Raw genomic sequence first — 57,671 nt, 5'->3', positions numbered from 1 at the left:
GAGCAGTTACAGCATTAACACTGGGAGCGGCCACACTTTTTGGTAGCGCAGATGGTCCACTTTGGGCTGCAGAACAGGCAAAACCAGGACTCGTCTCTCCCATCGAGCTGCCCCGCTTCATGCACCTGAGTGCCCAAATCCTCAATGATCGACTCTTTTGCAGTAATGAGTACGAAAAGAGCACCACACCCATCGACACCGGGTTTTCTGTCTGTTTCATGACCGATAAACAGTTGGTCTGGGCCTTTGGTAAACGGAACCGGCCCCCCCTTGAATTTGCCGCTTCCCCCTTAGGCGACACCAGAAAAAAACCCGCTGAGCAGCATCTGGTTATCCAGCCTCTGCACGTGCATCTGGGCAAGTACACGCCTCTGTTCAAACAGTTCTACACCCCTATGGGAAAAACACGCTACATGAGCGTGGACGGACGGTCCCAAACCGAACAGGCATGGTTACAGCGCCAACAGGAAGCCAAGGAACAAAACCCTGCAAACAGTCTTGAGCGCTTGTTAAGCTCTGATGAAGAGCCCGAATCCCCCCCCATTCGCTATCGATACAGCATGGATCGCAGCTCCGCTGTCATTGCCGGGGTTGGCTGGATTTATGACATCGCCGACACCACTGGCATGGCGGAAACATTTGCCGAAATGGGCTATGACACCATAGAACGAATGGGCGCGGTGAACCTCACCCTGGGGTACAGTTACAACTCGTTTACCTTAACCGGGGGATATATTCACGCCTTCGAATCCCGCTATGAATTGGAAGAGGCAAGCCGGGAGGGCCAAAAGAATGACCCCACCGCCTGGCGAAGCCAACTCGCTTACAACACACGTTTTCTCAACCATCCCGCCAAGTTTGCCGTGGGATATCAGAAATCCTCGGAAACGCTTTGTCATTATCTTCCCGAAGAACGGTATACCACCAAAGCCTCGTTTCTGCTCCGTGATCGCACCACCCTCTCCCTGGAATATTATAAAGACAGGGAGTATGCCAGCAGTGATGGTGGCAATGCGTACGGCATAACCACCAAGTTAGGGTTTCAGTTCTAAGCCCCCTGTCATGGATTCAGGTCTTATTGAATTCGCACAACCCAGGCTCCATCGGCTGTCCCATCGGCAATGAGTGTGGCCAACTGCTGCTGAAGGGCTACTGAAGCGGCTTCAATAACTTCTCCCCCCTCGTTAAACGCCAGCACCTCCAGAGGCCGATTTCCCTCGTCATCAGTTTGAATGGCAATATCGGCGTAGACCTCAATGTCAGGATAGTTCTCCTGCATGAATTTCATGATGATCTGCCCCTTGAGTTCAGCAAGGTTATCTGCACTCTGGGCCAGATCGTAGCCTTCTTCCTTAAACAGTCTTCCGCTCATGATGAGATCGGTGACGACAATCTTGTTAATTTCCATCTCCTTCTCCTTTCCTGAACTTGCAACTTGCAAATTTGAGCCCCGCCTGCATCTGCGCAACTCATTGAAAATCTAATTCGTCTGGCGCAGTCTATACCACAGAGAGGATAGAGGGCCAAGCAGAAGGCCTGACTGATTTGGAGGTTTTTTTAAACCCAACCTCGAGTGAAGGAGCGTTTCACCGATAATTGCGGCGGAGGTTTCAACAAAAATTAACCTAATTTTAAGCAACTGAAACAGACATCGTCTTGAAGCAAACCGTCCCAACCCAGTACTATAGCCTCAGTCCGAGGCATTCATTGGCGCGGCGGGTGAGGCTGAACAACAAGTGGGTGTCTTGAATAATTCCCCCCCCTCAAGACGTTGTTGCCCTCCAACAAAGGCAAAGGAACCACAGCCTACCGGCTTCGGTTCCTTTGTCTTCGTTCCTTCTCAATGGCTACGGGGGAAACCGAACACAAGAGATTTTGAAAATTTTTTGTTCGGTTTGGTGAAGTACAGTATGCGGTTCAGTGCGCCCGCTGCACCGAATTCAGATATTATTTCTTCAGCATCTCTTTGAGATAGTCAATCCATTGCTCAAAGCCGTCACCGGTTGTCGAGGAAAGCTCAATAATCGGCACATCGGGCTTGAGGGTATGGGTCTCTATTTCGGCCTCTTCGACAGAAAAATCGAAATGCGGCAGCAGATCCATTTTGGTGATCAAAACAAGATCGGCTCCGCGAAAGGTGGAGGGATACTTAGCCGGCTTATCCGATCCTTCCGGAACGGAAAGCAGGATCACCCGCCGATGCTCGCCCAAATCAAAGGTCGAAGGACAGACCAGGTTCCCCACGTTCTCGATAAAGATAAGATCAAACCCTTCGCCTTTGGCAAAATGCTCCAGCACATGCAGGCCACCATGGACCATGGGGGCATCCAGATGACAGGCACCGCCGGTGGTCAGCTGTACCGCAGGAATACCTTTGGCCCGAATACGGTCTGCATCGCGCTCGGTTTCAATATCGCCCTCGATAACGCCGATCTTGACCGTGTCTTTTAAGGCTTCGATGGTTCGCTCAAGCAGGGTGGTCTTTCCGGAGCCGGGGCTGGAGATCATGTTGATCGCCAGCGCTCCCATTTTCTCGATATGGTGGCGATTGGAATGGGCCTGTTTCTGGTTGGCCTCCAGCAGGCTTTTATTGACCTCAACTACTTTGGTGTCGTGCTGGTGGTGTTCGTGCAATTGACAGCCGCAGGTATCACACATGTGTCTACTCCATTTCTACTTGATTCAAAATAAGTTCGGTTCCCCCTTTGGGAGAAAGCCTGTTTTGGCAGCACCAGGGACACTTTTTGGGATAGCCGCCACCAAGATTCATTTCAGTTGCCTCACCGGGTTGCACAAAGGGAATAACAGACACCTTGTTGCAATCCAGGCAGGTATAGACCGGGTCTGGGGTTTCCACCACCAGCACAGCATCTTTGGTCAGGGGTTGCGCATCTTTTAATATATTGAAACCAAACTCAAAACTGTCACGAACGATCCCGGAAAATGGACCTATGGTCACTGAAATGCGGGTCACATGTTCCGCCTGGTGTTCACGGGCAAGGGTTACGAGTTGGTCAAGCAGACTTTGCGCAAGCGATAATTCATGCATGACAGGGGACTCCTTGGATTAGCAGATGCGAGGCAAAGGTTGACCGGTCAGTGGCTCCAGCAGACGAGAGCCACCGATACGTGTGGTCAGGCTGACCCTGCCCTCCCCGGACTCTCCCACCCAGCCGATAAGGGCGGCATCGCGCCCCTCGGGCGTGCGCCGCATTAGCTGCAACACGTCCTCGGCACCGTCGCGATCACAGATGACGATCATTTTGCCTTCGTTGGCCAGATAGAGTGGATCAAGGCCAATCATCTCGCAGGCGGTATTCACTGAGCCACGGATGGGTAAGCGTTCTTCTTCAAGGGTGATATCCACCCCGGATGAACGGGCAATTTCACAGAGGGTGGTGGCCAGCCCCCCCCGGGTGGGATCACGCAGAACATGGACCACGCCGGTGTTGCATTCCAGCAGGGTGGCGACAAGGCGATGCAGGGCCTGTGTATCGCTTTTGATATCACCGTCAATGGCAATGCCTGCCTGGGCACTCATGATGGTGATACCATGATCAGCCAGGGTACCGGAGATAATCACCGCATCACCGGACTCTGCCTTTGTCCCTGAGATATTGTGCCGGTGGGAGGCAATGCCGATGCCCGAGGTATTGACAAAAATCTTGTCAACCTTGCCCTTGGGGACCACTTTGGTGTCCCCGGTAACAACGGCTACTCCGGAGGCTTCGGAACAGGCGGAGATTGAGGCGACTACCCGCTCCAGATCTGCATAGGCAAAGCCTTCTTCAATAATTAAAGCCAGACTCAAAGCAATGGGTCGGGCACCACGCATTGCCAGGTCATTAATGGTACCGTGCACTGCCAGTTTTCCAATATCACCGCCCGGAAAAAAAAGCGGATCAACCACATAACTATCCGTGGAAAAGGCAATTCGTCCGCAATACTCGCCGAGTATCGCACAATCTTCCAGGTCATGCAGTTGCGGAGAACGCAGATACCTGAGGAAGAGGCCACTGATCAGATTCTGGCTGGCAAGTCCGCCACTGCCGTGGTCAAGACTTATAATCGAGTCTGCTTTCATGGGATCCTTACAAAAATAACAAGAATTAACCGCTTATTGTAATGCTTATTTCTGGCCGCTGTAACGATAATACGCCGCACAGGTGCCTTCGTTGGAAACCATACAGGGGCCGACAGGTTTCAGCGGAGTGCATGCCTTTCCGTAAAGTGGGCAATCCGGAGGCAGCAGGATGCCCTTGAGGATATCGCCACAGCGGCACCCCTTGGGCTCCGCAGCGGGCTGCACGCTGAGCCCTAAACGCTCCACTGCGTCAAAACGCTGGTACTGGGGCCGCAACACCAAACCGCTGCCCGGAATCGTCCCCAGGCCTCGCCAAGGGCTGTCGGCAGCTTCAAAGACCTGGTCAATGAGCTTTTGCGCATTGCGGTTCCCCTCGGCGGTGACCGCACGGGTGTAGCAGTTCTCCACACGGGGATGGCCATCAGCCAGCTGGCGGATCAAACTGAGTAACCCGGCAAGAATATCAGCGGGCTCAAATCCGGCCACGGCACAGGCCAGGTTATGGCGCTCGGCAAAGGGTTTGTAAGCGTCACTGCCGATAATGGCACTCACATGGCCTGGACAGAGCAGTCCGTCAATTTTGAGTTCCTCATCACAAAGCAGCGTGTCCAGGGCCTGAGGCATGGTTTTACCGGCAGCGATGATTACGAAATTTTCAATGCCCAAACGCTCGGCCTGCAGGATCGTTGCCGCGATGGTGGGCACTGTTGTCTCAAAGCCTATGGCAGGAAAGAGCACAGTTCGCTCAGGCTCTTTTTGGGCAAGGGCCAAGGCATCCATGGGCGAATAGACGATCTCCACCTGCGCCCCCTGCGCCCGCGCGGTAGCAAGTGAGCCCTCGCTGCCGGGCACCCTGATCAGATCGCCAAAGGTGGCAATCGTCACCTCGGGATTTTGAGCGGCGGCAAGAAAGGCATCGATATGATCGGCCGGGGTGACACAGACCGGGCACCCCGGTCCTGAAAGCAGGGTAATTCCTTCGGGGAGCAGCGAACGGATGCCATGACGAAAAATAGACATGGTGTGCGTGCCGCACACTTCCATAATGCGAACGGGGGTGGTCAGGGTACGGTTGATCTCTTCGATCAGGGGCGCGGTAATATCCCTGGACCTGAACTCATCAGCACATTTCATTCCGGTGCTCCGGGAAGGCGCCCCTCTTTTTCCAGAGCCTCGGCCATCTGCCGCATCAGCTTGAGATTGATTTCGGCCTCTTCCTCAGATAAGGAGCGAATAGCGAACCCGGCATGAATAATGACATAGTCCCCCACTTCGGGAACCCGGTCAACCATTTCCAGGCGGATTTCTTTGCGCACGCCGTCGCTTTCAACCATGGCCACTTGGGGGTCAAGCAACTCATCACTGCCGCCGCGCAGCTCAACGACCTGCATGGGAATGGCTAAACACATGAAACACCTCCTATATAGGCCTGCCCCAGGGCAAGGCCACCATCATTCATCGGCACCAGCTCGCCTGCATAGACCATAAATTCCTGGTCTCGCAGGCCCCTGCTGAGCCGCTCAAACAACATCATATTCTGCATGCAGCCACCGGCCAGGACCACCTGATTGAGACCGGTCGTCTGACGCAACTGCTCAAGGGCCTGTATAAGTCCTGCCGCCAGCCAGTAGTGAAAGGCGCGGGCCATCACCGCCAGCGGAACGTTCTCTCGAATATCGGCAAGCACTCCGGCCACAAGTCCATCAGGGGCGAGAACAAGCTGTCCATCCCCTCTCTCTATCTGCTGAGGGTAACGGTCCACGTTCTCATTGGTATCGGCCCCAAACGCCTGCTGCTCCAAAAGCATGGCCGCCTGCCCCTCGTATTGACTTTCCAGACAGAGCCCCAACAACGCCGAAACCCCATCAAACAAGCGGCCACAGCTCGAGGTGGCAGGACAGTTGAACTGTTTGACAAGCATCTGGGCGAGCAGGTTTTTCTTGCCTGAATCGATGGCAGCCAAGGCCGGTGGTTGCTGTGTCTCCCAAAGCCCCTCTTCACCCAGGCAGGTATAGAGCAGCGACATGGCCATCCGCCAGGGCTCCAAGGCCGCACGATCACCTCCGGGCAGGGGGATGGTGGCCAGGTGACCAAGACGCGTAAAGCTCTCTCGGTCTGCCTGGTAGATCTCACCGCCAAAGATGGTTCCGTCCGGTCCGTAGCCGGTGCCATCAAGCACCAGGCCAAGAACCGGGCCACTGAGCTGCTGTTCGGCAAGTACCGCCGCCAGGTGCGCATGATGGTGCTGCACGTTGATCCAGCCCTCACTGCGGCCTCGGCCATAGCGGCTGGAGAGATAATCCGGATGCAGATCGACTGCGACGTTATTGGGCTCCAGCTCAAGCACATCCTGCAGGTGGTCCACACTCTCCGTGAAAAAATCAAAGGTCTGTGTGTTCACCAGCTCACCAATATGCTGCGAGAGGTAGGCCTCCTGGTTGCGAACAATACAGAAGGCGTTTTTCATCTCCCCGCCACAGGCAAGGATATCATCTGTCGGTGCATTAAGCAAAATAGGGACAGGAGAATACCCGCGTCCACGCCGCAGCAGACGCACTTTCCCGTCCATAACTCGCGCCACCGAATCATCGACCCGGGTGACGATCTCGCGGTTATGGAGCAGAAAACAATCCGCCAGTCCTGCCAACTGGTGCATTGCCTCGTCATTGTCAGTACAGATCGGCTCCCCGCCCCTATTGCCGCTGGTCATGACCAGAACCTGTGGTACATCGGGTTCACTGAGCAAGAGCGCGTGCAGCGGTGTGTAGGGGAGCATTAGTCCGATTTTTTCAAGTCCCGGAGCCACCGCCTCGGCGATCGGTGCTGTTTTCAGCCGTTCAACCAGCACAATAGGATGCTCGGGTGAAAGGAGCAGCGCGGCCTCCTGCTCACTGATACGACAAAATGTTCGCGCCGTCTTCAGATCCCGCACCATGATGGCCAACGGCTTTGCCGGGCGGTGTTTGCGACTGCGCAGCAGCCCTACAGCCTCTTCGTTTGCCCCGTCGACAGCAAGATGAAAACCACCAAGCCCCTTTATCGCCACCACATGCCCTTTTTGCAGGGCCTGGGCACAGTTTGCCAGGCAGTCACCCGGAAGGGGCTGGCCTTTATCATCGTGCCAGCTCAGTTGGGGGCCGCACTGGGGACAGGCGTTGGGTTGCGCGTGAAAGCGTCGGTCCAGGGGGTCGTTATACTCCCGGCTGCACTGCTCGCACATGGTGAAGGCCTGCATGGAAGTATTGGGTCGGTCATAGGGAACGCGCTTGACAATGGAAAATCTGGGACCGCAGTTGGTACAGTTCGTAAAGGGATAGCGGTAGTGACGGTCCTGCGGGTCCATAATTTCTTGCAGACAGTCCGGGCAGATGGACATATCCGGAGCAATCTGGGTCGAGGGACGACTGGACGAGCGGCTGGGAAGGATGGCAAATCCATCGGTTGGCAAGTCTGTGTCTATGGTTTCAGTTTTCAGCTCGGTAATACGGGCGGCGACCGGCGCTTCGGCCTGCAAGCGATGGAGAAATTCCTGCATCCTCCGCTCCTTTCCACCAAGGATAATCTCAACCCCGTCACTGTCGTTGATAACCGTCCCGACCAGGCCTAATGCATGGGCAAGCCGATAAACAAAAGGTCGAAACCCCACTCCTTGCACAATGCCACGCACAGTCACCCGCAGAGCTGTGGTCTCAGATGGTGCGGCAGGCAGGCCATACTTCATGCAATAATTTTCCAGAAATTTGAGGTTTCAACAAGGTTCCAGCAGGCTTTCCACCTGCGCCTGTGGCACTCTAGCAGCATGAAGTTTTTTCCACCAGACTTTTTCAAGCACTCACAACAGGCACAATCCGCACAACAGAATCCAACCATGCAATCTTGTTACAACAATCTGCCTGGGAAGAGAAACGGGGCTTACAAAAAAAATTGCGCCCCCCTGCAAAGAGAAAATCTCGCTCCACAGTTTTCCGCTTACCTTCCTTCACCTGTAAAGGCTGATACTTCACGCCCCCTTAGACATCCGCTATCGCCTGGCGCACTATCTCCCGGTAACGTTTCGAGTTGACCACCTTTTGCTTTTCCAGGTCCTCAATTTCTTCTCGGCTGAGATGGATCAGGCCGCAGACTGGGCAGGAAAGATCCATGTCATCGTGGGCTGCACGCTGCTTCAGCTCATCGGCGGTCATGTGCCCGACAAAACCGCAGGCACAGTTTGGGGCTTCAACCCGCACTACTTTACGCTGATAGGTATCATTGTTGGCATTCATGGGCAAAAATCAATGGGTTCAATTCATAAATAATATTCAACAGAGCGATCAAAATAACAGCTAGTTAGACAGCAGCATCACGCTCATTAAACCGGACACCTCTAGTGGTGCAAACGACGGATCGTCTTTCCACGATGGTCAATCACATGTAACGTCAGGGGGAGCCCGCCATCCAGGCGGTGCGTGGCACAGGAAATTCACGGGTCATAAGCCCTGACCGCCATCTCGACTTTGTTGAGAATGCCCTCGTCAACCTGACCGTTACTGATCAGCGAGGCCGCAGCCTGCTGCACACTCAGGTTCATGGGGGCAATATTATGGGTGGTGCCGACAATAAGATTGGCATGGGTGATACAGCCCTGCTCATCGGTGGCATACTCGTGGATCAGAGTGCCACGTGGTGCCTCAACATGGCCTATTCCGCGACCGGCCCCAGGCTCTGCCACGTTGCGCACCTGGGGATTGATGATATCCTGCTCTTCCAGGAGCTCAATACTGCGCTCACAGGCATAGACCAGCTCGACCAGCCGTGCCCAGTGGTACAAAAGTGTTGTCTGAACAGGTCGACCAAAGCGACTGCGAAATTCTTCCAGCTCCTGCTGGGCCCGTGGGGTTGCCATGGCGTCGCAGACATTGAGTCGCGCCAGCGTATTGACCCGGTAGATGCCTTTTGGCTGCTCAGGGTTCAACGAAAACCCCTCTCCCCAGGACTTGGCATAGACCATCTTCGCCGAGGACCAGGGCTCCACGTGTTCAGCCAGGTATTGCTGGTAGTCGCAGGCTTGAAAATCCTCATACGCGCCTCCTGGTTCCATCAGACGAAGCTGCCCCTCATAAAGCCGCAGCCGCCCCTGACCATCCACAGTTCCCATGAATCCCGTGGTAATGGAGCCCAGTCCGTCAAACTCTCCAGTGAGCCGTTCAAAGGCCTGCTTTTTGGCAAAGTCCATGGCATAGCAGGCAAAATCGAGTAACTCGCGGGCATCGGCAAGCAGGGACTGACGTACATCTTCTTGCATGGCACAGGAAAAGCCGCTAACAACCGCGGCAACGGGATGAATAGCCTTGCCTGCAAACCGGGCGAGCATCTGCTGGGCCAACTGGCGCATGCGCACAACCCGACCTGCGAGTTCCGGTTCCTGGCGTACCAGCCCCATAATATTGCGCACCGACAGATCCGCCTGGGGATCAAGCACAAAATCAGGCGCTGCCAAAAAAAAGAAATGCAGAATTTTATCGTGGATATGCGCCAGGATCTGGCAAAGTTCCCGCAGCAGGTGACCGCTTACGCTCGGCTGCACCCCAAAGCAGCCATCGACAGCCTTTACAGCAGCCAGATGATGCATCCAGGGACAGATACCGCAGATACGGGTAACGATACGCGGGATCTCCTCTGCCGGCCGTCCAATGACGAACTGTTCAAATCCTCGCAGCGCAGAAATAGCCACCTGCGCATCACTGACCTGCCCGGCTTCATCCAAGTGCAGATCTATGCGGGCGTGCCCCTCGATACGAGTGACAGGATGTATGGTAATCTGGTGGCCCATGTGTTTTACCTTAGCGGTTTCCTCTTGTTCAAATATACCAGCCCCCTCACCTTCGCTTACGCAGGGGTTTGAGCATGCCGTGTGCCCCGCTGAAACGCAGCAGCGATTTGCGATCAATCATAGAGCGGTGATCAATGCCGTTACTGGCAAGTGCGCCCAGCATATCCAAAAGCGGATTGCTCCCCGCCCGCACCGGCCCATAACAGCCACGGCAGGGAACCCGAGCCCGCAGACAGAGCGGCGCATCCTTACCACCACAGCCGCCGGAGGTCACTGGCCCCATGCACAGGATTCCCTGTTCCAGCAGGCAGACCATCTCCGTAAGCGGTTTTTGGGGATCGCCCGTGGCATTGTCCAAGAATCTCCCCACGCCCCCCTGCCCTTTGGCTCCTCGCCGGGTGGGACAGGTCTCGCAGACACTCTTGGTCAACGCTTTGCCTGGATTACCGTCAAGCAATCCCGTCAGCATCCCGACAATGGCTGCAGAAGTGGGCGGGCAGCCCGGCAGCAGCCAGTCGACCTGGACATGCTCATCCACAGCGTACACCCGATCCAGGGGAGTTGAAATTTTGGTGGGAAACAATGAGGCCTCATCGCTGCCGTAGGCGTACACGGTCTGCAGGGTCTCCTGGGTGGTCCACTGATTACGCATGGCTGGAATGCCGCCATGGGTGGCACAGGTCCCCAGGGCGATCAGAGTGGTACAGCTCGCCCGCATAGCCTGAACCAGCTCCAGCTCCTCTTCTGAGGCAACCCCACCAGAGACAAGACCGATGTCCGCCTGGGGCAGTTGCAGTGTGCCGGTCTCGTCCCGCTGATATTTATTATCCAGCAGCAACGGGCAATGAACGATCTCAACCTGGCTGACAAGTGTTAAAAAATCATCCCCCGCATCCAGCAGGGAGACCTCACAACCACAGCAGGCATGTAGCCATTCAAAACTGAGCCGGGGCAGACTCAAAACCTGGAATCCTGGGAATCGGAGATATCGGCAAGCTCACCACGCAGAATAGCCAGGCGGCCACAAAAGGCGCGAAAGGCCTCTGCCAGACGCTCGGGTTCTGCCGAGGAGACCCAGGTGATCTGAAAACGCTCGCTCTCATAGCCCATGTCTTCCAGGGTATCGGCAATGACCTCGGCCCTGGCCAGGGCCATCTCATTACCGTTGATGTAATGGCATTCTCCCAGGTGACAGCCGATAATCATCACTCCCTCAGCTCCCTTATCCAGGGCGTGCAGCACCATCTCCGGATGTACCATGCCCGAGCACATCACCCGAATAATGCGTACCGAACCAGGATACTGCAACCTGGAAATACCGGCGAGATCGGCTGCGGCGTAGGAGCACCAGTTACAGCAAAAAGCGATTATCTTCGGGGTAGTGTTCACAGTTGTTCCTCCAGCGGCGCTTCCTCTTCCAGTGCTGCATCGATCTGCGCCTCAAGCTGCGCATAGGTAAATCCGGCCACATCCACACCCCGCTTGGGACAGGTTCCCTGACAGATGCCACACCCCTTACAGAGAACCGGGTCGATGTTGACCGTTTTCAAGGGAGTGCCCTCTTCATCTTCATACTCCACCAGGGTGATGGCCTGATAGGGACAGACCTCTATGCAAAGGGCGCAACCATCGCAGTTCACCGGGTCAACCAGGGCGGTATTGGGCTCCAGGCTGATCTCTTTCCGGGCCAGCAGACGACCGGCTTTGGCCGCGGCGGCCAGGGCCTGGGAGATGGATTCTTCAAGGGGTTTGGGATAGTGGGCAAGCCCGGCAACAAAAACACCATCCACGTTAAACTCCACCGGGCGCAGCTTGACATGCGCCTCCTGGAAAAAACCGTCACTGTTGAGCGGTATCTTAAAGAGATTCCCGAGGTTCATCGCATCCGGGCTGGCCAGGGTGGCCGCCGCCAGAATTACCACATCGGCCTTGATCTCAAGTGGGCGGTGGAGCACATGATCCCAAACCTCGACCAGCACCCCTTTCCCATCCTTTTTCACCTTGGGGGGGCCATGCATCTCATAATTGATAAAAACGATCCCCAGCTCGCGGGCCTGATTATAGATGCGCTCACGCTGGCCATAGGTACGTATCTCTCGGTAGAGAATGTATATTTGCCGCGAGGGAGCCTCTTTCTTCAGCTTGATCGCGCTCTGAATGGAATGAGTGCAACAGGATTTGGAACAGTAGGGTCGTTCCTCGTTACGCGAGCCCACGCACTGGATAAACACAAATGACTTGCCGTTGGCCACCCGGGTCTCATTATGCATGTGCAGCTTGTCAAACTCGATGGAGGCCACCACCTTGGGGATCTTGCCGTACTCAAACTCTTCGGGGATATAACGTTTTGCTCCGGTGGTGATGATCACCGCGCCGTGATTAATCACCCGCTTCCGACTGGAGCCGGTGCGAATGGTGCTGGAAAAATTCCCCACATGACCATCCACTGAGAGCACCGTACTGGTGTAGGCCACCTCAATCAAGGGATGCTGCTGCACATTTTCCTTAAGCTCACTGATGTACCTGGGCACATGCTCGCCATTCCAGGTCTGAAAGAGATGGAGGGCATTGCCGCCCAACTGGGTAGTTTTCTCTATCAAGTGTACCTGAAATCCCTGTTCCGCCAGGTTAAGCGCTGCGGTCATTCCAGCCACACCGCCACCGATAATCAGCACCGAGGGGGCAATGGGGAGACGAATGGCTTTCCGGGCGACCTGGGTCTGCACCTTGACCACGGCCATGCGCACCAGATCCTTGGCCTTTTGCGTCGCCACCTCGGGTTCTTGATTATGGACCCAGGAGTTCTGATTGCGAATATTGGCCATCTCAATGAGGTACTCATTAATCCCGGCGGATTTCAGCGTCTTACGAAAAAGCGGTTCATGGGTCCTTGGCGTGCAGGCGGCGACAACGATGCGGTTGAGCCGTTTATCCCGAATTTCCTGCACAATACGGTCCTGGGTATCCTGGGCACAGGTAAAAAGGTTACGGGCCACATGGACGACCTGCGGCAGAGTGGCGGCATACTCGGCCAGCTCTTCTACATCCACCACACCGGCGATATTGGTGCCGCAGTGGCAGACAAAAACACCGATACGTGGTTCCTCACCACCTACATCCTGCTCCACCGGCGGCAAGAGAGAACGCGTCTGGGTGTGGCGCACCGAGGTGAGCAGCGCCGAAACCGAGGCAGCCGCAGCCGAACCACCGGTCACCGACTGGGGGATATCACGCGGACCGTTAAAGGCCCCACAGGTGTAAACGCCTTTTTTCGAGGTATGTACCGGCATGAAGGCGGAGATAGAGGCAAAACGATCCGGGGTCATGTGAATGCCGATACGTTCGGCCAGGCGCACCATGGATTCCGGAGTCTCCAGGCCAACGGAAAGCACGACCAAATCAACGACCTCCTCAACCTGCTGGCCCTGGCCACTGATGTAATGCAGCCGCAAATCTCCCTTGGTCCCCTTGGGCTCAACCCCGTGAATGCGGGAACGTATAAACCGAACGCCATATTCGTTTTTGGCCCGCTCAAGATAGCGATCGAACTCCTTGCCCGGAGTCCGCATATCCATGTAGAAGATGGTCACCTCAAGATCGGGATTACTCTCCTTGATCGTCATCGCCTCTTTAATGGCGTACATACAGCAGACCGTGGAACAGTACTCGTTATTGCACCGGTTTTTATCCCGACTGCCAATACACTGCAGAAAGGCCACCTTTTTCACAGGCTTTTTATCCGAAGGCCGGGAGAGCTGACCATCGGTGGGGCCATCCGGAGAGAGATAGCGCTCAAACTGGAGCGAGGTGATCACATTGGGATAGACGCCATAGCCCCAGATCTTGGACTTGGCCGGATCAAAGGTCTGAAAACCAAGGGCCATGACCACCGAGCCCACCTGAATGATGTGTTCTCGTTCACGGTCATTGAAATCAATGGCACCCGGAGGACAGATTTCAGCGCAGGCCCCGCATTTGGTCGGATTTTTGAGATGGAGGCAGGATGTGGGATCGATCTGATATTTCAGAGGGACCGCCTGCGGGTACTTGATATAGATTGCCTTTCGCTTGGCAATGTTGGAATTGAAAGAGTCATCCACGCTTTTAGGGCAGACACTGGTACACTGGCCGCAGGCAATGCATTTATCCATGTCCACATAGCGAGGATGCTCGATAACACGAACGGTAAAATTGCCTGCGGTACCGGTAACATCCTGCACGGTCGACAGCGTCATGATGCGGATATTGGGGTGCCGACCGCACTCAACCAGCTTGGGCGCGATAATACACATCGAGCAGTCATTGGTGGGAAAGACCTTGTTGAACTGGGGCATGGAACCACCAATGGCCCCTGACTTTTCCACCAGGTAAACAAAAAATCCAGAATCCGCCAGGTCGAGCGCGGCCTGCATTCCGGAGATACCGCCCCCCACCACCAACACGGATCCGTTCATGGATTGATCAGCCATGCTGCACCTCTCCTACGATACGCTTGGGCATCACCAATGACTTTGCCACCAGTTCCCACAAAAAGCAGACATCGACATTCAAATTAAATTCGCGCTTCAAGGAGACCTGAAGCTGATCGCGACAGTTCTGGCAGGCGGTCACCACAACCTTGGCCCCCGAGGTACTGATCTGGCGCGCTTTCATCCGCCCGTGAAAAACCCGTTCGGCACCAAAGGGGCTTGCCCAGGCACCGCCACCGGCACCGCAGCAGTAGTTTTCTTCCCGATCCGGCACCAGATCCACATAGCTGGGGCAACAGGCCCGTGTCAGAGTGCGGGCTTCGTCAAAATAGCCATGCCCAAAGGTTTTCAGGGATTTGCGCCCATAATTGCAGGAATCGTGAAAGGTGACCAGCTTGGTGTTTTTGGAGGGATCAAGGGTAATCCGCCGCTGGTTCACATACTCCAGGAGCAGGTCAAAAACGGTGTAGATTTTAAACTGCTGTAACGATTCAGGAAACCAGCGTTCAAGCGCGTAACGGGTGGCATAGTAGGCATGCCCGCACTCGGGCAGCAGCAGGGCCTTGCAGTTGAGTCGCTCAATATTATCGATGATGCGTTTGACAATGGTGCGCATGGCGCTGTAGTCACCGGAATGCAGGGCCCAGTTGACCCCTTCCCAATACTCGGAAGAGATGGTCCAGGATTCACCGGCAGCATAGAATATCTTCCACCACCAGGTCAGACTCTCTGGTTCAGCAAAGGGCTGCTTGGAGTTCACCGTCACCAACAGACGGGCACCACGTACATCGATGGGTGTCGCAAAGCCCGGGCAGCAGTCTTCTGCGAGTTCCTGTCCAAGCTCTTTGATCAGGGCGAGAAAATCATCTTTTGGGATGCCCAGGTTGTTGCCCTTTTCAAGGCAGGTTATCACCCCTTTCTGAATGGCCACCGGAACCTTGTCGCGATCGCGCTGACCACGAATACGGCGAATGAGTTGCACGATCTCCACATTCATCGGGCAAACCACCTCGCACTTGCCGCACATGGTACATTTCCAGGGCCAGTCACTCTCGATCAACTCTTCTTCCATGCCGAAAAAGGCCATGCGGATGATCTTACGGGGATCAAGATCATCAACACCCGAGATGGGGCAGGCACCGGCACAGGAGCCACAGGTCAGGCAGATATCGGCTAAATTGGGGGCGGAGTAAAAAGGATTTTTTTTGGATTCCAGGCGGACTGCCTTGGGCACGTTCTCGTTAACGGGCTGTGCGATTTCACCGGCAGCGCCCGGGTCTGGGGAGATCCGAGGTTCACGCCCATACTTATCACAAAGCCGTTTGTAATCTTCATACTGAATAAGGTAGCGCCGACCTGGCCCTTCCTGGGCTGGCAACACGCCGGAATTGATCCAGTTGCGAATGGTATTGCGATGCACACCAAACTCGCTTGCCAAATCATTGACCTTGGCCTCATAAATCATGAAACATTCTCCAGGGAGGCAACCACTGTGCCGGAGGAAAAAGGGGTGACATATTCGTTAATTTGTTTAAGTATCATTGCAGAGGCCAGCGCTGTGGCATGCTCCATGGCAGGCGTGAGTCCGGGAGCTATCTCCTCGGGGACAGTGTTTGCCTGGGCCAACACCAGCTCCACCCGAATGCCTGTTTCCTGCTCAAGCTCCACCAGCAGGTTCACCGTGGGAAACTGATGCAGCGAAAAGTCATGCACCTTGGACAGTGGCAACTCGGCCGGTCGACAGGTGACCAGCGATCCAGGAGCTTGCTTTTGTTGATAGGTGGCATCCACAATAAAAAGCAGGCTGGGACGCAACTCGGGTGCCATGAGATAATCCAGCAACCATTCTCGTACAGAGGTGCCCACATCCACCAACAGGACGCTCCTGGGAAGTTGTTCCTGCTCCAGGCGAGCAATCACTGCCGGTCCAAATCCATCATCACCAAGCAGGATGTTACCACACCCCAGGATCACGATATCGGCCAAACAGCCCTCTTCTTTCTTTTTGTGCGAGATATGCATAATGTGACAACATGCCACTGTTTGCTCTATTTTGGCAAGGAGAAAATGCAGCAAGCCCCTTGAACAAGCCCCTCAAAATGATCAAGCGGAACAAAGGGAACAAGAAGAATAAACCAGCTGGCAGATGAGCCTTTGCGCCGTGCTCACGGATTCAGGAGCAGAGCCTCCGCTACCTGAAAAAAATTATCCCGAGCAGCGTGGGAGAGAGACCCGTTGTAGACACAATGAAATTCCAGGGAAGGGATGTCACCTCTCAGTTTTTTAAACAACACCTCCCGCGGAGCCCTGCGAACAAGACTTTCCGGCACTATCGAGATGCCTATCCCCGCCGCAACCAACGCCAGAGAAGCTGCTTTGGTTGTGGCCTCCTGAACTATTTGGGGGGTCAGTCCATACCGGTTAAAAAGACGCATCCATGTATCGTAGAGTTGCGGCTGCGCCTTTCGAGGAAAAAAAATCATCTCTTCGCCAGCAAGCTCTGCCACTGTTACGCTTTTGGACTCTGCCAGCCGGTGGCCTGCAGGAAGGATAAGGGCGTAGGACTCTCTGTGAAATTCTTTGGAGCACAGCCCCCGGATATCATGCCCGAAAAGTCTGACAACGGCCGCATCCAGCTCACCTCTTTGCAGGGCTTCCAGTTGCCTGTCGGTCGACATCTCCGTCAATCCCAATCGTACTCCGGGGTACCTGAGTTTAAACTGCTTTATTGCTTCGACCAATGGAGTATCCAGGGCAGGAGCAATATAACCAAGCTCGAAGCTGCCTCCGGTTCCGGCCACTGTGGCCTTCAGGTTATCTTTCACCCTTTCCATCTCCCGGAGAATACGCCGAGCATCGTGAAGAAGGACCTTCCCCGCCGGTGTCAGGGCAACGGAGCGTTTATCACGCAGAAAGAGAACCACCCCCAACTCGTCTTCAAACTTCATAATCTGCTGACTCAGTGGTGGCTGCGAGATATGAAGTCGCTTGGCAGCCCTGCCAAAATGGAGTTCCTCGGCCACTGCCACAAAGTACTTTAAATGTCTTGTTTCCATATCTGATATTTAAAACATCTCAAACAAGTATAAAAGATATATTTCACATATCACCCATCCCTTCTTACTTTCACCATAAAAGGCCACCTCAGGAAGAATGAGGGTGGTTAAACAACCCTACACACAGAGAAAAGCTATGATTGATACTATGGTAGAAAAAAAAAGGCTTGGGAACAGTGATATTCTCGTTTCGGCCATCGGCCTGGGATGTATGGGGCTCAGTGAGTTTTATGGAAAACCGGTAACAGAATCCGCAGGATGCCGCCTCATCCACCGTGCCCTGGAACTGGGCGTGAACTTCTTTGACACAGCCGATATGTATGGAAGCGGGCACAATGAACAACTTCTCGCCTCCGCTCTCAAGGATCGGAGAGGTGAAGCCGTCATCGCGACCAAGTTCGGTATTGTCCGCAAAAAAGGTGAGTACTCCAGAGAAATCTGTGGCACACCCGCGTATGTGCGAGCTGCATGCGATGCGAGCCTCCTCCGACTGAAGACAGATTACATCGATCTCTATTATATCCACCGTGTGGATGCGTCCATCCCCATTGAGGAGACCATCGGCGAGATGGCACGCCTTGTCCAGGAAGGCAAGGTGAAAGGAATTGGCATAAGCGAGCCTTCACTGGCGACAGTGAAAAGAGCACATGCAGAACATCCCCTATCCGCCATCCAGTCGGAGTATTCCATGCTCACACGGGATCCGGAGGCGGGCATGCTCTCCCTGGCTGCAGAGCTGGGAATATCTTTCGTTCCCTACAGCCCCATCTGCAGGGGACTGCTCAGTGCATCGACGCACAAGAAAGGGGTCGCTGAAGATTTCAGAAATTCCTTGCCGCGCTTCCAGGGGGAAGCGTACGAAAACAACAGGGTGATAGCCCAGAGGCTCTCCGACATAGCCACACAAAAGGGGTGCAGCCTCGCCCAGCTTTCCCTGGCCTGGGTCATGGCTCAGGGGGAGGCTATCATCCCCATCCCCGGAACCACAAAAATAGAAAACCTTGAGGCAAATACCGGGGCTGCACAGATCGCAATCACCGAGGATGAACTCATAGAGATCGCCTCCATCCTGAGCCAGTATAGGGTTCAGGGGGAGCGCTATACGCCTGAGGGAATGAAAGGAGTTGATGTGTAAACAAACAACGAAGCCGACAAACCGATGAATGCCCACGGATTGAGGAAAATAGTTATCCGAGCTCCACTCTACTTGCGCCCCGCCTCTCGGGGAATGAAGGCGCAGTAGCCTGAGCGGGGGCCTATACGGGGATGATTGCGGCAGGTATCGGGACGTTTGGGGTAAATGGTGCAGCGGCGAGTGACTGCATCGAGATAGATGCAGTCACCATTGGCCATTCTGGCCAGGGTGAAGGTACCGCTTTTATGATGAAAATGTTCAACCAGGCGTTGTTTCATCAACTTTCTGGCGAAAAATTTCAAATCGCTTTCCAGTTCGAAGGACTCCATCAGTCCCATGCGGACAAGATCGGGAGCTTGCACTTCCACCGCGAGACTGCAGCAGGTGGCGTTGCAGGTTTTGCAGAGTTTTGCACTGTACTTTTTCCAGGTGGAGGTGTCTTCGAGGGTTGCGTGGGTTAATACTGAACGTGCCATGGTACGGGCCTTTGCAAAAAAAAGTCCCTCTGTACCATAAAACAAAGAAGAATGCTTACTCTTCAAAAACAAAAGCGCTGTTCCCTCGCCTTTGCTGGCTGAACTCCCCGACGCACCTGGCGATGAGAACCGGACAACAGGTTGAGGAGGCCAACCGCTCAATTAAACTCCCTCCCCATGCCTCAAGGAGAGACGCGTTATTTTCTGCCCCGACCACAATAATATCAACCTCATTGGCAGTACTGTAGTCGACCAGCGCTTTTTCAGGCGGATCCCAACTGATTTTCGTGGTCGCCGGCACATCAAATTCAAGAGCACGCTGCTCAAATGCCCTAAGCACACCCCTCGCATTGACTTCGGCATCACGTATCACTCCATAGCGTAACGCTTTCTCCGTTGGCAAATAGACGGCATAGAGCCCTGTCACCTTTCCTCCATAGCTCCTGGCAATATCCAGGGCTCGCCCCTGAACCCTCAGGTTAGCCGCAGCCTCGTTGAGACCGACGACTATATTGGAAAGACGTATGGTTGACTGTTCTGGCAGAAGCATGACATCACAAGGGCTCTCGGCGATAACCTCAGCGGTTGTTCGCCCCAGCAGCATGCGTTCAATCTGGTGTCTCCTTGCACATCCAAGGACGATAACCGCCGCGTTTTTTTCACGAGCCACAGCGAGTATTTCGCTGGAAGCCTTTCCCTTACGGTGGATCGTCTCCAGCTCAAGCCCCAATGACTCGGCATACTCTTTTGATTCCGCAAGTATTTTGCGTGATGGCTCACTTAACAGATCATCCGTGTTCTCCAGGCACATACGATTCATATTTCCCTCGTACTGGGGGGTCACAGAAACCGCTACAACCGAGGCACGGATGGAAACCGCCAGGACCAGGGCTTCCCGGAACACGAGTCGACTGGATTCAGAGGTATCAATAGCTGCTACGATCGTTTTCATTGCTTGATTCTATCCTCTCAGGAATTATCGCTGTGCATGATGGGATGGTCGCCTGCGAGGACCTTGGCTTGGAGAACAAAATACGCCTGTCCCGCTCTCTGCCTTGCGTGCTTTAACCCCCGCAACGACAGCTCCGATAAAGGCATTCTGCACAAGAAAAAACACACTGGTGGCCACTACGGGCAGCAGGGCATAGCCCCCACCTTTGGAGCAATCCCGCATAATGGCATCCAGGTACGCATAGAAGACCCCATAGAGCGCCACTACACAGAGCCCGAGAAACACCGCACTGTACAGCGCCTTTCGTTGAGTGGCGCGACCACGAAAGCATTGGGGAAGCGGCGATTTTTTGGGAAAATACTGGAGCTTTTGCAGAGGTGAGTGGCTCTTCTCCTGAACACAGTAAATAGGCACGGGAGAGGTGGATGCAGCCTCCTCCCGGTTTACTCCTTTATCGACGACAACCATGTCAATTCGCTTAACAATGTGGCAGAGTCGATGGATCACCTTGCCCACCTTTCCATACTCTTTGACCGAACTCAGCGCAATACTTTGACCTAACGCCCGCTGCTGAAACTCTCTATCACTCTCTTTGGCAGCCTTTTCTAAAAAACGATCCCGCCGTCCTCCATCCCAAAGAAACGGGAGGGTGTTGACATAGGCTACGAGCAGACTGTAGCCAAGTCGCTCTGCAATATTAAGGGAATACTTCATGGCCGCATCGGACACACGCCCATTTTTGGTGACGATAAGAATAAGCGGGGTTCCTTCCCGTGCATCTTGCTTTCCCCCCTGGTGGGTTTTCATGCTCTGCTCGCTTTTCTGTGTCATGGAATTTCTCGATAAATGTTGGACCACCACCTGTGATAGTAATACGTGGGCATAAGCCAGACAGCATCACAAACTCAGGGAGAGTAAAGCAAACAATATGCCACTGAATAAAACCTGAAATAAGCTTGGAATAACAAACTATTATACGCGTAAACACTCCCGGGTGACAGCGAGGTTTGTTGCATCTTGCAACAAATAGATGTTGAAGAACACAGAGCCTTCCCCGCAAAAAATGTTTTCCACCAGAGGCCAACAAACACAAACCAATTTTTCCCCGGAGAATAAGTCAGTTACCGTCCCCACCCTCCCCTCGACACAAGAAGGACTTCATCAAAATCCCTTCCCCTGCATGTTGCATACTGCAACAGCCAAGACTCCCTGTAAAAAAAATAATATAACTACTTAATATAAAAGAAATTTAACAATACCACCCCACCCGCTTGTTGCATTATGCAACATTCCTCCCCAAAAAGCAACAAAGAGTAACCTTCCGTTATCATTGCATTTTCTCAACCAATCTTTTTGGCACCACGATTGCAATTTTAGAGGTGTTTGTCGCATCTGGGCTCGAACGACCAGAGAGGCACGGTGCAAGGCAGATCGCGCCCATCTGTTTTTAGTCAGCCCATCGGGAACTCCGACTTGACCGTATGAAAGGATATGGCTGGGTTCACAAGGATCCCCAATATTTCAACTCAATGGAGAAAACAATGATCCAGAACGAAACGCACCAGGCTCAATTGCACGTCAACTCGACCAAAGAAAGTAGCGCTGTAGGCCGAAGCAAAGCCACCTCGACTTCCACAGCCACGCAAACCGCCTATACCCCCAAAAAGCCTGTGGGCAAAATGGTCTTCTTCGGAGCGCTGTCTTTGGGCGCCTATCTTTTATTATTCTCCAAAGAGACGCTTGTTACCCAGACCTATACCCTTGGTGGTTGGCACGCGGCCTTTCCCGTTCTCACTGCTTTCCTTTTTTCTTTTGTCCACGGAGCATTTGCCAGCAATTTCTTAACCGTACTCGGGTTGGAAGCAAAAAGTAGTCACTGATGCCGTTAACGCTACTGGTCGCTGAGCAACGTATCATCCCGGGGCTTCACAAATTTCGTTAAAAGAATTTTGCCCGCTCAGCCTCCTTAGCCTCCCGTTCGGGAACGCATCAGCATTGTACGCTCATGCAGAGCAAGCAGTGCGATCAATGCCCCCATGCTGATGAAATCAGGGAATTATTTGGAAACACACAGAACACCAGAGGAGAAAAAATCGATGAAAAGATTAGTCTTGATAATCCTTACAGTCCTGCTCTTGACACCAGGAATACACCAGGCCTATGCAGGTGGCCCTCCCCCTAAAAATGTGGTCAAAGGTGTTTTCACCACCATTGATACCAAAACCATGGATGCGAGCATCAAGGTTGATGGGCATGATGGAGTACGGGTATTGCATTTAGGCGAAGGCATGACCGTTGATGACATCCCCATGGACAAGAAGGTTCTGGTCAGCCTGGATACCCACGCGGGCCCCAATGTGATTAAGGACGTTTCGGTTATGTTCATGGATATGACCGTAACTAAAATTATCGCTTTCCTGATAATTGGCCTCATCGGTGGCCTGCTCTCCGGGTTTATCGGCTCCGGTGGTGCCTTTGTCCTGACCCCGGCCATGATGTCTCTTGGTGCTCCTGGTGCGGTTGCGGTTGCCTCGAACATGTGTCACAAATTTCCCAAGGCCATGGTTGGCGCCTATAAACGGTGGAAGTATGGTCAGGCAGACATCAAACTTGGTCTGGTTATGGCGGTTACTGCCATTATTGGTGTGCAGGTTGGTATTAAAATTCAGAAATTCATCCTCGACCACTGGGGAAATGCAGGCTCCAATCTCTACGTGAGTGTTGTCTTTGTTTTTGTCCTCGTTGTAGTCGGCGCCTATGTCCTGATGGATGCCATCAAACTCTCCAAAGGTTCAGCAGAAGAAAAAACCCCTGTTTTGGCCATGAAACTCCAGAGGATCAATCTCTGGCCGATGATGGAGTTCAAGGTTGCCAAACTGCGTATCTCCGCCTGGATCACCATCCCCGTTGGTCTTCTGACCGGTATGCTTGCGGCCACCATCGCCGTTGGCGGGTTTATCGGCGTCCCCGGTATGATTTACGTCATCGGTGCATCAGCCCTCGTCTCCAGCGCAACCGAGTTGGTTGTTGCCTTTATTATGGGTGCCTGGGGCTCCGTTCAGTGGGGTATCTCCGGTTTGATTGATATTCGCATGACTTTATTGATCCTCGCTGGTTCTCTTATCGGTGTACAGCTTGGTGCTCTGGGTACCACGTATGTCAAAGATTATACGATCAAACTGGTAATGTCCGCAGTCATGCTGATTGTCGCTGTTTCCCGTGGAGCAAAAATCCCTGGCTACCTCTCTGATCTTAACCTCATCGCAGCCCTCAATGATAAACTGGGTGTTGCCCTCAACTCTGTAAGTTTCTGGGCACTCATGGTGGCACTGGCGGTGGCAGGCATCATTATCACGGTGGCCATGATCAAAGGAATGGTGCAGGCTCGAGCCGAAGAAAACGCTGCGGGTGTTGTGCAACAACACTGATCAGCTCCGAGTCAATATTCAGGATTCCCTTCAATATAAAAATGGAGATATGGCCCCAAACGGGGCTATATCTCCCTCTCAGGAGGCGGTTATGGAATCAGGATTGTTCTTCACAGCAGCCGTCATTGGTGTAGGTGTTCTGCATCTTGTCTGGCAGGCAGCCACATGTATCTATCGAAAAACTGCGCAGCAGGCTACTTCCAAGCCCGTAAAAAGTCATAAAAGCACACGACCTGACTGGTATATGTTTTTTTTCAGGTCAGATATAACCGGGAAAGAAACCAGGCAACTCTCCCCCACTACACCAAAATCGGATCATACAAGTCGCAGGCAAACCAAGACAAAAAAGAGAAGATCTGCTCAACGGATGCAGCTCTCGTAGCGAACACAGGGGCGTACCCTTCCCCTGCAATTCTTTTTTGAGTAGTGTGTTGCTCAACTTGTAGATGCTGATAATCTACCCCCACTCAAAATTTTATCTTTGGAATCTGCCCCCTCTGTTTCCAAAGATAAAATTTTGAACATGCTTGAAATCTGTATTTAATTTCCTTACGCACATAGAGTTTCTCACTCTCAACTGCCGGTCATAAAAGGAGCTGTGAGCATGTTTTTCCGCAAACGGGACTCTGAACCCGAACCAGTACCTCAAAAATCCCCGGATGATTCCCAGCTTGAACTGATCCGGAAGAACCTGGAGGAGAGCAAATTACCCCAACATGCAATTGATGCTGCTCAACGGGAACTGAAAAAACTCGAACAGTCAGAACCAGGACTTGCTGAATATTCGCTTGGCTTAAACTACATCGACCTGATCACAGCCCTCCCCTGGAATGAATCCTCGGTCTGTGATCTGGAACTGCAGAGGGCTCGAAAAATTCTTGATGCCCGCCACTCTGGTCTCGCCCACGTCAAGCAGAGAATTCTGGAGTTTCTCGCTGCAAAAACTCTGCGTGATGCTGTCCAGCAGACCATCTTGATCGTTGACGATGAGGACATTGCCCGCGTCAACATGGAGCACATCCTTACAAAAGATGGCTATGCCTGTAAATGCGCTAAAAACGGCATAGAAGCCCTGCAGATTTTAGAAAGTGAAGAGATAGATCTTATCGTCAGCGATCTCAAGATGGATAAGATGGACGGCCTGGAACTCCTGCATGAGGTAAACCGCACCTACCAGGAGATTCCGGTTATCATGGTCACAGGCTTTGCCACGGTGGATTCTGCAGTCAAGGCATTAAAAAACGGAGCGGCCCATTACCTGGGTAAACCGGTTAATTTAAGTGAACTCCGTAAGATTGTTGCCGAGGAGTTGGGGCAAAAGCAGGTCAGCTCCATTGGCAAGGGCCCCATTCTCTGTTTTACCGGCCCTCCCGGTACGGGAAAAACCTCAGTGGGCCGTGCCATTGCCGAGGCACTGCAGATGAAATTTATCCGCGTCTCCTTTGCCGGCCTTAAAGACGAGGCGGAATTGCGCGGGCATCGCCGGACCTATGTGGGGGCCATGCCTGGCCGGATTATTACCGAAATCAAAAGAGCGGGCGTCAACAACCCGGTCTTCATGCTGGACGAGCTCGATAAAATCGGCCAGGATTTTCGCGGCGATCCTGCCTCCGTCATGCTCGAGGTGCTCGACCCGGAGCAAAATGTCCATTTCATGGATCATTACCTCGACATCCCCTTTGATCTCTCCCGGATCATGTTCATCGCCACGGCAAACGATCTATCCAAACTCCCTGGTCCTTTACTGGACCGCATAGAAATCATAGAATTTTCCGGCTACACCGATTTGGAAAAAATCGATATCGCCAAGCGCTTTATCATCCCCAGGCAACTGAAAGCATCCGGGCTGGGAAGTGATCAGGTGGAATTCAGTCGGGAGGCCGTTGAAAAATTAGTGGTGGATTACACCCGTGAATCGGGGTTGCGTAATCTGGAGAGGGAGGTGGCAAACATCTGTAGAAAACTCGCCCTGCAAAAAGTTGACACCGAAAGCGGCCAATTTGACAACCAGGTGGAGAGCGATACCATCACCCGTCTTCTGGGACCACGCAGGTACCTGCGAAACGGCATGGACCGTGATCCCAAAATCGGGATTACAACCGGGCTGGTCTGGTCAGCCACCGGTGGTGAAATTATCAGCGTGGAGACCGCTGCCATGAAGGGCACCGGACAACTGACCTTGACGGGCTCGCTTGGCGAGGTGCTCCAGGAATCGGCAAAAGCTGCCCTGAGTCTGATTCGAAGCCGCGCCCAGGAATTCAATATTGATGACCAGCTCTTTGCTGAGCGTGATATCCACATTCACTTTCCAGCCGGCGCTGTCTCCAAAGATGGTCCCTCGGCGGGCATTACCATCTTTGCGGCCCTGCTCTCGCTGATGACGGGCAAAAAAGCACGACCGGATGTGGCAATGACTGGGGAAATGTCACTCAGTGGCAGGGTACTCCCTGTCAGCGGCATACGGGAAAAACTCTTGGCGGCACAGCGCGCAGGGTTGAGCTGCGTTATCCTTCCCGCTGAAAACAGCGAGGAATACCAATCCCTGCCCGAAGATGTCACCAAGGGAATGGAGGTGTTCCTCATTCACAATGTGGATGAGCTTATTGCTAGGGTTCTCATGGAGTCCTGAAAAGAAACATGAATCCGTGACTGCGGGTGGGTACTGAACAATGTAGCCGTATACTCGGACGATATATTTTAACAAAACCACGTGTTGTTCAGTTTCCCCCGCCGTACCGATGAATGCTCATGGATGCAGGAGAAAAAGCAGCTAGATTAATAGTGCGGCCAAAGCAGACTCTTATGCACCCAGCCCTCAAGCTGCGGATGCCGTACCTGCACCCAATCCCCCTTCTGGTCAATTTTTTCAAAAATAACATCCTGAACAACGGTCCCGACGATGTTATCCTCTTTAATGCTGGGATCAGAGCGTACATTGCCATCCTTCACGCTGACAATCACATGGGGATCTTGCGTCAACAAGCTTGAAAAAACATACCCTTTAGCCCCCTCATAATCCACCACCTTCAGCCACTGCCCGTGGTGTTCCAAGACCTCCAACGGATATCCCTGTGGAAATTCATAAATAATGGTTGTATCGGTTCCCGGGCCTGACCGAACATTAATCCCATCTTGGGCCACACTGAGGTATTGTTTTGCCAGAGCAGAGGAACATAAAAAAAACGCACCCAGGAGTGCGCTTACAGTCAAAATTTTGAGGTAGTGTTTCATTGCTTGTTTTGTAGGCCCCCTTGTTGCTCCGAGACGATGTTTGTCAGGAGCATAAAAAACTCTTGATTTCCTTTGGTCCCGCAGACCCCTGAGGGCACGATTTGCTCACAGTGCAAGCCAAGCTCAGCCCCAAACTTCTCAACCATGGCCAGGGCCTGTTGATGGAGCGCACTATCTCTGACCACCCCCCCTTTTTCGATGACCTCTCTGGGCAATTGAAACTGTGGTTTTACAAGGGCGAGAACACGGACCGGATTCTCACCGTAGAGGGGCAGTAAGGGGGGCAGAAGCGGCTCCAGAGAGATAAAGGATGCATCGATCACGGCCAAATCTATGGCCTTGGGAATCAGCTCATGGGTAATATAGCGGGCATTGGTCCGCTCGTGGACGACCACTCGCTCATCACTGCGCAGCTTCCAGGCGAGCAGGCCATAGCCGACATCTACACAGTAGACCTGCCTGGCTCCATGCTGGAGCAAACAGTCGGTAAAACCACCAGTAGAACTGCCAATATCCGCGCAGATCATGCCGGAGGGGTTAAGCGGCAGGGTCACCAGTGCTGACTCCAGCTTATCCCCTCCCCGGCTCACATAGCGTTTCCCCTCTTTCACCTTAACCTGTGCATCAACAGCGACCTGAGCTCCGACCTTATCGTTCACCATTTCGTTAATCAACACCGCACCGGCACCGATAAGCCGACGTGCAGTATCGATGTTCTTCGCTAAACCGCGACTGACTAACAGGGCATCCAGACGTTTTTTGTTCACCTTTGCCAAAATACTCGATTACAGCTTTTCTAAACGCTCTTTCGCCTCGACGGCCTCTTTGCTGCCGGCATGATCACTGATCAATTTTTTATAAATGATCTTTGCGGTCTCATTATCGGTGAGCTGTTCAAAGGCCAGCCCCTGTTTCAAGAGAGCGCCTGGAGTATGCGCATCTCTTGCGTGGTTGGAGATAACCTTTTGGTAGTCAAGAATGGCCAGGTCGTATTCGCCCTGGTTAAACAGCGATTCCCCCATATAGAAGAGGGTCTTTCCGGCCTGGGCACCATTGGGATCGGCGGCCAGCGACTGCTCAAACTGCTTATACGCGCTCTTGTAATCTTTGCTGGCAAATGCATCCATTCCTTTGGAAAACGGATCGGTTTTAGCCACGGGTGCACTTTTCTCCGGGCTGGCAGCGGACTCCACTTTGGTCGGGGTTGCCGACTGTTTCGGACTTTCAGTGGTTGTTTTCTGCACAGTCGAGCTGGCAGTGGTTACAGTTTTCTCTTCCGCCGGTGGTGGTGCGGCCAGATGGGCTTTTTTGCCTCTGGGGGCCTGGCGGACCAGCTTTCCGCTGGGCAAACCATTCCCCGAGGATTGGATACTGGCAGTAGGTGCTGTCCGTGATTTCTCTTTTGCCCGGCGTTGCAACTCCAGGGCTCGTTGTTCGGCTTCACGCGCACGACGTTTTGCCTCGTCGACCCTCTGCTGTTGGATGGACGTAAAGTTATCCACTGCCACGTCGAGCTTTTGTTCTAATACTCTAATTCGCTGGTCAAGCTGAGCGAGCTGGTCGGTTGTTTCCTGACGATTTCCCTCCACTGCGGCCTGGAGACCGGTAATGTTCTGAGTCACTTCACTCCGAAAACGTTCTGTCTGCCCCTGATTTTCTTGCAGGTTTGAGCGGATACGCATGGTCTCGTTTTCCACCTGATCAAGTTTGGTCACGGAACTAGCCTGACGCTGCTGCATCTGATTGACGGTGGTGGACTTGACATTTTCCAGCTTCTGATTCATTGCCCGTAACTGAAACTGGAGACTACGCAGCTCTTCCTGGGTGGCACACTGGGTCAAGAGCATAAGGGAACAGCCAGCGAGGGCTATGTTTCGTATTTTTTTCATCAGCAAACCTCCTCTATATAAATGCATGTGCATCATTTTCTCACGCCTGAATCGGCAGAAAAAGTACGTGTGTAATACCTGAGTTCGTGAGCATGCACGCCCTTACTCTCACGCATTCAGGTTTTAGGGGAGCCGTCCTGACCACTGTGGATAGGATTGATTGCCCCGCAACGGAAAAAGCGTACGGACTTCCCGGCTGTTTTTACTGACAACACAGAGTTCCGAACGGCTGCCGCTCTTGCGAGTCACCGCCAGCAGGCGACTATCGGGAGCCCAGGTCGGCGATTCATAACTCCCATCTCCGCTGGTAACCTGGCGTACATGGCCGCCACTGGAATCCATAATGAAAAGCTGATACTTTCCGTCAATCAAACCGGTAAAGGCAATCTCATCCCCCTTGGGCGACCAGGCGGGCTCAGAGTTCTCCGAACATTTAAAGGTCAACCGTTTGGCGGGGCCTCCTGCAGCGGCCATGACATAGACATTGGGCCGTCCACTGCGATCGGACACAAAGGCAATCTGTCGACCATCAGGAGAAAAGGATGGAGAGACATTGATTCCGGAACCTGAGGTGAGTTGTCCCAGAATATGCCCCTGCATGTCCATGGAAAACAGGTCCGGGTTCCCGTATTTGCTCAAAGTAAGAATCATGCTCTTCCCGTTGGGGCTATAGCCCGGGGCAAGATTGAGCCCCTTGCGCCGGGATATGGCTCGGGTGGAGCGGCTCTGACGGAGATCAGTGATGTAGAGATCCTGGTTGCCATGGTGGTAACTGGAATAACTTAAATGATGTCCATCCGGGGTAAAGCGGGGGGCGACGCAGAGCGCCCGATGCCGCGTGATCTGTTTGGGATGGTTGCCAAGGATGTCGGAGATATATATTTCCTTATAGCCGCTTCCGTCAGAAACAAAGGCGATACGGGTTCGCGACACTCCGGGTTCCCCGGTAAAATCTTGAATCAAGGCATCACAAAGGCGCAGGGTCATATCCTCAAGCTGAGCAATGGAACCATGGAGGCGTCTTCCGGCCAGCAGTTGATTTGCGGCTACATCGAGAATCTGCCCCTGTACCGTGAGACCACTGGCGTCTTCATTGAGCTCTCCCAAGACAACATAGTCGGCCCCTGCAGACTTCCAGTCAGCTGATCGGCTGCCGCCATATCGATTTGAACCTACGACACCGATAAACCCATGCAGTTCCAGGCCACGGCTTAAAAGCTCTGCCACAAATTTTCCCTGATTGCTGTTTCCGGCAAAGGGGGGCACGGCCAACATGATCTTACGCACGCCGGAGGCGCTTATATCGTAGTAGGTCTGTTCTTCAGCCCAAAGAGAAGAGGGGAAGAGGTGGATGCAGAAGACAAGTGCAAGGATCAGTGAAAAAAAATGGGGAAAGGTGCGCATCATAGTCTCTTGATAGGTATCGAATGGAAGAGCCTCAGGTAAAGGGAATCTTGAATAATTGCTTTTTCTGCCAATCTCGGCGTCATGCTGAAAATTTTATCCTCGGAGGTAAGCGAAGACTCCGATATCAACTATATGCCTGCGGTAAAATTGTCAGCAATCCTTGACCTTGATTGAAAAATCTAATTATTCAAGACACCCTAAAGTATACCTGGCATACGAAAAAAAATTGAATAGTTTTTGCTGTAATTTTAACGCATTTGATTGAGTTCGCGGGTATTGAAGTTGCCACCGACCTCCACGGTCTTCCCCTGCATCATTGCAGGAAAAGGCGGCATGGGGGCAGCTCTGTGAATGGTTTTTTCCACCACCTGATCAAACTGGGGGTCACCTGAACGACGGTCAAACCTGATGCCCACCAGGTGCCCCTGACGATTTATCGTGATCACCACATTCGCATAAAGCCGATTATCCCAAAGACGAGTATTGGGGAGCTTCCAAACACCTTTAATCCGGGCAAGCACCGAACTCACGTAGTTTTCTCCTACGATAGAGCGTGCAGTGGCACGACCACCGGTCCCTGTTTGCTGCATGGCCTCGTTTAAGGCTGCATGCTGACTGCTGATGCGCGCCAGTTCTTGGGCCAGTTGCCGAGCCTCAGCAGCGGCCTCTCGGGCTTCTTTTTCAGCCTGACGCTGTTTCTGCTGAGCCAGAGCCCGGGCGCGCTCTCGCTGACGCTGCTCCTCCGCCTTTCTTTTTTCTTCGGCCCTTCTTTTGGCTTCGACCTGGCGTCGCCGTTCTTCGACAATTTTTTGTCGCTCAGCAATCTTTTTCTGCAGAGCCTGCTCTTCACGCCTGCGCTCTGCACGCTTCTCTTCAACAAGCCTTGTGTCCTTGGACTTTATCACTTTTCGCTTTGTCGGTGTAAGCGAAATAGGAGAAGTCGGCTTGGCAGGTGCGGTGACTGCAGGGACCGGCTGCGGCAGAGGTTCTGGCTCGATGGCGACCGGCTCTTCAGGGGCTGAGGCGGCAGGTTGCGGGGCGGCAGCGAGCTTTGGTTCAGGGGGAGGCACAGTTGGCGGAGGCGTTGGGGTGGGCTCTGTCTGCTGAGGTGGTGAGGGACGGGGGCCGTCCCCGCCAGCTTCAGTCAGGGTTACAAGGCTGACAGAGACCACCTCTTCAACAATGGGTGGTGTGGAAAAAAGTGACGGCACCCAGTAAAGGCTCAGCCCAAAACCAAGGTGTACAATCAGGGCAACGAGTAAAGCCAGGCCCCAGCGATTGTCGGCCTGCTGTTGCTGATAAAAGAAGTCGGTTTCTGTAAAATGCACGATTGGCAGCCTACTTCCTCTTATTTTTCTTGTTCTGCCGGAACGGTGATCATGCCCAGCTTATCAAAGCCTGCTCCATGAATATCTGCCATGGTTGATGTGACCACCCCGTAAGCAACGGTTTTATCCGCCCGTAAGAAGATGCCTTCGGCTTTCTTCTCCTGGGACATCGAAACAAGACGTTCTCTGAGCAGCTCCGGGGTCATCTTCTCTTTTTTCAGGTAGACTTCCCCCTCTTTGGTGATGGTCACCACCAGTGGTTCTTCCTGCTGGTCTAAAGCCTTGGTGGTGGCCTCCGGCAGGTCGACCTCAAGCCCCTGGGTCATCATCGGCGCGGTGACCATGAAGATAATCAACAACACAAGCATGACATCGACAAGCGGTGTGACATTAATCTCGGCCATCACCGCAGGCCTGCGCCCTCTTCTGGTATCTAATGGTCCCATAGATCACGTCCTGGTCAGAATATCACGCTCGATCAAATTGATAAAATCAGTACTGAACCCTTCAACATTGGAGTCAAACTCAGCGACCTTGTTGGAGAAGTAATTAAAAAAGATCACCGCGGGAATAGCAGCAGCCAAGCCTGCGGCTGTGGCGATCAATGCCTCGGAAATACCAGGCGCTACAACGGCCAGCGAGGCGGAACCACGTTCGCCGATATTTTGGAAGGAAGCCATGATTCCCCAGACCGTTCCAAACAGGCCGATAAAAGGCGTGGCGCTGCCGGTTGTGGCCAAGACTCCAAGTGAACTCGCCAGGCGATCGGACTCTACCACCTGGGCTTTTCGTACCGCCCGCTTCAGGTTATCCATGGTTGCCAGCTGCCCTTCAAGTGTTGGTGTCACTTGCCCACTGGCCCGTGCCTGGCTGATCTTTTTCAGCTCCGCATACCCGGAGACAAAGACGGCCGCCTCCGGACTCAGAGCAAATTCTCTTGCCGCGGCATAGGCGTCGTTCAGAGTTTTGCTTTCCCAGAAGGCATCGAGAAAATCCATTGAGGCATTCCGAGCTCGCCGGTACGTAAAAAATTTCATAAAAATAACAGACCAAGAGGCAAGGGAAAACAAGAGCAAAATAAGCATAATCAATTTGCCCATGATCCCGGCATGCATCATACTTTGAAAAATAGATAAATCCACGTTGTTCCTTCCGGTTAAGATAATGAATTGCGCCTGTCCACGAAATCACATCACGCGACAGTAAGAGATATTGGCAACATACAAGCGAATTTGGGATTGTGGCCCGTTGAAGCATTGCTGTCTGTCGGTTGCGACAAAGTATGCAAAGAGGGCCAAAGGCATGGTTCTACCTGAGCGGTTCACCCTGTGAAGGCGGCATGGACCGCCGAAAGTGGCTGTTTTCAATGACCCAAAATCATATACGAATTTCATAAATCTGTCGACCTTGAACTCGAGATATTGTACAAATCTTTTTGAACCTTTTTTCAGTATAAATCCGTGATGGCACATGGAGCGAGAGGAAAAATCCGTACCGTATTTCCTCAACCATTTACTGTAGATTTCCTCGTCTTCTTGGTGTCGGAGGTATGACTCAGTCATCGACTCTCGAAGCTCAATGCACTGAACATACCAATTACATCTCTTGCCCAAGAAAAAAAAATAAAAAGAGTGCTTCCCGGAAAGAGAAAGGGCTCTAAAAACCTGTCCCATAACGACAACATCGATCAATGCTTATTGGTTAAGGGAACAGGAGAGGACACAGGAGTAATCACACAATTCACGCTTTCACCACAACAAAGGAGTCACAAATGTCTGGACAGTTGTATGACGTGGTCATCATCGGAGCAGGCCCGGCGGGCATTCAGGCCGCTATTCACGCCTCCCGAAAAAAGACCTCCGTACTGGTCCTGGGTCGCATTGAAAATTCTGCTCTCTACGGGGCACATATCGAAAACTACGCCTTTGTCGCCGGCGTTACCCAAGGTGCAGACCTGCTCAATACCGGATTGATGCAGGCACAATCCTTTGGCGCTGAGTGGGCACCTGAGGATGTGCTTAAAATCAACCAGGAAGAAGACCTGTTCGATCTTGAACTGGAAAGTGGCCGCTCTGTGCAGGGAAGGTCTCTTATTTTCACCATGGGCGTGTCCAAGAAAAAACTGGGTGTCCCTGGCGAGAAGGATCTTGCTGGACGTGGTGTCTCCTACTGCGTGGACTGTGACGCAAACTTTTACCGTGGTGCCACTGTCACCGTCACAGGTGATCGCAGCGCTGCTGTTGACGGTGCTCTGACTCTGCTTGATTATGCCGCAAAGGTCTATCTGGTCGCCGAAGAGCTGAACGTTTCAGCAGAACTGCTTGAACGTCTTGAGGCAAGCAAGGTGGAATGGATAAAAAGCTCCATCGAGCAGATCGAAGGCGACCGTGTGGTCACCTCTCTTAAGCTCGTTAATGGCTCGAGCATGGAGACCGAGGGGATTTTTATAGAACTGGGGTCCAAAGGTGCGCTGGAACTAGCCACCCAGATCGGCGTCCAACTTGACACCGAATCCTTTAAATATATCCAGGTGAATCGTAAACAGGAAACCAACATCCCCGGTATCTACGCCGCCGGTGATATCGTTGGCCCTCCCTACCAGATGGCCAAGGCAGTAGGTGAAGGCTGTGTGGCCGGCATGGAATCTGCCACCTTTGCACGCAAACAAAAAAAGGCAAGCGCCTGACGCACTCACCTTGTCCCTCTTTTGCGAGAAGTATCGCAGAGATAACATTTTGCAACGGACAGCTGAACACCTTAGCGCTCAGCTGTCCGCTTTTTTCACCTGAATGCAAGGGCCAATCATGTTACTGACTGTTTCGCTGCCTCATCTCGTCAACTGATTTCAGGTAGCGAAAAATTTCACGGCTGTGGCGGGTATTGCGTGTCCGTGCAAACAACGCTGAAAGGCGTGTGAGTGTCATGGGATCAATATCAGGCAACTTGCCTTGCAACTCTGCCACAGTCTCGCTCTCCCAATCCTCGCCCAAAGTCTCGTCATACTCGTCGAGTTCTTCCTGAACTGCAATCGCCTCGTTAATCAGAGCGTCCCGGTAGAACTCCATCCGGTGCTGCTGTTTTTTCTCACTGAGCTTCTTCCCGTGATACTGTCCCACCAGATCATAAAGCGGTTCCAGCTCCAAGCGGACCACAAATTTGGTGAGGTACTTTATCTGGCGCTGACGCACACTTCCTTTTGACGCAGCCGTTTCAATCAACTGATCGCAGATTTCTGCGAGCGATTCGACCTGCTTTAAGGCAGGGCCAGGTAACTGCACCAATTCGGCTACCAGTTTTTCTACTTCTTTAAACCGTCTCTTTTGTTCGGATCGACTGATCTGCATACCTGCCTGCACAACAAAGTTGAAGAAAAAAGCCCTTGGCGAATATGGGCAGTTTCGGGTCCTTTTACATCCCCTTATCAAGGGCCACGACAGCATCCCAGATACGATGGGCGGTCTCCGTTTTACTTAACAAGGGTAATTGCTGATGCTGTGAAGGCGTTATCAGGGTTACCTGATTGGTCTCCACATCAAAACCGGTCTGGGCTCCCAAAATATCGTTCACCACAATCATATCGAGATTTTTCTGAGTGAGCTTGCGCTGCCCCTCATCAAGATGATTATGACTTTCAGCAGCAAAACCGATTAAAAGCTGGCCCTTTTTTTTCTTTTGCCCCAGAGAGGCAAGGATATCTATATTTTTAACCAGATCAAGGCGCAGTCCGCCGGAACCTTTTTTAATCTTGAGCGACGCACAGTTATCGGGTTTGAAGTCGGCCACGGCAGCTGATTTCACGATAACATCCATCTGCTCGGCTCTGGATAAAACGGCATCAGCCATATCCTGGGCACTGGTCACGGAAACCAGCTCAACGCCTGAAGGAGGGGACAACGATACCGGACCGGAAACAAGAGTCACTTCCGCCCCGCGCCTCCTGGCCGCGCGTGCAACCGCATACCCCATTTTGCCGCTTGAGCGATTGCTGAGGTAGCGAACCGGATCCAGGGCCTCACGTGTTGGCCCGGCGGTGATCAAGACCTTTCTCCCGGCAAGATCCTGAGGGGTCAGCACCTGAAGCATCGCCTCGCGGGCATCTTCCCACTCGCAGAGCCGACCATCACCGGTTTCCCCGCAGGCCAGATCACCACAACCAGGCGCCACCAGGTGATAGCCAAGCTCGAGCAGGCGTGCACGATTGTCCTGGCTTGCCTGGTGGGTGTACATGGCCGTATTCATCGCTGGACAGATAACCACCGGGATCTTTGCTGCCAGCACCGCGGTGGCCAGCAGATTATCAGCCATTCCCGTGGCAAGCTTGGCCATGGTCTGGGCTGTGGCAGGAGCAATCAACAACAGATCAGCATCACGGGAGAGGTTGATATGCGCCATCACCCCGTCCGGGTCAGAGGCAAACATATCCAGATGGACCGGATTTCCGCAAAGAGCTGTGAAGGTCAACGGACTGATGAACTCCTCGGCCCCACTGGTCATGATGATGTTGACAAGAGCCTCCTCTTTGACCAGCTCTCTGACCCAAAATGCGGCCTTGTAGGCTGCAATGGACCCGGTAATGCCAAAGAGAATACGTTTTCCCTGCAATCCGCTCATGCGTCTCAACCCTTAACGAGTAAAAGAGGATTCAAAACTGTTGGTCTTGGGAACATAGGAATTGTTTGTGGAAAAAGATTCGGTTTTGCCTCCTGTCTTGTCGATGGCCACGTATAATTTCAGGTCGGTCTTGCCAAAAAGCCCCTCCGAAATAACCATCATGCAGGTTTTGTTGGGTTTAACAAAGGCGAGCATAATGTCTTTGGAGGCAGTTTCACCAACCAGGCGCCATTTGTTATCCTGCATGGAGGAAACCATGTAATCTTTTAGCGACATCATTTCAGCCTTCCCTTTATAAATAAAGATGCCCCCTCGAAATGATTCGGTTTTGATCACCATGGAATTTTTGCGGTCCCACACCAACTCAACTGGAAGGGTGATATCTTTGATATCATCAGCAAAGTTGGAGAGCTGCGGCAACCCGGCAGTCTCCGGACCGACCATGGTATTTTTTTTGGTACAGCCGACAGTGAAAAGGAAAAAAACAACTCCGATCACAGCCAATACTTTTTTTGCACATCCTCGTGTCATGTCATTCTCCTTCGGTTTGCTCGCAAGAGGAAGAGTATCTCCATTTTAGCGGTTCTTGGTTTTGAACATTCAATCAAGCCCCCCCGATGAGGGGGAGGAAATGTCGTACAATTTTCGATAGATCAACTTGGAAGAGAACGGTCGAATAACCGCCTTGAGATAATTCGTTGTAAAAAAATTAGGTTCCCTTGTCAACAAACATTCACTATGATGTCAGGGGTCAAATCAACGCAAGTTGATCCGGAAGCGCTCTTTGCCCAAGTGGCGCAAACCTTTAACTAATTCATACAATGCATTTTTCATGAAGTCATCTCCCCCCCTGCCCCGCCTGTCCGCCCCAGCCGAACTCATCGATACCCACTGTCACCTTGATATGGACGCTTATGCCCAGGACCTCGATGCTGTCATTGATTCTGCGCATACCCATGGGGTCAAACGAATCATCACCATTGGTATAGACGTTCCCAGTTCTGAGGCAGCCGTACAGCTCACCAGAAACTATTCCAATATTTATGCCACTGTCGGCATCCACCCGCATGATGCTCAAACGGCAACCACAGAGGCCTTGGAACGTTTGAGCGAGCTTGCAGAGCATGAAAAGGTTGTGGGGTTTGGTGAAATAGGTCTGGATTATTTTAAAAACTATGCGCCGCACGAGGTGCAGATTCAGGCCTTTACCCGCCAACTCGAGCTGGCAAAAGAGCTTGCACTTCCCGTCGTCATTCATGACAGGGATGCCCATGAAGACACTCTGCGCCTGCTGAAAGCAGCGGGGCCCTTTGCCCACAGGGGGGTAATGCACTGCTTTTCAGGTGATTCCGAGCTTGCACGAAAAACCCTGGACCTTGGGTTTTATATTTCTATTCCCGGAGTGGCAACCTTTGCCAATGCCCAGTTACTTCGGGAGGTCATTGCTGCGGTTGAACTCAACGCCCTCTTGGTGGAAACCGATGGCCCTTTTCTCGCCCCGGTTCCCTTTCGCGGCAAACGCAACGAGCCCAAACTCATGCTTTATACAGCGCAGATGATAGCCGAAATTAAAAATATTTCCCTGGAAGAGGTGGCAGCGGCAACAACGGCCAATGCCGTCAACCTCTTCAACCTGCCGGAGACCATTGATGATTAGCGACAACCTGAGGCAGATTAAGGCTAACATAGCCACTGCAGCGAACAAAGCGGGGAGAGATCCGCAAACAGTCAAGCTTGTTGCGGTGAGCAAATATGTTCCAATCGAGCGTATACAGGAGGCAGTGGATGCAGGACAAAGGCTCTTTGGCGAGAACTACCTGCAGGAAGCAGCCGAAAAGATAGAGCGGCTCCAAGGAGATATCAGTTGGCATTTTATCGGCCATCTGCAAAGCAACAAAGCCAAACAGGCAGCCTCCCTTTTCCCCATGGTGGAGACGGTTGATCGCCTGAAAATTGCACGGGCCCTGGACAACCAGGCCAGCCAATTGGGCAAGGAACTCTCCATTCTTATCCAGGTCAATGTTGGTCGTGAGGCGCAAAAATCAGGCGTGCTCCCTGAGGAGGCGCCAACGCTATTGCGTGCGATTCAGGCTGAAACAAATCTCAAGGTGTGCGGCCTGATGACAATGCCGCCTTTTTTTGATGCGCCTGAAAAAAGCCGTCCTTTTTTTCGCCAGCTCAAAGAACTGGCAGATGAGCTTGCCAGCAAAAGGCTTTTCACCGATAATAGCCATGTCGAGCTTTCCATGGGCATGTCTGGAGACTACGAAGTAGCGATTGAGGAAGGAGCAACTATCGTCAGGGTTGGGACGGCACTCTTTGGTAGCCGTATGTAGTTGACCGTTTTTTTTTAGATGATTTTTTTGGAGTTTTTAAATGCACATAACGATTATCGGAACAGGCTATGTTGGCCTGGTTACAGGAACCTGTTTTGCCGAATTCGGCCACTTTGTCACCTGTGTTGATAAGGCAGAGGAGAAAATTGATCGCTTAAAAAAAGGAGAGATCCCGATCTACGAGCCGGGTCTCGACGCGTTGGTACAAAAAAACTGCGAAGAAGGGCGCCTTATTTTTACCACAGATATTAGTAACGCAGTTCCCGATGCAGAGGCTGTTTTTCTTGCGGTCGGCACCCCAAGCTCCCGCCGTGGTGACGGATACGCTGACCTCTCTTACGTTTATGAAGCCGCACGAGAAGTCGCCCCTCATTTAAAAGGTTACACCGTTATTGTCGACAAAAGCACGGTTCCTGTAGGTACAGCGCGACAAGTGCATCGTGTTATTCTTGAATCTAATCCTGACGCTCATTTTGACGTTGCCTCCAACCCAGAATTTTTAAGGGAAGGTGCTGCAATTAACGATTTCATGCGTCCTGATCGTGTAGTCGTGGGGGTAGAGACAGATCAAGCAACTGAGATCATGAAAGAGATATACAAACCCCTTTATTTACGCGATGCACCCATTGTTTACACCTCAATTGAAACCGCAGAGTTAACCAAATATGCCGCAAACGCGTTTCTCGCTGTAAAAATTAGCTTTATTAACGAAATCGCTGCCGTTTGTGAAGCCGTGGGGGCAAATGCTATAGACCTGGCAAAGGCAATTGGCATGGACGGACGTATTGGCAGTAAATTTTTACATCCTGGGCCCGGTTACGGCGGTTCCTGCTTTCCCAAAGACACCTTAGCGCTCATGCGTATCGTCCAGGAGCATGGGGAAAATGTACGAATTGTCGAGGCAGCCGTGGAAGTAAATGCCGCGCAAAAGGCCAGAATGGTCAAAAAAATTCGGGAAGCACTCGGTGGATCAGAGACAGGAAAAACTATCGCTGTCCTTGGTTTGACCTTTAAACCTGAAACCGACGACATGCGCGATGCCCCTGCACTCACTATTTTACCCGCTTTACTTGAAAAAGGGGCTCGACTTAAGGTCCACGATCCACAGGGCATGGACGAGGCTAAAAAATACCTCCCAGCCGCAATAGAATATGCCGATACGCCTTACGACGCTGCACAAGATGCGGACTGTGTTGTCCTGATGACAGAGTGGAATCAGTACCGTGCTCTTGATTTACAACAGATCGGCCACAACCTCAAAACACCTATTTTCGTCGATCTTCGCAATGTCTACGATCCAAAGACCATGCTCGACGCTGGCTTTACGTACACCGGCGTGGGAATAAAATAACCCAAAACGCAGAAATCCCCTGCAGGATATATCCTGGAGGGGATTTCTGGTAATTTTACTCGGAGAGATTTCTCCGCAGTGGAAATTAGTTCCGTTTGGAAGCGCGCTTGGCAGCCTTCAACGGGTTGATGCGTACCTTAACAACCTTAACCTCAGGCTTGGCATGGGTTGCAAAATTGCACAGGCCCAGACGCCATTTTGATTCCGGATTTAAGTAAGTATCACAAATTTTATTTCCATCTGCCTCAACGATGCGATCGCATCCTTCACATTTGTCGATTACCGGGAGAAATGCGCCCTCGTTAAGTTTTGCCATCTTGTTTGTCTGCATATCGCCAACTCCTGAAAAAATATAAACTTTTTCTTGAATCAGAAAAAAATCTTCCATACAATTACTGAGGCGATACGGATGAGCATGCCTCTCACTTAAAAGTTGACTTTTATATAAGCAAAAGCACGGTCTGTCAACACTTACTCGCCATCGTTGAGTATGAAAAACAGTTATCCGTTCGGAGATTTTTTATGCCGGTCTATGTCTGGAGTGGAAAAAACAGCTACGGCGAGAAGCGAAAAGGCGAAGTTGAAGCCCTTGATCTTGAGGGGGCAAAGGCGCAGCTGAAACGTCTGCGCATTGAGAATCCCAAGGTTAAGGAAAAACCCAAAGATATCTTAGAAAACATCGCCCTGTTTCAACCGAAGGTTACCGGAAAAGATATTGTTATCTTTACCAGGCAGCTTTCGACAATGATCGATGCCGGTCTGCCCCTGGTGCAGTGCTTGCAAATTCTTGGTAAGCAACAATCCAACGCCACCTTTAAGAAAGTGCTGCTTTCCATCCAAAACGATGTCGAGACAGGAACGACTCTGGCCGACTCAATGCGCAAACACCCCAAGGTCTTTGACAGCCTCTACTCCAACATGATTGAGGCGGGGGAGCTTGGCGGTATCCTTGACACGATCCTCTCCCGCCTGGCCGCCTTTAAAGAAAAGGCCATGGCCTTGCAGAAAAAGATCAAAGGCGCCATGACCTACCCTGTCATCTGCCTGGCGATCTCCATTCTTATCCTGGTTGTCATCCTTGTCTTTGTTATTCCTGTTTTCGTGGAGATGTTCGCCAGCTTGGACTCAGCGCTCCCGGCGATCACTCAGCTGGTTGTGGATATGAGTGATTTTGTCAAAGGCAACATCATCTACATTCTCATAGCAGGCATTGCCCTTTTTTATGGTGTGAAAAAGATCTACAACACCGAGCGGGGACGCCTCAAAATGGATGCTTTTTTTCTCAAAGCACCGATTGTAGGCCAGCTCACCCGTAAAGTGGCAGTTTCCAAATTCACCCGAACCCTGAGCACCATGCTGCAAAGTGGTGTTCCTATTCTTGATGCACTCCAGGTTGTTGCACGAACCTCGGGCAACAAGATCATCGAACGAGCTGTTTTTCGTGTCTCAGACAGTATTGCCGAAGGTCGCCCCATTGCCGAACCCCTAGAGGAGTCCGGTGTTTTCCCCAACATGGTTGTCCAGATGATTAATGTAGGTGAGTCGGTTGGTGCTCTGGACACGATGCTTGAAAAGATCGCTGATTTTTATGATGACGAGGTCGACCAGGCGGTAGAAAACCTCACGGCAATGATAGAACCGCTCATGATGGTTTTTCTTGGTGGCATGATTGGCGGACTTGTAGTAGCAATGTATCTCCCAATATTCCAGATGGCGGGAAACATCTAAGGCGAAGTGATTCTTCCCTGAATTCGTGATAGCGGGTGGTAACTGAACAACGTCTTTACGCGTGTCGGTCTTTTTTTTAGGCACAGCTGACCTGTTTTGTTCTCCCTCTATTTTTTGGGTCGTTGACGAATCCAGTTAAGATTTTCAACATCGTCTTGAACACAACAATCAGTATCAGGAGATAAACGAACATGAGCGAAATTACCGGCATTATTGCCAGAGAAATTCTCGACTCTCGAGGTAACCCCACTGTAGAAGTGGATATCGAACTTGAATCCGGTGCCACCGGCCGTGCGGCTGTTCCATCAGGAGCATCCACCGGAACCCGCGAAGCCTTGGAGTTACGGGATAAAGCAGACAAACGTTACGGCGGCAAAGGCGTGGTAACCGCCGTCGCCAACGTGAATGACACCATCGCTCCCGCCATTCTCGGCTTTGAGTCTTCACAGCAGGTCATCATCGACCAAACCATGCTTGAGCTTGACGGCACGGCCAACAAGGAAAAACTTGGAGCCAACGCCATTCTCGGCGTTTCCATGGCAGTTGCGAAAGCAACAGCTGCCGAGCTGGAATTGCCCCTATATAACTATCTGGGCGGGGTGAATGGCAAGGTTCTGCCGGTCCCGATGATGAATATCCTCAATGGCGGCGCCCATGCTGATAACAACGTTGATATCCAGGAATTCATGATTCTTCCCGCCGGGGCCGCTTCTTTTAAAGAGGCGCTGCGTATGGGAGCAGAAACCTTTCATGCCCTGAAATCGGTTCTCAAAAAACGTGGACTGCAGACCGCAGGAGGTGATGAAGGAGGTTTTGCCCCCAACCTTCGCTCCAACGAGGAAGCCATGGAGTCTATCCTTGAGGGTATTACCCAGGCAGGCTATACCCCTGGCAAAGATATCTTTATCGGTATTGATGCGGCCGCAAGCGAGTTCTATTCTGCCGAGGAAAAACTCTACATTCTCAACGCCGAGGCCAGCCCTAAAAAAACGGCTGAAGAGATGATCGAGTTCTACAGCAACTGGGTCAACAAATACCCCTTGATCTCCATTGAGGACGGTCTGGATGAATCGGACTGGGATGGCTGGAAACTCCTCACCGATGCTCTGGGTGACAAAATTCAGTTGGTCGGCGACGATATTTTCGTCACCAATACCAGTATCCTGCAAGAGGGCATCAAAAAGAATATTGCCAATTCAATTTTGATCAAACTCAACCAGATCGGCTCTCTCACTGAAACCATTGATGCTGTTGATATGGCCCACCGGGCTTCGTACACAGCAGTCATCTCCCACCGTTCCGGTGAAACAGAAGATGCCACCATTGCGGATCTTGCCGTGGCATTGAACAGTGGTCAGATCAAGACCGGAGCCCCCTCAAGAAGCGACCGTGTAGCTAAATACAACCAGCTGCTCAGGATTGAAGAGAACCTTGGTTCAGCGGCTCGTTATGCCGGTATTGGGGCTTTTGGTTTTCTTGCATGATCCATATTGACAACCTGCTGTATTACTTCCTATAATCTAGGAAATGTTCTACAGGTTGATTCTCACAATGTGTGATACCCCTGGAGGTGTACGATGACTTTGACGAAAGCAGATTTAGTCCAAATGGTCTACAAGATGCACCCGCATCTCACCAAATCTCAATCGACGGACTCGGTGGAGACCTTTCTCACCCTGTCTAAATCTTCACTCATAACCGGTGAGGATTTATTACTCAGCGGATTTGGCAAATTCAACATCAAGGACAAAAAGTCCCGTCGCGGTCGCAACCCGCAGACTGGGAATGAACTCACCCTTGACGCTCGTCGCGTGGTCACTTTTAAACCTTCGGGCATCCTGCGTTCCCGGATCAATTCCGACTAGGAATAGTGCATCTCAAGGGGAATCAAGGGGCGCCGCTATTATACCGGCGCCCTTTTTCTTTGCTGAACCCGTCAACATCCACCTGCTTGTCACGGATTCAGTTCCTTTTTGCCTTTACCACAACAGAGCGTAATGAACACTCAGCCACTCACACTTACCCCTGCGCAGTTTCAGCTCGTTCCCCTTGTAAATCTTGACTTTCCTGCCCCTCTGCTGGCCACGCTCTACACAGAACCAGACCTTGAGCTCTGCAGCCAGCTGCAACAGTATGGCCTCTTTGAACCGCTTCCCGTGCACAAGGTTTCTCCCGACTGTTTTCACCTGCTCGCAGGCTTCCAGTACCTGCCTGCACTGCTCCGCTTAGGAGTTACGCAGATAACCTGTCAGGTCATTGCTGAACCTGACACGTTTTCCTCGTATGCGCTCCAGATTCAACACGGCCTGTCGACAGTACCGACAAGTCCTATTCTGCAGGCTGCTCTGCTTCGTGACGCATCCTCCACACTGGCAGAGCCGGAGGTGCTCAAGCTTCTTGGTTTACTTGGAGTCAAGCCACAGCGATACAAGCTCGAGGAGTTGCTCTCGTTGTTACGCCTTGAACCAGCTGTGATCAAAGCGCTGCACACAGGTATTCTCTCAGCCAAAAACGGCAAATATTTTTCGCGTATTGCAGCAGAAGACCAGAGCTATCTCGTTTCTTTGCTGGAAATATTTCGTCCAGGTGGGTCCAAACAACAGAGACTCATCGATATGCTTATGGAACTTTCACTGCGCCATGCAAAGCCCATGAAAGAGGTGATACAGCCCTGGTTGGATGCCCGGTCTTCAGACGAACAACCCAATCTCCCCCAACAACTTCAAGGAATGCTACGCTACCTGCAGGAACAGAGCAATCCCCATCTGGTGGCTGCTGAAAGACAATTCCGGCTCAGCTTGCAGGAGGTTGAACTCCCTACAAACGTCCATCTGCACCACGAGCTTTCCTTTGAGGATGAAAGCGTTGAGCTGCGCATCACCTATGCAGATCTCACCAGTTTCAAAGCGAACTGGCCGCGCCTGAGCCCACACATTCCCCTTTGGGAATCTTGAATAATTGCTTTTTCCGCCAATCCCGGCGTCATGCTTAAAATTTTATCCTCGGAATATCATGTATATGCCTGCGGTAAAATTTTGCGCAATCCTTGGCCTTGATTGAAAAATCTAATTATTCAAGACACCCCTTTGCTGAGGAATTCCTGACAGCAGCGTCCTTTAACTTTGACCAGCAAACGGAGAAAAAATGAAAAGGCGGCCCAAATGGGTCGCCTTTCTTTTTTTTCTCTATACAGGGAGGATCTCCCGTAACAGAGTATGCTCATATGTGATTATTCAATCAAACCAACAGCTCCAATCCGGAAAAAAAGTAACCGATCTCAAAAGCCGCGGTCTCGGGAGCATCCGAACCATGGGTCGCATTTGCCTCAAGTGAATCACCAAACTCCCGGCGCAGGGTTCCCTCGGCAGCATCGGCAGGGTTAGTGGCCCCCATCAGATCACGCCACTTCTTGATGGCGCCCTCGGCCTCGAGCACCATGACAATGCAGGCACCACTGGACATAAAGTCAGTCAGCTCACCGAAGAAGGGGCGCTCTTTATGTACATAGTAAAAGCCTTCTGCTTCTTTCTTGCTGAGGTACAATTTTTTCAAACCGACAACACTAAATCCTTCGGCATAGATACGGGCGAGAATTTTACCGGCATTTCCAGCGGCAAAGGCATTGGGTTTAATGATGGCAAATGTACGTTCCATAGTCGCGTTTCTCCTTGGCTAATAGTCTCAGAGTATGGGGTGTCGCCTCGTGGAGAATCAACCACAAGGCGGATTGAGCGCAAGCGCGCCCTCCTATACCATGATCTCATGACAACAGCAAGGAATCGCCCCCCTTTCCTCTTCTTGACCACTACAAAAAAAAGGTAGCAGCCTTTAATAAGACCGCTCCCTTATCAACAGATGACTGCTATATCTCACTCAGTCTTTCAAGAGGACAAACTGCCCGTCTTTGACAGCGAGCATGGCAAAGGCATCAAGACCAAGTCCACCATGATCGGTCGCGGAGAAATTAAAGGTACCGGCTGTACCGACAAGTCCCTGAATCCCTTCAATGGCGTTGCGAACCTTCTCGCGATCGGTGCCACCTACTTCAATGGCCTTGGCAAGGATGGTCATGGCATCATAGGTATGCCCACCAAAGGTGGAGACTTTTTCTTTATATTTTGTCTCATAGGTCGTTTTGTACTTCATGAGGACATCTTTTTGTACGCCAGCGGGTAATTCGTCGGCAACGAGCAGACGGCTTGCAGGAAAAATAATCCCCTCTGCAGCGACACCAGCAGCCTGGGCGTATTTAATGTTGGCAAAACCATGGCTCTGATAAATAGGCACATCCCATCCTGCCTGGCGAATATTTTTGGCCAGGATGGACTGTGCAGGCACGATGGACCAGTTAACCACAGCCTGAATTTCAGCGTTGGCCTTGAGCTTGGCAACAATGGCAGTGAGATCAGTGGCATGCTTGTCGTAGACCTCTTCAGCCACGATGCTGATGCCGAATTCCGGGGCCAGTTTTGCCAGCTGTCCCTTGCCCGCTTTACCAAAACCATCATTGCCAGCGAGAACAGCGATCTTTTTGATCCCTTTCTTCTGCATGGTCATAAAAATCTGCTGGGCGGCGTAGCGGTCGCTGGGGGCAGTCTTAAAAACATACTTGGCCACAGGGTTAATAATCAACTCCGCAGCAGAGCAGGAAATGAGGATAGTCTTGCCGGATTCGGCAATCTTCTTAATGGCCAAACTCTCACCACTGGTTGAAGGCCCAATAATGGCAAAGACCTTTTCTTCTTCAATCAGCTGTTTGGCAAAGGAAACTGCCTTTTCAGGGCTTGCACCGGAATCTTTTATGATCAGCTCGATGGTGTTGCCGTTGATGCCCCCCTTGGCATTCATCTCGTTGACCAACATCTTCAAGGATCTGGCCTCGGGTCCTCCCAAAAAAGAGGCGGGACCGGTCTCGGCCAGAATGGCACCTACTTTAATGGTTGCTCCCAATGCGGTAACACTTAAAAGCATCAGACTCAACACGATCAGACCACCTAAAGCGGCAGTCCTTTGGATCCAATTTCCTTTGTTCATCCTCTCCTCCTCTGTGATAGGCTTTTCCACATAGCTTATGGATGCTTACATGACTAGGCTTATATGACAAATAGTCCGGGGATAGTCAAGGCTGCCGTGGAAAAGTACATGAAAGGAGCAGATCCTGAAAAACAGAGGATTGCATCAACATTTTATATATCACTCCCCTTTTGTCCACGGCAGATGTTCCATTCATCTCAATCCGTGAGATGCATAAATGCGTCAGTTTCGCTGTTTGTTCTATGCCGATTAAAGTACACCTTATCGATCTGTAACGAACAATAAAAGTGGCGTGCTGATAAATGCCTTGAGGACATTACAGATCATAGAGAGTTTCATCATGGATCGGCGGCCTTTTGCCGCGAACCTTCTTTTTCATCGCTTCCAGACTAAAAGGTTCTTCACCGTCCATCAGATCCCCCATCTCCTGCTCGATCTGGTCGGGATCTTCTCCAGATTCCATACGGGCGATGGCCTCTTCCATGTTCTCACCCAAATTCAGGCCGGTTTTGTCGGCAAACTTACGCATCAACTGCGCGACCTGGCGAGGATCGTCCTCATTGACATTTTCTGCCTCGTGCATAAGCGAGGCCATTGCCTGCTCCATTTTTGACTCATCAAGGCCTGCGAACGGATCGTCACCATCTTCCTCCTTGGCCTTACCGATGGTGGCAAAGGTGGACATCATCTTTTGTAATTCGGGCCGTCCGCACTTGGGGCAGGCCGGACGCTTCTCGGTGTTTGGCCGCTGGGAGAAAAAGTTAAAAACGGTATTACAGTCGACGCAGAAAAATTCGTAAATCGGCATGGTAAAAAAGACCTCCTTATCAGGCAAGAGGCTGACCGGCAAGGACCGCATCAAGATGGACCTCAGCAATAGCATCGGTTATGCGAACTTTTCCCACGCCTTCAGGAAGGACAAAAAAGACGCGGCCACCAACGGTTTTTTTATCGGTCTGCAGATACCCACGCAAGGCCTCCGCTGAATAATCTTTGGGGATGGTTACCGGCAATTCATAGGCAAGCAACAACTCGTTAATCGCTGTGGCACATGCAAGTGGCGCGATACCGGCACGTACCGCCAGCTCAGCCACCGCCTGCATGCCAATAGCCACGGCAAATCCATGAATCAGCTGATAGCCAGAAGCCGCCTCCACTGCGTGGCCGATTGTATGCCCGAAATTGAGAATACGACGAAGCCCACCCTCTCGTTCATCCTGCTCAACCACATCCGCTTTCATCTCACAGCACCTGCGCACCATATAAATAATAGAGGTGGCATCAAGTGCCAATATGGATGGACGGTTTTCACCAAGCCAGGTAAAAAATTCCGCATCAATGGAGGCACCATATTTAATGACCTCGGCCATACCGCCCAAAAATTCTTCCCGTGGTAGAGTCGAGAGTACATCGGTATCTATAAACACGGCCTGCGGCTGGTAAAAACACCCGATCAGATTTTTTCCCTGGGGAATATCGACGCCGGTTTTGCCGCCGACAGAGCTGTCAACCTGGGCCAGCAATGTGGTTGGCACCTGAACAAAAGGAATCCCACGCATATAGATAGCTGCAAGAAAACCGGTGATATCGCCGGTAACACCTCCCCCCAGAGCAATCAACGCGTCTTTGCGATCAAATCCCTGCTCGGCAAGTGCACTTGCAAGCTGGCCAATAGTTGCAAGATTTTTACTTGCCTCACCATGGGGAAAAGTGATCAATTCGCAGGCAAGCCCGGCCTTTGTCAGGGAGTGCAGAAGAGCTTCGCCATAGAGGGCTGCCACCTGATCATCACTGATGATAGCGTAGCGTTTCCCCACCTGCTTATCCTGCAAAGCTGGGCCGATCTGTGCAAGCACTTTGCTACCAATACAAATGGGATAACTCCGCTCTCCCAAGCCAACCTCTATTGTTTGCTCCATTGAATCCTCGTTCTCTCATTGACCGTCATCTTCGAGTCTGCACTCACCCATGAGTGGATCATTTTGCTTTTCATGCAATCTAAAAACTCTCTTTGAGCCGTCCCTACTGTAGAGAGTGGCTCTTTGCAATAAAAAAGGAGATGCCGCCCAGAGCGACATCTCCTTTTCAACAAAAACGCTTACGTGATGAAGCGGGTCTTACATTGCGGCACCAGAAGCAGCACCCTGCATCTTAACCTCAACCTTCTCGGTCAGGCCAGCGTAGTATTTACGCAGGTGTACGAGCACCTCGTCGCGACCGAAGTGGTCAACAACCGGAGCACCGTCAGAAAGCGCTTTACGCAGTTTGGTACCAGAAAGGATAACGCGATCCTCTTTGGTATGCGGACATGTACGCAGGGAAGCCATACCGTCACATTTGTGGCAGTAGAAGGTCCAGTCGATCTTCATCGGCTTGCAGAGCAGGTCTTTGGAGTCATCACCGGTTACGGGGATGCGATCGAAGATCTGCTGAGCCTCGAACAGACCGTAGAAGTCACCAACACCAGCATGGTCACGACCGATCAGCATGTTGTTTACACCGTAGTTCTGACGGAAGGTAGCGTGGAGCAGACCCTCACGAGGACCAGCGTAACGCATGTCAAGCGGGTAACCAGCGTTGATTACGTTCTCTTTGACAAAGTAGTTCTCGATGAGGATTTTGATAGCCTCAACACGGGTGTCGGCAGGAATGTCGCCCGGTTTGAGGTTACCGATCAAGCTGTGGATCAGACAACCGTCACATACCTCGATAGCGATCTTGGCCAGAAACTCATGGCTACGATGCATGGGGTTACGCAGCTGCAGGGCAGCAACGTTAGCCCAGCCACGCTCGTCAAACATAGCGCGGGTCTCAGCAGGTTTCAGGTATACACCCGGGTACTCTTTGGGGTACTCACCCTCGGAGAGAACTTTGACAGGACCGGCAAGGTTGAACTCTTTCTGGCCCATAACCATGATGACGCCAGGATGATCTTCAGGAGCGATCTCCCAGAATTTGTCACCCTCAGACTCTTCGCCTTCGCCTTTGAATACTTTCTCGCACTCCCAACGTTTGTCGGCTTCGGTCATCTCGAATTTCTCGGTGACCTTCATGGTAGCGTAGGTCTCACCAGCAGCAACCAGAGCGATTTCATCACCTTCTTTGATGTCTGCAGCATCAGCAGCAGAAACATCCAGGGTGATCGGTACCGGCCAGAAGGTACCATCTGCCATGGTGAAATTCTCGCAAACGCCTTTCCAGTCTGCTTTGGTCATGAAACCGGTGAGCGGGGAAAAGCCACCAATACCCATCATGATCAGGTCGCCTTTAGCGCGAGCGGTGATCTCAACCTGCTTCAAGCCAGTGGCTTTTTTCAATTCTGCTTCACGCTCAGCGCCTTCAAGCAGGGCACATACAAGACCTTTACCGCCGTGAGGCGCAACCAATTTTGAACTCATAACTTTTCCCTCTCTGGTTTTATTCGTGTGAGAAAATTAGCCTACATAATTCCGACAGAGCCTGCCGGATTCACTTCCTATGAAATAAAAACTGAACCAGCATTCAGTCTTGATGATATTTAATATACGGGCGGGGAAAGTCAAGAAAAAAACTCATGATAACGATCAAGAAAAATGATGATAACTTTTTTGCGCGCAGAGGAAAAACCGCAAAAAACTAAAAGAAAGAAGCATCCATACTGACAGGATAAGTTCAAAATGACACAAAACACCTGGCTGGAGGTATGATATTCGAAGGTCCAGCGTTATTTCTCTCCTAGGCAGGGCAGCAAATGACGCGGAGGATAGTCCCTAGCCTAAAGCCTGAAACCCTGGCGGCGTGTGGGCACTGAACAACGGAGCCTTTTAATAAGGCGAAGATTTTTAAACAAATGCATGAATTGTTCAGTTTTATCCACTGCCCTTTGGGGCATCCATCAGCATGCCACCTTCATTGCCTGCAACATGCTGAAAAAGAAAACGTTAATCGACATGGCACACACAACGAAACTGACGCGTCGATGCATGCTCACGGTTTCAGGTAAAAAAATTTTCTTTCTTCTCGAACGACACAACAATACCCATAATACGAGGTAGAATCAACCGGTTATAACCATTTTTAATCTTTGTCCGCAAGAAAGCACCTCTGGCAACCAAAGAATGCGCACGGCTCCAGGTTGCTTGCAGAATCAAATAATTACGCATGCCCCCCTAGTCCAGCCTCACAATTACGTGTCATTTTGCCCCGCAGTAAAAGGCAAACAGAGTCAATTTGACCCAATCACTTCTTCGTTTTTCCCCCTTCCCGTGGTATTATGGAGGGGTCCAATCCGCTATAGAGACACCACTTTCAAACAAGCAGGGTCATTTAACCCCACTTTCCCTTATAAGGACGTTTCCTCCGCAAGCAATGAGGTATTCGGCATGAAAGATGCAATATTAACTCTGCACGCCAAGGATGGTTCCGTTGTCCAACCACGATTTCAACGCGCAGCAACCTCAGCTGCAGCGGATTACATGCAGCAAAATGATGCGGATACTGACGACTCCTTCAACGCCCCCGTCCTTGATCTAGCCCATATTTTCAGTATTACCGACCATTCGCAACTTCCAGAGTCAGGTTTCATGGATATAACAAAATTTGCCATTCCAGAAATAATATTTGGGCGAGGAAGCCTCAATTACGCGGGTCAATGTGCCCTACGCCTTGGAGCCAAAAAAGTCTTTCTTGTCAGCGACGATGGTATTGAGGAAGCCGGTTGGCTCCAGCGCCTCATGGACATCTTGGAAAAAGAAGGAATCAAGTGGGTCTATTACCCTGGTGTTACTTCAAATCCACGAGATTTTCAGATTGAGCAGGGAGCTGAATTCTATTCCAAAAACGGTACAGACGTAATCATTGCAATCGGCGGCGGCAGTGCCCTTGACACGGCAAAAGGAATTGCCATCATTGCCAGCAATGGAGGGCGTATACGGGATTATGAAGGTGCAAATCGGGTCCAACGCCCCCTGCCCCCCATGCTTTTTATCACGACCACAGCTGGCAGTGGCTCGGATATCAGCCAATTTTGCATCATCACCGACATGAAGCGTGGGGTCAAAATGTCCATCATCACGCGGACGCTGGTTCCCAACATCTCCATTGTGGACCCTTTGATCCTTCGTACCAAAACAGAATCGCTCATCATCCAATCTGCAGTCGATGCTCTGGCCCATGCCATTGAGGCGTATATGTCGCGTATCGCCTCTCCCTTTACCGAAATTCACTCCCTACGAGCTATTGACCTGATACTCAACAATCTACAACGCGCTGTAGCCACCAGGTCTCTTGATTCTCTGGAGCAGTTAAGTATTGCCTCCGTCTCTGCCTCCATGGCCTTTTCCAATGCCGGGCTGGGTGCTGAGCACGCACTGGCCCATGCCCTTGGCGGTCATTTTGACATGCGCCATGGCGTGGTTCACCCCATTCTGCTCACCAGCGTTATGCGTTTTAATATGGGAATCAACACCCAACGTATGGCGGATATAGGTCGCCTTATTGTCAAGCGGCAGGTAGGTACCGATCGAGAAACCGCTCTTGCTGGGATCGAGAAACTCGACGAATTCTTTGCCTCCTTTGACGTTGCCCTTCGTCTTTCCCAACTCATTCCGGAAAGTGAACGGCATCATTTGGAAGCTTTATGCAAAATGGCTGTTCACGATGCCTGTAACCTGACGAATCCACGGCCTGCCACCTGGGAGGAGTTCTATCAGATCTGTGAGGAGGTGTGGTAATGCCACACTATACAACCTTAGAAGATCTTGTTGGCATTGAACATTGCAAGCTCGGTTTTTATCAGGAGTTGCAGCAGAAGGTCGAACAACTCAAAGGATCCAACCTTGAGCTAGAAAAAAAGCGTAAAGAAATCCAAGCGCTTCTTGACGGCATTACCGACCTGATGGTGGTGTTAAACGAAGATCTCTCCATTCAGCGGGTCAATCATGTCTTCACCGACTGGTTTCCCGGTATTGATCCCATTGGTCGCCACTGCCATGAGATATTTCGGGGACACCATGGCCGTTGTGATAACTGCCCGGCTCTGCGCGCTCTCGACCGTGACGAAATCATCAAAGACTTATGCATCTACAAGGTCAACGACGATTATAAGCACTACGAGATTATAGCCTCCCCTCTCAAAACCAGCCCCACCGGTGAGCGTCAGGTCCTTTTGTTTAAACGCGACGTCACCCTGGAAAAAGAGTTTCAGGCACAGTTTTACCAGGCCGAAAAGATGGCCACAGTGGGAGCTCTGGCTGCTGGGGTTGCCCATGAAATTAACAATCCGCTTACAGCCATAAACGGCTTTGCCCAGGGACTCAAGCGGCGCATTAATCGGCTCGAGGGACAGGTCGAAGAAGAACTGGTGGGTGATTTTAAGGAATACACCCAGACAATCATCAAAGAGTGTTTGCGTTGCCGTGACATCGTCCAGACCCTGCTGACCTTTTCTCGACCGACAGCGGCAAGCCTTGCCCATATCGATCTGAACCAGTGTGTGACCGATACCCTCTTTATTTTGAAACATCATTTTAAAGAGCAGCACGATCTTACGGTGAATACAGAACTTCAGGATGATCTCCCCCAGATCTTAGGCGACGAATCCCAACTCAAACAGGTCATTATCAACCTGCTGACCAATGCCCTTGATGCCACAAGCGATGGTGGTTTGATTCAGATCAAGACCCACAGCAATGAATCCGGTGGCGCGACTCTGGTTATTGAGGACTCTGGATGCGGGATCCCTCTGGAGTATCAAGACAAACTTTTCGAACCGTTTTTCACCACCAAACCGGTGGGAAAAGGAATCGGTATCGGACTCTCAACGTGTTATTCGATTGTTAAAAATCATCATGGAGACATTAATGTGACCAGCGCCGTCGGCGTTGGTTCGGCATTTCGTGTTTCTCTCCCCGGAATTAAAGAAGAAGAATGGACAGAGAAAAGTATTCCATCCTTGTCATAGACGACGAGGAATCAATTAGACGGCTGCTGCAAAAAGAGCTGGCCAATAATCGCAGAGAAATACTCACCGCTGCAGACGGGGCCGAAGCATTGGCCATGATCCGCAGCCATTGGTTTGATGTCATTATCATGGACCTCTGGCTGCCTGATGTGCAGGATCTGGAGTTGCTCATCAAAGTACGGGAGTCTATTCCGCACATCGAGGTCATCATGATCACCGGCCACGGGGACGTTGATATCGCGGTTGAAGCCATGAAGCTTGGAGCTTGCGACTTTATCCGTAAACCCTTCAATCTGGATCGGTTGGACCTTATTGTCGAAAAAGCACATCAACGTGTCCTCCTGTCGCGGGAAAATGCGATGCTGCGCCACTCAACCGGCCAGGAACAGAACAATGTCAAATTTATTGGCAACTCCGCATCCATGCGCGACATTCACTTTCTCATTGAAAAAGTCGCGCCTGCCTCAATCCCTGTCTTAATCACAGGAGAGTCCGGAGCGGGAAAAGATGTGGTTGCCCGCATGATCCATCAGCGTTCGCCGCTTTCGGCAAACCCGATGATTGTCAAAAACTGCGCGACCCTGCAAAAAGAACTGGCCCGTAGCGAACTCTTTGGCCATATCAAGGGGTCGTTTACCGGTGCCAACGAGTCACGCGAGGGCTTGCTTTCCTTTGCCCATGACTCCACTCTCTTTCTCGATGAGATAGGTGACCTTCCCTTGGAAGTACAGGCCTCGCTGCTCCGTGTTCTGGAGACCGGCTCCTACCGCCGTGTGGGAGAGAAGGAAGAACGCAAGGTGAATATCCGTTTTCTCTTTGCCACCAACCGCCATCTTGCCGAGGAGGTTGATAAAGATCGGTTTAACGAGGCGCTTTTCCACCGCATCAACGCCTTCAGTATCCAAATTCCATCACTCAAGGACCGCAAAGAAGATCTCCCCCTGCTGGTGGACTATTTTCTCACCACGCTCAGCCCGGATAACACCAATTACAGGATAGTGGAACAGGCAATGGCCTGTATTCTCAAATACAACTGGCCGGGTAATATTCGCGAGCTGAGAAACGTTATCGAACGCTCAATTATCCTTGCTGAAAATGGCATCATTACCGAACGCTGTCTGCCACGGGAGCTGGTTGAATCCTCGGCGTCCAATGGGGCGGCTTTGACTCTGGATTCTGTGGAGCGGGAGCATATCCTGAAAATGCTCGATTTCTATGGTGGGAATCGGCAGAAAACTGCCGACACTCTGGGCATCAGCCGAAAGACCCTCTATCGCAAACTGACCCAGTACGCGATCGATTAAATCAATTCGACCATCATCATGTACAACAAAAAGCCCTCTTCACTCCGCGTTGAGTGAAGAGGGCTTTTCAGTGGAACCCTGAAGGGCACAGTCTTATTTAAGCTTGTCTCATTTTCAAAAGAAATTCTTTACGTTACAAATTTTTTCTCACCAGCGCCCGCAAGAACACATCCTCCCCCGCCCGTGTGAAGGAAAGAATCTCAAGAGGCAGGTTCCCAGGTTTTTCTTGCAAGGCAAATCCCTGCATTAGGGGAACGCCCTGATCCCCTATAAAAAAGGGTGCATAGTAGAGCTGTACCTCATCCACCAGTCCTGCCTGCCAAAATGCTCCGTGGATTCGAGCCCCTCCTTCCACAAGAAGAGAGCTGAGCTGCTGTTTTCCCAAGAAACGGACAACCTGATGTATATCCAGGTGGTGGTTGTCATCAAGAGGAAGGGGGTGGACAACGGCTCCGGCCTCTCGTAAAGCCTGCATCCTCTTTTCAGGTGCATCCTCTCCGCACAATACCCAGGTGGCTGCCTGTGAGTTTTGGCTGAGCATCTGAGCGTTGGGAGAAAGGCGTAGCTGGGAATCAAGAATAACCCGCAGGGGATCGCGGGCGTCTGCTTTGCCGGGGATCCTGGTGGTCAGACTGGGATTATCGCTGAGTGCCGTTCCAATACCGATGACCAGGGCATCAACCTGATCGCGCAGCTGATGTACAAGCTGGCCTGATTGTGCACCTGTAACGCCACCGCCCTGCCCTGCCGTGTAAGCGATTCTTCCATCCAGGCTGAGCCCCGCTTTCAGGATAACCCAGGGCAGACCAGTGGAACTCAATTTGACAAAGGGACGGATGAGATCCGAACAGGCTTCTTCCAGGACAGCTGTAGTGACGTCCACTCCCTGAGAACGCAAAAAATCGGCTCCGCCACCAACGACACCAGGGTTGGGATCCATGGCACCAATAACGACATGCTGAATTCCGGCCTTTAAAATTGCCTGGGTACAGGGGGGGGTTCGACCGGTATGATTACAGGGCTCAAGGGTGACAAAAATTGCCCCCCCCCGGGCGGCCTCACCGGCATCGGCAATGGCATTGACCTCGGCATGGGGAGTCCCTGCTTTTTTATGATACCCCCGCCCGACAATATTCCCGTTGTTGACGATAACTGCTCCCACCGGAGGGTTGGGTGTGGTCCGCCCGACACCTTTAAGGGCCTCTTCAAGGGCCAACTGCATGTAGTCTTCGTGCTGCAAAAAAACACCTCTTCATTCTTGATGACAACGTAAAAAACACATCCCTAAAATCCAGGTGCCAAGTGGCCCAAGGATGCCAACAGGGATTCGGGCTAATGCGTTCTGCGCTCACCAAGAAAGGTTTTCAATTCATCCATGAACTCGTTCACGTCTTTGAATTGACGGTAGACCGAGGCAAAACGAACATAGGCGACTTCATCCAGGGCAGGTAACGCCTCCATTATCCACTGGCCAATCTGGCTGGTTGGGATCTCTTTTCCACCAAAATCCTGGAGTTTTTGCTCAATATTGTCCACAAAGGAATCAATGTCAGTCATGCTCACAGGCAGCTTTTCGCAGGCTTTTTCCAAACCGGCCACAATCTTGCCTCGATCCCAAGGTTCACGCCGACCATCCTTTTTAATCAGCATGGGCAGCATTAACTCAATTCGCTCATAGGTGGTAAAGCGACGGGCGCAGCTATCGCATTCACGTCGACGCCTGGTGATGGTCTTATCCTTATTGATTCGAGAGTCAATAACGCGACTGTCCAAATGACCGCAGTAGGGACATTTCATAGGCTGGTTGATTGGGTAAAATTAAGCCCGGGCCGCCGAGATCGCAAGCCTTGGGCGAGGTAAGATCCCGCAGCGAAGAAAAATTGGGCAAAGGTGCCGTGCATAAACCTGAATCAGTGACGGCAGGTAAAAAAAAATTGTGTGAAAATCTTTGCTTCATATGCTGGATACGTTGCTCAGTTTCCCCCGCCGTCAAGGATTCAGAAGATATCGAGTAGGGTGAGGTGAGTTAATTACTCTCACCTCATCCCTCTCACAGAACCGTACGTACGGGCCTCGTATACGGCTCCTGTTTATTTTCCTTTCTGTTCGAAAACACGGATACCCGTGGTTACAGCGCTGAGGTCAAACAGCCCTAGCTGTTGATGCAGATACGCATTGGGAAGAGCATAATGAGCCAATGGGCTGGCTGCATTATGCCAGGAGTTCATCCGGATGTAATCGAATGTTCCCTTGTACCCGAGTTGACGCAGGCGTCTATGCAGTTTCCCCGGCTTCTTCCAGAGTTTGAGCTGAATCGCTCGCAGTCTTCTTCGTATCCACCGTGCCAACTGCATGTACTGCCCTTTACAATTCGCTATGCGAAAATAAAAAGCAAAGCCACGAAGAACCAGATTGAGTTCATCGATTATCTGCTCTAGGTTTTTCCCAGAATTTCGCCGAGTCAGGGACTTCACCTTGTCTTTGAAAGAACGTATCTTACCTGCTTGAATACGAGTGTTCTGCGAGTGAATCATAACCCCGAGAAATTTCACTCCAAACCAACTGTGGCAAATATGCGTTTTCTCACGATTCACAGTGAGTAATAACCCAACTTCCAGATAGCGGCTTGCCTGTTCTAAAGCATTTTGCGCACCACTTTTTGAACAGCACAGGATCAGAATATCATCCGCATAACGGACGATGCGGTGGCCTCGTTCCTTCATAAACTGATCAAAGGCGTCAAGGTACACGTTCGCAATCAATGGGCTGATCACTCCTCCTTGAGGACTACCAACTTCACTGGCTTGCCAACCTTCTCCTGTCATTACCCCGCTTTTCAATATCAACCGCAACAGACCAAGAATACTCCCATCCTTCACCCGCAGGGAGAATGCGTTCAGGATAAGGCCGTGGTCAAGCGTATCGAAACACTTGGACAGATCCATATCCACGACCCATTTCCGATCGTACTTACGGATGAACATACTCGCTTTGGTGATTGCCTGATGGCAACTCCGCCCAGGGCGGTACCCATAGCTTGATGGATGAAAACCAGGATCAAATATCGGCTGAAGGATGTCCAGCAGGGCCTGCTGAACCA

General features: G+C 51.8%; 54 protein-coding genes (1 of these 54 running past the window's edge). 17 read left to right on the top strand and 37 right to left on the bottom strand.

The window, feature by feature from the left end:
• Positions 1-1,052, top strand: partial view of an LbtU family siderophore porin gene (locus JWJ90_RS14220; protein WP_205227894.1) — the 3' portion only. The gene continues 19 nt to the left of window position 1, outside the view; the window shows 1,052 of its 1,071 coding nt (coding positions 20-1,071); its start codon lies beyond the left edge, outside the window; its stop codon occupies positions 1,050-1,052.
• Between the two features lie 23 nt (positions 1,053-1,075).
• Here the strand turns inward: JWJ90_RS14220 and JWJ90_RS14215 are convergent, their stop codons facing one another.
• The 15 genes from JWJ90_RS14215 to JWJ90_RS14145 all read right to left on the bottom strand — a co-directional run bounded on the left by JWJ90_RS14215 (position 1,076) and on the right by JWJ90_RS14145 (position 17,421).
• Entirely contained in the window at positions 1,076-1,408 is a 333-nt protein-coding gene (locus JWJ90_RS14215; RefSeq protein WP_205227893.1) for a hypothetical protein, read from the bottom strand.
• 539 nt (positions 1,409-1,947) lie between these two features.
• A complete protein-coding gene (hypB, locus tag JWJ90_RS14210) occupies positions 1,948-2,658 on the bottom strand; it encodes a hydrogenase nickel incorporation protein HypB (protein WP_205227892.1) in 711 nt (236 codons plus the stop codon).
• Positions 2,659-2,662: 4 nt separating this feature from the next.
• Positions 2,663-3,049, bottom strand: coding sequence for a hydrogenase maturation nickel metallochaperone HypA/HybF (locus JWJ90_RS14205; protein WP_205227891.1), 387 nt, complete (start codon positions 3,047-3,049; stop codon positions 2,663-2,665).
• 18 nt (positions 3,050-3,067) lie between these two features.
• On the bottom strand, positions 3,068-4,084 hold the full coding sequence (hypE, locus tag JWJ90_RS14200) for a hydrogenase expression/formation protein HypE (RefSeq protein WP_205227890.1): 1,017 nt from the start codon (positions 4,082-4,084) through the stop codon (positions 3,068-3,070).
• 45 nt (positions 4,085-4,129) lie between these two features.
• Entirely contained in the window at positions 4,130-5,218 is a 1,089-nt protein-coding gene (gene hypD, locus JWJ90_RS14195; RefSeq protein ID WP_205227889.1) for a hydrogenase formation protein HypD, read from the bottom strand.
• Positions 5,215-5,493 carry a HypC/HybG/HupF family hydrogenase formation chaperone gene (locus JWJ90_RS14190; RefSeq protein WP_205227888.1) on the bottom strand — a complete coding sequence of 93 codons (279 nt, stop codon included), beginning with the start codon at positions 5,491-5,493 and terminating at the stop codon, positions 5,215-5,217. Before JWJ90_RS14190 ends, hypD begins: the two co-directional genes overlap by 4 nt.
• Positions 5,484-7,805, bottom strand: a complete 2,322-nt coding sequence (hypF, locus tag JWJ90_RS14185) for a carbamoyltransferase HypF (RefSeq protein ID WP_205227887.1) — start codon at positions 7,803-7,805, stop codon at positions 5,484-5,486. Before hypF ends, JWJ90_RS14190 begins: the two co-directional genes overlap by 10 nt.
• 289 nt (positions 7,806-8,094) lie before the next feature.
• Positions 8,095-8,349: a hypothetical protein gene (locus JWJ90_RS14180; RefSeq protein WP_205227886.1), complete on the bottom strand. Its 255-nt coding sequence runs from the start codon at positions 8,347-8,349 to the stop codon at positions 8,095-8,097.
• A gap of 197 nt (positions 8,350-8,546) precedes the next feature.
• Positions 8,547-9,896: a Ni/Fe hydrogenase subunit alpha gene (locus JWJ90_RS14175; protein WP_205227885.1), complete on the bottom strand. Its 1,350-nt coding sequence runs from the start codon at positions 9,894-9,896 to the stop codon at positions 8,547-8,549.
• A gap of 46 nt (positions 9,897-9,942) precedes the next feature.
• Positions 9,943-10,857: an NADH-quinone oxidoreductase subunit B family protein gene (locus JWJ90_RS14170; protein WP_240194948.1), complete on the bottom strand. Its 915-nt coding sequence runs from the start codon at positions 10,855-10,857 to the stop codon at positions 9,943-9,945.
• Positions 10,854-11,285, bottom strand: coding sequence for a hydrogenase iron-sulfur subunit (locus JWJ90_RS14165; protein WP_205227884.1), 432 nt, complete (start codon positions 11,283-11,285; stop codon positions 10,854-10,856). Before JWJ90_RS14165 ends, JWJ90_RS14170 begins: the two co-directional genes overlap by 4 nt.
• The gene (locus JWJ90_RS14160) at positions 11,282-14,365 is read right to left on the bottom strand and encodes an FAD-dependent oxidoreductase (RefSeq protein WP_205227883.1); all 3,084 of its coding nucleotides are present in this window, start codon (positions 14,363-14,365) and stop codon (positions 11,282-11,284) included. Before JWJ90_RS14160 ends, JWJ90_RS14165 begins: the two co-directional genes overlap by 4 nt.
• Positions 14,358-15,827 carry a (Fe-S)-binding protein gene (locus tag JWJ90_RS14155; protein ID WP_338032333.1) on the bottom strand — a complete coding sequence of 490 codons (1,470 nt, stop codon included), beginning with the start codon at positions 15,825-15,827 and terminating at the stop codon, positions 14,358-14,360. The genes JWJ90_RS14160 and JWJ90_RS14155 overlap by 8 nt, the downstream gene beginning before the upstream one ends.
• On the bottom strand, positions 15,827-16,387 hold the full coding sequence (locus JWJ90_RS14150) for a hydrogenase maturation protease (RefSeq protein WP_205227881.1): 561 nt from the start codon (positions 16,385-16,387) through the stop codon (positions 15,827-15,829). Before JWJ90_RS14150 ends, JWJ90_RS14155 begins: the two co-directional genes overlap by 1 nt.
• A gap of 143 nt (positions 16,388-16,530) precedes the next feature.
• Positions 16,531-17,421: a LysR substrate-binding domain-containing protein gene (locus tag JWJ90_RS14145; protein WP_205227880.1), complete on the bottom strand. Its 891-nt coding sequence runs from the start codon at positions 17,419-17,421 to the stop codon at positions 16,531-16,533.
• A 136-nt stretch (positions 17,422-17,557) separates the two neighbouring features.
• Between JWJ90_RS14145 and JWJ90_RS14140 the strand changes: the two genes are divergently transcribed.
• Entirely contained in the window at positions 17,558-18,556 is a 999-nt protein-coding gene (locus tag JWJ90_RS14140; protein ID WP_240194946.1) for an aldo/keto reductase, read from the top strand.
• 68 nt (positions 18,557-18,624) lie between these two features.
• Here JWJ90_RS14140 and JWJ90_RS14135 read toward each other — a convergent pair whose 3' ends face one another.
• Genes JWJ90_RS14135 through JWJ90_RS14125 form a run of 3 tightly spaced genes read right to left on the bottom strand, consistent with a single transcriptional unit; the run spans position 18,625 to position 20,815 of the window.
• Complete coding sequence (locus tag JWJ90_RS14135; protein WP_205227879.1) at positions 18,625-19,032, bottom strand: YkgJ family cysteine cluster protein; 408 nt, start codon at positions 19,030-19,032, stop codon at positions 18,625-18,627.
• Between the two features lie 55 nt (positions 19,033-19,087).
• Positions 19,088-19,984, bottom strand: coding sequence for a universal stress protein (locus JWJ90_RS14130; RefSeq protein ID WP_205227878.1), 897 nt, complete (start codon positions 19,982-19,984; stop codon positions 19,088-19,090).
• 24 nt (positions 19,985-20,008) lie between these two features.
• Positions 20,009-20,815, bottom strand: a complete 807-nt coding sequence (locus JWJ90_RS14125; protein ID WP_205227877.1) for a universal stress protein — start codon at positions 20,813-20,815, stop codon at positions 20,009-20,011.
• Positions 20,816-21,525: 710 nt separating this feature from the next.
• Here JWJ90_RS14125 and JWJ90_RS14120 point away from each other — a divergent pair.
• The 4 genes from JWJ90_RS14120 to lon all read left to right on the top strand — a co-directional run bounded on the left by JWJ90_RS14120 (position 21,526) and on the right by lon (position 26,041).
• A complete protein-coding gene (locus tag JWJ90_RS14120; RefSeq protein WP_205227876.1) occupies positions 21,526-21,864 on the top strand; it encodes a hypothetical protein in 339 nt (112 codons plus the stop codon).
• 498 nt (positions 21,865-22,362) lie between these two features.
• Positions 22,363-23,412: a sulfite exporter TauE/SafE family protein gene (locus tag JWJ90_RS14115; RefSeq protein WP_420828918.1), complete on the top strand. Its 1,050-nt coding sequence runs from the start codon at positions 22,363-22,365 to the stop codon at positions 23,410-23,412.
• 91 nt (positions 23,413-23,503) lie between these two features.
• Positions 23,504-23,794: a hypothetical protein gene (locus JWJ90_RS14110; protein WP_205227875.1), complete on the top strand. Its 291-nt coding sequence runs from the start codon at positions 23,504-23,506 to the stop codon at positions 23,792-23,794.
• Between the two features lie 222 nt (positions 23,795-24,016).
• Complete coding sequence (lon, locus tag JWJ90_RS14105; RefSeq protein ID WP_205227874.1) at positions 24,017-26,041, top strand: endopeptidase La; 2,025 nt, start codon at positions 24,017-24,019, stop codon at positions 26,039-26,041.
• Between the two features lie 146 nt (positions 26,042-26,187).
• Here the strand turns inward: lon and JWJ90_RS14100 are convergent, their stop codons facing one another.
• The 7 genes from JWJ90_RS14100 to tolQ all read right to left on the bottom strand — a co-directional run bounded on the left by JWJ90_RS14100 (position 26,188) and on the right by tolQ (position 32,409).
• Positions 26,188-26,643 (bottom strand): SH3 domain-containing protein, encoded by a 456-nt coding sequence (locus JWJ90_RS14100; RefSeq protein ID WP_205227873.1) that lies wholly within the window; start codon positions 26,641-26,643, stop codon positions 26,188-26,190.
• Complete coding sequence (locus JWJ90_RS14095) at positions 26,640-27,410, bottom strand: TlyA family rRNA (cytidine-2'-O)-methyltransferase (protein ID WP_205227872.1); 771 nt, start codon at positions 27,408-27,410, stop codon at positions 26,640-26,642. The genes JWJ90_RS14100 and JWJ90_RS14095 overlap by 4 nt, the downstream gene beginning before the upstream one ends.
• Before the next feature lie 18 nt (positions 27,411-27,428).
• Positions 27,429-28,532 carry a tetratricopeptide repeat protein gene (locus tag JWJ90_RS14090; RefSeq protein WP_205227871.1) on the bottom strand — a complete coding sequence of 368 codons (1,104 nt, stop codon included), beginning with the start codon at positions 28,530-28,532 and terminating at the stop codon, positions 27,429-27,431.
• 123 nt (positions 28,533-28,655) lie between these two features.
• Positions 28,656-29,939, bottom strand: a complete 1,284-nt coding sequence (locus tag JWJ90_RS14085) for a PD40 domain-containing protein (RefSeq protein ID WP_205227870.1) — start codon at positions 29,937-29,939, stop codon at positions 28,656-28,658.
• Between the two features lie 248 nt (positions 29,940-30,187).
• Entirely contained in the window at positions 30,188-31,267 is a 1,080-nt protein-coding gene (gene tolA / locus JWJ90_RS14080; RefSeq protein WP_205227869.1) for a cell envelope integrity protein TolA, read from the bottom strand.
• Between the two features lie 20 nt (positions 31,268-31,287).
• Positions 31,288-31,713, bottom strand: a complete 426-nt coding sequence (gene tolR, locus JWJ90_RS14075; protein WP_205227868.1) for a protein TolR — start codon at positions 31,711-31,713, stop codon at positions 31,288-31,290.
• Positions 31,714-31,716: 3 nt separating this feature from the next.
• A complete protein-coding gene (gene tolQ / locus JWJ90_RS14070; protein ID WP_205227867.1) occupies positions 31,717-32,409 on the bottom strand; it encodes a protein TolQ in 693 nt (230 codons plus the stop codon).
• A gap of 629 nt (positions 32,410-33,038) precedes the next feature.
• On the opposite strand from tolQ, the gene JWJ90_RS14065 reads away from it, so the two are divergent.
• Positions 33,039-33,953: an NAD(P)/FAD-dependent oxidoreductase gene (locus JWJ90_RS14065; protein ID WP_205227866.1), complete on the top strand. Its 915-nt coding sequence runs from the start codon at positions 33,039-33,041 to the stop codon at positions 33,951-33,953.
• A 121-nt stretch (positions 33,954-34,074) separates the two neighbouring features.
• Here the strand turns inward: JWJ90_RS14065 and JWJ90_RS14060 are convergent, their stop codons facing one another.
• The 3 genes from JWJ90_RS14060 to JWJ90_RS14050 all read right to left on the bottom strand — a co-directional run bounded on the left by JWJ90_RS14060 (position 34,075) and on the right by JWJ90_RS14050 (position 36,409).
• Positions 34,075-34,611, bottom strand: coding sequence for a DarP family protein (locus tag JWJ90_RS14060; protein ID WP_205227865.1), 537 nt, complete (start codon positions 34,609-34,611; stop codon positions 34,075-34,077).
• 64 nt (positions 34,612-34,675) lie between these two features.
• Positions 34,676-35,878, bottom strand: coding sequence for a bifunctional phosphopantothenoylcysteine decarboxylase/phosphopantothenate--cysteine ligase CoaBC (coaBC, locus tag JWJ90_RS14055; protein ID WP_205227864.1), 1,203 nt, complete (start codon positions 35,876-35,878; stop codon positions 34,676-34,678).
• Between the two features lie 12 nt (positions 35,879-35,890).
• Positions 35,891-36,409: a hypothetical protein gene (locus tag JWJ90_RS14050; RefSeq protein ID WP_205227863.1), complete on the bottom strand. Its 519-nt coding sequence runs from the start codon at positions 36,407-36,409 to the stop codon at positions 35,891-35,893.
• Positions 36,410-36,710: 301 nt separating this feature from the next.
• Here JWJ90_RS14050 and JWJ90_RS14045 point away from each other — a divergent pair, with 301 nt between their 5' ends.
• The 3 genes from JWJ90_RS14045 to JWJ90_RS14035 are packed head-to-tail and all read left to right on the top strand — an operon-like array spanning position 36,711 to position 39,565.
• Positions 36,711-37,535, top strand: a complete 825-nt coding sequence (locus JWJ90_RS14045; protein WP_205227862.1) for a TatD family hydrolase — start codon at positions 36,711-36,713, stop codon at positions 37,533-37,535.
• On the top strand, positions 37,528-38,214 hold the full coding sequence (locus JWJ90_RS14040; protein WP_205227861.1) for a YggS family pyridoxal phosphate-dependent enzyme: 687 nt from the start codon (positions 37,528-37,530) through the stop codon (positions 38,212-38,214). Before JWJ90_RS14045 ends, JWJ90_RS14040 begins: the two co-directional genes overlap by 8 nt.
• Positions 38,215-38,254: 40 nt before the next feature.
• The gene (locus JWJ90_RS14035) at positions 38,255-39,565 is read left to right on the top strand and encodes a UDP-glucose dehydrogenase family protein (RefSeq protein WP_205227860.1); all 1,311 of its coding nucleotides are present in this window, start codon (positions 38,255-38,257) and stop codon (positions 39,563-39,565) included.
• 85 nt (positions 39,566-39,650) lie between these two features.
• On the opposite strand, the gene JWJ90_RS14030 is transcribed toward JWJ90_RS14035, so the two are convergent.
• A complete protein-coding gene (locus tag JWJ90_RS14030) occupies positions 39,651-39,953 on the bottom strand; it encodes a PxxKW family cysteine-rich protein (RefSeq protein ID WP_240194943.1) in 303 nt (100 codons plus the stop codon).
• Positions 39,954-40,087: 134 nt separating this feature from the next.
• Between JWJ90_RS14030 and JWJ90_RS14025 the strand changes: the two genes are divergently transcribed.
• From JWJ90_RS14025 to JWJ90_RS14010, 4 genes are all read left to right on the top strand, one after another.
• Positions 40,088-41,293: a type II secretion system F family protein gene (locus tag JWJ90_RS14025; RefSeq protein WP_205227859.1), complete on the top strand. Its 1,206-nt coding sequence runs from the start codon at positions 40,088-40,090 to the stop codon at positions 41,291-41,293.
• Between the two features lie 191 nt (positions 41,294-41,484).
• On the top strand, positions 41,485-42,777 hold the full coding sequence (eno, locus tag JWJ90_RS14020; protein WP_205227858.1) for a phosphopyruvate hydratase: 1,293 nt from the start codon (positions 41,485-41,487) through the stop codon (positions 42,775-42,777).
• Positions 42,778-42,870: 93 nt separating this feature from the next.
• Positions 42,871-43,158, top strand: coding sequence for an integration host factor subunit alpha (locus tag JWJ90_RS14015; protein ID WP_205227857.1), 288 nt, complete (start codon positions 42,871-42,873; stop codon positions 43,156-43,158).
• A gap of 132 nt (positions 43,159-43,290) precedes the next feature.
• Positions 43,291-44,247, top strand: a complete 957-nt coding sequence (locus JWJ90_RS14010; protein ID WP_205227856.1) for a hypothetical protein — start codon at positions 43,291-43,293, stop codon at positions 44,245-44,247.
• A 283-nt stretch (positions 44,248-44,530) separates the two neighbouring features.
• Here the strand turns inward: JWJ90_RS14010 and ndk are convergent, their stop codons facing one another.
• The 5 genes from ndk to sat form a co-directional block, all read right to left on the bottom strand.
• A complete protein-coding gene (ndk, locus tag JWJ90_RS14005; protein WP_205227855.1) occupies positions 44,531-44,947 on the bottom strand; it encodes a nucleoside-diphosphate kinase in 417 nt (138 codons plus the stop codon).
• A gap of 219 nt (positions 44,948-45,166) precedes the next feature.
• Positions 45,167-46,327: an ABC transporter substrate-binding protein gene (locus JWJ90_RS14000; RefSeq protein ID WP_205227854.1), complete on the bottom strand. Its 1,161-nt coding sequence runs from the start codon at positions 46,325-46,327 to the stop codon at positions 45,167-45,169.
• Positions 46,328-46,643: 316 nt separating this feature from the next.
• Positions 46,644-47,135: an FmdB family zinc ribbon protein gene (locus JWJ90_RS13995; RefSeq protein WP_205227853.1), complete on the bottom strand. Its 492-nt coding sequence runs from the start codon at positions 47,133-47,135 to the stop codon at positions 46,644-46,646.
• 19 nt (positions 47,136-47,154) lie between these two features.
• Complete coding sequence (gene aroB, locus JWJ90_RS13990; protein ID WP_205227852.1) at positions 47,155-48,246, bottom strand: 3-dehydroquinate synthase; 1,092 nt, start codon at positions 48,244-48,246, stop codon at positions 47,155-47,157.
• 198 nt (positions 48,247-48,444) lie between these two features.
• Positions 48,445-49,725, bottom strand: a complete 1,281-nt coding sequence (sat, locus tag JWJ90_RS13985) for a sulfate adenylyltransferase (protein WP_205227851.1) — start codon at positions 49,723-49,725, stop codon at positions 48,445-48,447.
• A 1,164-nt stretch (positions 49,726-50,889) separates the two neighbouring features.
• Between sat and JWJ90_RS13980 the strand changes: the two genes are divergently transcribed.
• Genes JWJ90_RS13980 through JWJ90_RS13970 form a run of 3 tightly spaced genes read left to right on the top strand, consistent with a single transcriptional unit; the run spans position 50,890 to position 54,571 of the window.
• On the top strand, positions 50,890-52,038 hold the full coding sequence (locus JWJ90_RS13980; RefSeq protein WP_205227912.1) for an iron-containing alcohol dehydrogenase: 1,149 nt from the start codon (positions 50,890-50,892) through the stop codon (positions 52,036-52,038).
• Positions 52,038-53,267 (top strand): two-component system sensor histidine kinase NtrB, encoded by a 1,230-nt coding sequence (locus JWJ90_RS13975; protein WP_205227850.1) that lies wholly within the window; start codon positions 52,038-52,040, stop codon positions 53,265-53,267. The genes JWJ90_RS13980 and JWJ90_RS13975 overlap by 1 nt, the downstream gene beginning before the upstream one ends.
• The gene (locus tag JWJ90_RS13970; protein ID WP_205227849.1) at positions 53,234-54,571 is read left to right on the top strand and encodes a sigma-54-dependent transcriptional regulator; all 1,338 of its coding nucleotides are present in this window, start codon (positions 53,234-53,236) and stop codon (positions 54,569-54,571) included. Before JWJ90_RS13975 ends, JWJ90_RS13970 begins: the two co-directional genes overlap by 34 nt.
• A gap of 133 nt (positions 54,572-54,704) precedes the next feature.
• Here JWJ90_RS13970 and ribD read toward each other — a convergent pair whose 3' ends face one another.
• From ribD to JWJ90_RS13955, 3 genes are all read right to left on the bottom strand, one after another.
• Positions 54,705-55,811 carry a bifunctional diaminohydroxyphosphoribosylaminopyrimidine deaminase/5-amino-6-(5-phosphoribosylamino)uracil reductase RibD gene (gene ribD, locus JWJ90_RS13965; protein WP_240194939.1) on the bottom strand — a complete coding sequence of 369 codons (1,107 nt, stop codon included), beginning with the start codon at positions 55,809-55,811 and terminating at the stop codon, positions 54,705-54,707.
• 92 nt (positions 55,812-55,903) lie between these two features.
• Complete coding sequence (nrdR, locus tag JWJ90_RS13960; RefSeq protein WP_205227848.1) at positions 55,904-56,368, bottom strand: transcriptional regulator NrdR; 465 nt, start codon at positions 56,366-56,368, stop codon at positions 55,904-55,906.
• A 293-nt stretch (positions 56,369-56,661) separates the two neighbouring features.
• On the bottom strand, positions 56,662-57,671 hold a 1,010-nt coding region (locus tag JWJ90_RS13955; RefSeq protein WP_240194935.1), incomplete at its 5' end, for a reverse transcriptase domain-containing protein.

The organism is Desulfobulbus rhabdoformis (assembly GCF_016919065.1).
Taxonomy (GTDB): domain Bacteria; phylum Desulfobacterota; class Desulfobulbia; order Desulfobulbales; family Desulfobulbaceae; genus Desulfobulbus; species Desulfobulbus rhabdoformis.
This window is presented reverse-complemented; position numbering and strand designations above follow the sequence as displayed.

Coding starts and splice junctions, on each gene's coding strand:
- JWJ90_RS14175 (WP_205227885.1), bottom strand. CDS start 9,896: ATGGGCCACCAGATTACCATACATCCTGTCACTCGTATCGAGGGGCAC.
- tolR (WP_205227868.1), bottom strand. CDS start 31,713: ATGGGACCATTAGATACCAGAAGAGGGCGCAGGCCTGCGGTGATGGCC.
- JWJ90_RS14190 (WP_205227888.1), bottom strand. CDS start 5,493: ATGTGTTTAGCCATTCCCATGCAGGTCGTTGAGCTGCGCGGCGGCAGT.
- JWJ90_RS14110 (WP_205227875.1), top strand. CDS start 23,504: ATGGAATCAGGATTGTTCTTCACAGCAGCCGTCATTGGTGTAGGTGTT.
- JWJ90_RS14035 (WP_205227860.1), top strand. CDS start 38,255: ATGCACATAACGATTATCGGAACAGGCTATGTTGGCCTGGTTACAGGA.
- hypE (WP_205227890.1), bottom strand. CDS start 4,084: ATGAAAGCAGACTCGATTATAAGTCTTGACCACGGCAGTGGCGGACTT.
- JWJ90_RS14130 (WP_205227878.1), bottom strand. CDS start 19,984: ATGAAAACGATCGTAGCAGCTATTGATACCTCTGAATCCAGTCGACTC.
- sat (WP_205227851.1), bottom strand. CDS start 49,725: ATGAGTTCAAAATTGGTTGCGCCTCACGGCGGTAAAGGTCTTGTATGT.
- JWJ90_RS14030 (WP_240194943.1), bottom strand. CDS start 39,953: ATGGAAGATTTTTTTCTGATTCAAGAAAAAGTTTATATTTTTTCAGGA.
- JWJ90_RS14025 (WP_205227859.1), top strand. CDS start 40,088: ATGCCGGTCTATGTCTGGAGTGGAAAAAACAGCTACGGCGAGAAGCGA.
- eno (WP_205227858.1), top strand. CDS start 41,485: ATGAGCGAAATTACCGGCATTATTGCCAGAGAAATTCTCGACTCTCGA.
- JWJ90_RS14150 (WP_205227881.1), bottom strand. CDS start 16,387: ATGCATATCTCGCACAAAAAGAAAGAAGAGGGCTGTTTGGCCGATATC.
- hypF (WP_205227887.1), bottom strand. CDS start 7,805: ATGAAGTATGGCCTGCCTGCCGCACCATCTGAGACCACAGCTCTGCGG.
- coaBC (WP_205227864.1), bottom strand. CDS start 35,878: ATGAGCGGATTGCAGGGAAAACGTATTCTCTTTGGCATTACCGGGTCC.
- JWJ90_RS14115 (WP_420828918.1), top strand. CDS start 22,363: ATGTTCATGGATATGACCGTAACTAAAATTATCGCTTTCCTGATAATT.
- JWJ90_RS14145 (WP_205227880.1), bottom strand. CDS start 17,421: ATGGAAACAAGACATTTAAAGTACTTTGTGGCAGTGGCCGAGGAACTC.
- JWJ90_RS14000 (WP_205227854.1), bottom strand. CDS start 46,327: ATGAACAAAGGAAATTGGATCCAAAGGACTGCCGCTTTAGGTGGTCTG.
- JWJ90_RS14120 (WP_205227876.1), top strand. CDS start 21,526: ATGATCCAGAACGAAACGCACCAGGCTCAATTGCACGTCAACTCGACC.
- JWJ90_RS13975 (WP_205227850.1), top strand. CDS start 52,038: ATGCCACACTATACAACCTTAGAAGATCTTGTTGGCATTGAACATTGC.
- JWJ90_RS14040 (WP_205227861.1), top strand. CDS start 37,528: ATGATTAGCGACAACCTGAGGCAGATTAAGGCTAACATAGCCACTGCA.
- JWJ90_RS14085 (WP_205227870.1), bottom strand. CDS start 29,939: ATGATGCGCACCTTTCCCCATTTTTTTTCACTGATCCTTGCACTTGTC.
- aroB (WP_205227852.1), bottom strand. CDS start 48,246: ATGGAGCAAACAATAGAGGTTGGCTTGGGAGAGCGGAGTTATCCCATT.
- JWJ90_RS14050 (WP_205227863.1), bottom strand. CDS start 36,409: ATGACACGAGGATGTGCAAAAAAAGTATTGGCTGTGATCGGAGTTGTT.
- JWJ90_RS14140 (WP_240194946.1), top strand. CDS start 17,558: ATGATTGATACTATGGTAGAAAAAAAAAGGCTTGGGAACAGTGATATT.
- JWJ90_RS14015 (WP_205227857.1), top strand. CDS start 42,871: ATGACTTTGACGAAAGCAGATTTAGTCCAAATGGTCTACAAGATGCAC.
- ndk (WP_205227855.1), bottom strand. CDS start 44,947: ATGGAACGTACATTTGCCATCATTAAACCCAATGCCTTTGCCGCTGGA.
- hypD (WP_205227889.1), bottom strand. CDS start 5,218: ATGAAATGTGCTGATGAGTTCAGGTCCAGGGATATTACCGCGCCCCTG.
- JWJ90_RS14090 (WP_205227871.1), bottom strand. CDS start 28,532: ATGAAAAAAATACGAAACATAGCCCTCGCTGGCTGTTCCCTTATGCTC.
- JWJ90_RS14010 (WP_205227856.1), top strand. CDS start 43,291: ATGAACACTCAGCCACTCACACTTACCCCTGCGCAGTTTCAGCTCGTT.
- JWJ90_RS14065 (WP_205227866.1), top strand. CDS start 33,039: ATGTCTGGACAGTTGTATGACGTGGTCATCATCGGAGCAGGCCCGGCG.
- JWJ90_RS13970 (WP_205227849.1), top strand. CDS start 53,234: ATGGACAGAGAAAAGTATTCCATCCTTGTCATAGACGACGAGGAATCA.
- JWJ90_RS14180 (WP_205227886.1), bottom strand. CDS start 8,349: ATGAATGCCAACAATGATACCTATCAGCGTAAAGTAGTGCGGGTTGAA.
- JWJ90_RS14215 (WP_205227893.1), bottom strand. CDS start 1,408: ATGGAAATTAACAAGATTGTCGTCACCGATCTCATCATGAGCGGAAGA.
- JWJ90_RS13980 (WP_205227912.1), top strand. CDS start 50,890: ATGGATATAACAAAATTTGCCATTCCAGAAATAATATTTGGGCGAGGA.
- JWJ90_RS14100 (WP_205227873.1), bottom strand. CDS start 26,643: ATGAAACACTACCTCAAAATTTTGACTGTAAGCGCACTCCTGGGTGCG.
- JWJ90_RS14205 (WP_205227891.1), bottom strand. CDS start 3,049: ATGCATGAATTATCGCTTGCGCAAAGTCTGCTTGACCAACTCGTAACC.
- nrdR (WP_205227848.1), bottom strand. CDS start 56,368: ATGAAATGTCCCTACTGCGGTCATTTGGACAGTCGCGTTATTGACTCT.
- hypB (WP_205227892.1), bottom strand. CDS start 2,658: ATGTGTGATACCTGCGGCTGTCAATTGCACGAACACCACCAGCACGAC.
- lon (WP_205227874.1), top strand. CDS start 24,017: ATGTTTTTCCGCAAACGGGACTCTGAACCCGAACCAGTACCTCAAAAA.
- JWJ90_RS14060 (WP_205227865.1), bottom strand. CDS start 34,611: ATGCAGATCAGTCGATCCGAACAAAAGAGACGGTTTAAAGAAGTAGAA.
- JWJ90_RS13995 (WP_205227853.1), bottom strand. CDS start 47,135: ATGCCGATTTACGAATTTTTCTGCGTCGACTGTAATACCGTTTTTAAC.
- JWJ90_RS14160 (WP_205227883.1), bottom strand. CDS start 14,365: ATGGCTGATCAATCCATGAACGGATCCGTGTTGGTGGTGGGGGGCGGT.
- JWJ90_RS14125 (WP_205227877.1), bottom strand. CDS start 20,815: ATGACACAGAAAAGCGAGCAGAGCATGAAAACCCACCAGGGGGGAAAG.
- JWJ90_RS14135 (WP_205227879.1), bottom strand. CDS start 19,032: ATGGCACGTTCAGTATTAACCCACGCAACCCTCGAAGACACCTCCACC.
- JWJ90_RS14045 (WP_205227862.1), top strand. CDS start 36,711: ATGAAGTCATCTCCCCCCCTGCCCCGCCTGTCCGCCCCAGCCGAACTC.